The sequence below is a fragment of the Devosia sp. genome (genome assembly GCF_048261455.1).
GTDB lineage: Bacteria > Pseudomonadota > Alphaproteobacteria > Rhizobiales > Devosiaceae > Devosia_A.
Map to the genome: position 1 here is coordinate 1 of NZ_JBLXGA010000006.1, position 54135 is coordinate 54135.

The window sequence follows — 54135 nt, forward strand, 5'->3', positions numbered from 1 at the left end:
TCGCGGCCATCGCGCACGATGCGCATGGGCACTTCGGCGCCGGCCGGGCCGATGCTCCACACCTTGCGATACATGTCGGCCAACCCGTCGACGGCATTGTCGCGGACGTCCGAAATGATGTCGCCGCGCTTCAGCCCAGCATTGTCCGCCGGGCTGCCATCGGCAACGCTCATCACCACCACATCGCCGTCGCTCTCGGCCGAGAACACGCCGAGCCAGGGCCGCGGTTGGCGGTCGACCTGGCCATGGGTCAGGAGATCCTCGAGGATCGGTGGCAGGAGATCGATCGGCACCACCATGTTGATGTCGGCGACCGTCTCGTCCTGCACCATCTGCAGCCGCAGCGAGCCGATGCCGAGGAGCTTGCCCTCGGGGGTGGTCAGCGCCGCACCGCCCCAGCTCGGGTGGGCCGGGGCGATGAAGATCGCCTCGTCGAGCAGATATTCCCAGTAGCCCGCAAATTCCTGCTTGGCGACGATGGCGCCTTCGATGGCGTTGCCGCTGCCGTCACAGAAGATGACGGAATCGCCGGTATCGGCGTCGGTTGACGAGCCGAGTTCCAGCACCGGCAGGTCGAGCGGCGCCAGCGCCTGCACGAGACCGAAGCCGGTCGCCTGGTCATAGGCCAGCGCATGGGCCGGCACGACCGTGCCTTCATGCGTGGTCAGCCAGACCTCTTCGGCCTCGGTAATGAGATAGCCGATGGTGAGAACAAGGCCCTGATCGCCGATCACCACGCCGCTGCCTTCGCGAATGGTGCCCAGCGTATCCGCGGTGAACGCGTCCTCGGGGATGATTGTGCGCACGGCCACGACGGACCGCGCTATCGGTTCGATGATCATGCTTTTCCGTCCTGCTTCAACGGCGGGGGGAGCCGGAGGGCGATCGCGCCCGTTGCCTGAAAGGTAGGACGGCAGGGGCCAGCCTGCAAGTTAACGGGCGGTCAAACCCGGCCCGCCCGTGTTCACCACTTCGCCATCCTCCTTGGTGAACGGCCCGATATCGGGGTTTTCGAGAATCTCGAGCACCACTTCGGACGGCCGGCACAGGCGCGTGCCGCGTGGCGTGACGACGAAGGGGCGGTTGAGCAGGATCGGGTTGGCGGCAATGGCGTCGAGCAGCTCGGCATCGGTGATCGCCGGGTCATCGAGCCCCAGTTCGGCATAGGGCGTCCCCTTCTGCCGAAGCGCCTGGCGCAGGGTGAGGCCCGCGTCGCTGACCATTTGCATGATGGTCGCATTGTCGGGCGGGGTGACGAGATATTCGATCACTTCGGGCGCGACTCCGCTCTCGCGGATCATCGCCAGCGTGTTGCGCGAGGTGCCGCAATCGGGGTTGTGATAGATCGTGACGCTCATTTGGGGGTCTCCGACAGTTTCATGAGCCATGGCATGACGAGGCTGGCGACCAGCGCACCGCCCAGCTGCGCCACGATGAAGAACGGCATGTCGGCCGGCCGGATGCCGGAAAACGTGTCGGTGAAGGCGCGGGCGATCGTCACGGCCGGATTGGCGAAGGACGTGGACGCGGTGAACCAATAGGCGGCAATGATATAGAGCGCCACCATGGCGGGAATGGCCTCGGGACGGAACCTGCGGCCGGCGATGATGGTGGCGACGAGCCCGAAGCTCGCCACCGCCTCGGACAACAGCTGCGCATCGCCGGTCCGGGCGATGGTGCCGCCGGTGAGGGGCGCCAGCTCGAACATCAGATGCGCCAGCGCCGTGCCGGCAAGACCACCGGCCACCTGCGCTGCGACATAGGCCATACCGTAATGCGCTTCGATATCGCGGGTGAACATGGCGGAGAAGGTGACGACCGGGTTGAAATGCGCCCCCGAGATCGGGCCCAGCATATTGATCAGCACGTAGAGAATGGCACCGGTTGCCAGAGCATTGGCCAGCAGCATGACGCCGGTATCGGTGCTGAGCCGCTGCGCCATGATGCCCGAGCCGACGACAGTCGCGACCAGGAGGCAGGTGCCCAGCGCCTCGGCGATGAGACGGCGCGGCAGCGCATAATAGACCGGTGGCTTTACGGCGGGCATTGCGGCTCCTTGCGGCGCCTTTCGGCAGGGCGCTGCCGGTTTAGCCGGGCAATCGCGTGAGGTAAAGCCATATTTCTAGTACTATCGAAATAGGCTTGACCCACGCGACGAAAGGCCTATGCTTATTTCCATGGATATCGAAACAGCTTCCGCCCGCCTCGAAGCGCTGGGCAACCCGACCCGCCTCAGGATCTATCGCGCTCTGGTGCGTGCTGGTGCCAATGGCCTGCCGGTCGGGCAGTTGCAGCTGAAGCTCGATATCGCGGCCTCCACCCTGTCGCATCACATCCGGCGGCTGATGGATGTCGAACTGGTTGCCCAGGAGCGGCAGGGAACGACCTTGATCTGCCGCGCCAACTATTCGGTGATGGACGGGCTGATCGGCTATCTCGCGGACGAATGCTGCGCAGATGCCGGCGGCAGCTGCGCCCCCGCCACCCTTGCCGACGACACTGCCGCCTGACCAGCAGGCGGCACCGCCCACTACGCTGAACGAACGCACTATCCCGTCCGCCTCTCTCCAACTTATATTTCGATATTTCTGGAAGGATAAAATGATGACCACTAATACACTTCCTATCGCCGTCATCGGCGCTGGCCCGGTCGGGCTCGCCGCCGCCGCCCACCTGGTTGAGCGCGGGCTGCCGTTTATCGTCCTTGAGCGCAAGGGGCCCGGCGCGGCATTGCGCCAATGGGGTCAGATCGAACTGTTCTCGCCCTGGCGCCACAATATCGATGCCGCCGCCCGGAGCCTGCTGACAGCGACGGGATGGCGGGCACCGGACCCGGAAGGCCTGCCCACCGGCGATGCTATGGTGCAAGACTATCTCGCTCCGCTGGCCGCGCATCCGGCCATTGCGCCCAATCTCGTGACCGGGGCATCGGTGACTGCCATTTCGCGCGCCGGCCACGACAAGATGACCAGCCGGGCACGCGACACAGCTGCTTTCACCATCGCCTGGACCGATAGTGCCGGCGATGAGCATCGCACCCTGGCCCGCGCGGTGATCGACGCGACCGGCACCTTTTCGCAACCCAACCCGATGGGTGCCGATGGACTGCCGGTGCCGGGCGAGCGCGGGCTGGCGGATGCCGTTACCCATGGCTTGCCCGACGTCGCGGGCGAGGCGCGGGACCACTATGCGGGCAAGACAACGCTGGTCGTCGGCTCGGGCCATTCGGCGCTCAATACCATCCTGAGCCTGCTGAAGCTGAAACAGGACGATCCGTCGACACGCGTCATCTGGGCCATGCGCGCCAACCGGCTGCAGCGTCTGCTCGGGGGCGGGCTCAATGACCAGCTACCGGCGCGGGGCGCGCTCGGTCTCGCTGCCCAGAAGGCGCTGGAGGCGGGAGCGATGGAGGCGGGAGCGATGGAGGTGCTGACCGGTTTTGCGGCGACGCGGCTCAGCCGCGCCGGTGCGCGGATCGCGGTCGCGGGAACACTGGACGGCGACGAGACTGCTTTCGAGGTCGATCGCATCGTCGTCGCCACCGGTTTCCGGCCCGATCTGCAGATGCTGCAAGAATTGCGGGTTGCCATCGATCCGGCCACCGAGGCGCCGCCGGCGCTGTCGCCGCTGATCGATCCGAACGTACATTCCTGCGGTACCGTGCCGCCGCACGGCATGGTCGAACTGACCCATCCCGAGCCGGGGTTTTACATTGCCGGTTCCAAATCCTACGGCCGCGCGCCGACCTTTCTGATGGCGACCGGCTATGAGCAGGTCCGCTCGATCGCCGCCGAGCTCGCCGGTGACCATGCGGCGGCGCGCGACGTGCAGTTGGTGCTGCCGGAAACCGGCGTCTGTGGCGTACCGGGCAGCGTCGATATCGGCGGGAGTGCCGGCTGTTGCGGCGGTCCGGCGCAATCGGCAGACGCCTGCTGCGTCGCCGATGAGACAGCCAAGGCGGCGGGAGAGGCCGGCTGCGGCTGCGGCAGCAAGACTGCGCAGCCGGGCCGGACGTCTGAGCTCGCCTGAGCGTCCGCCACATGGCGCGAGCCATTCCCGTTTTGGTGATCTGGGGGCTCGGTCTCACCCAGATCATCGGCTTCGGCACGCTCTACTACGCCTTCGGCGTTCTCGCCCCGGCCATTGCCGCCGATTTCGGCTGGGCCGAGCCGTGGCTCTTCGGCCTGTTTTCGGCAGCGGTGCTCGCCGGTGGTCTCGTCGCGCCCTTGATCGGCGGCTGGGCCGATCGGTTCGGGGCCGCACGGGTAATGAGCATCGGCGCGCTGCTGGTGGCCCTCAGCCTTGCGGGCTGCGCGATCGCACCCGAACCCCTGGCCTATGGCGCGGGCCTGCTGTCGGCCGAGCTCGCCTCAGGCGCCGTGCTCTATGCCATCGCCTTCACCGCCCTGACCCAGTGGAGTGGCGGGACAGGGGCCCCGCGCGCCATCACGCTACTGACGCTGATCGGCGGCTTCGCCTCGACGCTGTTCTGGCCATTCACCGCCTGGCTGCTCGACGCTTTCGGCTGGCGCGGGGTGCATCTGGTGTTTGCCGGTCTGCATCTCGCCATCTGCCTGCCGATACATCTGCTGGTCGCGCGTCACGCTCCGGCTCGCGGCGCCACAACCGAAACCGCCGCGGCAAGTGATATCATCTCGCCCACCAACGATATCGAACCGATCGTGGCGCAGCGCCTGCTGCTGCTCGGCTTCGGGCTGATCGGTTTCACCTTAGCGGCGGTGCTGGTGCACATGGTGCCCACTCTCACGGCCCTGGGGCTCGGCTCGAGCGCCCTGGTCGTCTCCAGCCTGTTCGGTCCGGCGCAGGTCCTGGCCCGACTGGCCAACATGCAGTTCGGTCGCCGGTTGTCCCAGCTCTGGCTGGCGGTCATCGCCGCCGGCTGCCTGCCGCTGGCCATCCTGGTGCTGATCGGCAGCAGCCCGTCACTGGCCGGCGCGCTGGTCTTCGCGCTGCTGTTCGGGGTCGGTTCGGGGCTGTCGAGCATTGTCAGCGGCACGCTGCCGTTGGTGCTGTTCGGGCGCGAGGGCTACGGTCGCCGGGTCGGTGCCATCGGTGCGGCGCGCGCCATCGCCTCGGCCTTCGCCCCGGTGCTGTTCGCCGTCGGTGTCAGCCTGTTTTCTGCCGCACTGGCGCTTGGCCTCACGGCCGCCGCTGCGCTGGGCGCCCTTGCCTGCTTTTGCCGCATCGCCTGGCTCGACACGCGGCCCGTGGCCTTTCCTCGCCGCCCTCGAGCCGCTAAGACCGCGGCCAGTCACGACCAAAGGAGAGTTTCATGACCATCACCCGTTTTCAGCCCGGCAGCCGGATGAGCGCCGCCGTGCGTCATGGCGATACGGTCTATGTGTCGGGTCAGGTGCCCGATGACTGGAATGGCACCATCGAGCAGCAGACGCGCGAGTGCCTCGCGACCATCGACAAGCTGCTGGCCGAGGCTGGCACGGACAAGTCGAAGGCCGTGTTCGTTCAGGTGATCCTCAACAGCATCGGCGACTTCGCTGCGATGAACGCCGAATACGACAAGTGGATCGACCCGGCCAACCCGCCGGCCCGCGCCTGCATCGAAGCCCGTCTGGCCTTCCCGAACATCAAGGTCGAAATCATCGTCACCGCTGCCGCCTGAGTGGCACCGGCTATTTCGATTTGACACCTGGAACGGCGGCGCGAGGTTTCGGCGCCGCCTTTTTCATGGACTTCGCCACGTCATCGATCTTCGCCCGCAGCTTGGCGGGTTTGTCAGCCTTTGCAGGCTTCGGGGCTTTAGGCGCCTTTGGCGCCTTTGGCGCCTTCGGCTTGGCCGCCTTGGCGGGCTTTGCCGGCGGCTCGGCTTCAGCCGCTGCCTGCGCCTCGGCCACGCCCTGCGCCTGACTCTTGACCATCTGCGCCTTGGCTTCTTCCTGAGCGCGATGCCAATAGACCTCGCCATTGCCTTCGGGCCGCCCGTCGGCCTCCCACAGGTGATAGGCGCGATCGCGAATGGCCTCTTCGCTGAGCATTTGCTCGATCTTTTCAGACTCTGATGGTTCGGACATCTTCACCCTCCTCATGGGCGGGGTGCGCCACACTGGCGCCACGGCCCAATTGCTCGATTATGGAGCCTAACAGCGTTGCGACGCGGGGGAAGTCACGACGTCGCACACGAGCTATGAACGCCATGCGCCCTCGCGCGTTCCTCTGAGACGCCACAAAGAGGACAGATCATGACCGAGCAGTTTGATGCCATCGTTATCGGAGCCGGACAGGCAGGACCGCCGCTCGCTGCCAAGCTGGCAGGCACTGGTCAGAAGGTCGCCCTGATCGAACGGCACCTGCTCGGCGGCACCTGCGTCAACGATGGCTGCACCCCGACCAAGGCGCTGGTGGCGACGGCCCGGGTGGCGCATCAGGCGCGCCGCAGCGACGATTTCGGCATCGGCACCGGCCCGGTGACGGTCGACATGCCAAAGGTCATGGCCCGCAAGAACGAACTGACCGCCGCATCGCGCAAGAGCCTCAACAAATGGCTGACCGGTACCGACGGGCTGGAGCTGATCTTTGGCGATGCCAGCTTTACCGATCCGCACACCATTGCGGTGAACGGGCGTGCGCTGAAGGCCGACCGGATCTTCATCAATACCGGCGCCCGCGCCGCCATCCCCGATTTCCCGGGCCTCGACGAGACACCCTATCTCACCAACACCTCGATCCTCGAACTCGACGCCGTTCCCGAGCATCTGCTGATCGCCGGCGGCTCCTATATCGGGCTCGAGTTCGCCCAGATGTTCCACCGCTTTGGCGCGAAGGTGACGGTGATCGAGAAGGGGTCGCACATTGCCGGCAAGGAAGATCCCGAGATTTCCGACCTCGTGCGCGAGATCCTCGAGGACGAGGGGATCACCATCATCACCGGCGCCAAGGACTTCTCCTGCGCGCCGGATGGCGATGGCGTCGCAGTCAGTGTCTCGGTGGACGGTGAACCGAAGCAGCTATCCGGCAGCCACCTGCTGCTCGCACTCGGCCGCAAGCCCAATGTCGACGCGCTGAACCTCGACGCAGCCGGTGTCGCGCTCGACGAGCGCGGCTATATCGGCGTCGACGATCACCTCGTCACCAATGTGCCGCATATCTTCGCGCTGGGCGACGTGAACGGCAAAGGCGCCTTCACCCATACGTCCTACAACGACTTCGAGATCGTCTCGGCCAACCTGCTCGACGGTGACGACCGCAAGGTCTCGGACCGGATCATGACCTATGCGCTCTACACCGACCCGCCGCTGGGCCGCGCCGGCATGACCGAAACTCAGGTCAAGAAAGCCGGCATCAAGGCGGTGAAGGCCACCATGCAGATGACCGGCGTCGGCCGGGCCCGCGAGCGGGCCGAAACCCGAGGCATGATGAAGGTGCTGGCGGAGGCCGACACGCACCGGATTCTGGGCGTCGCCCTGCTCGGTATCGAGGCCGACGAAGCCGTCCATATCCTGCTTGACGCGATGGCGGCCGGACTGCCCTATGACCAGATTCAGCGCACCATGCACATTCATCCCACGGTCAGCGAACTGATACCCACCCTGCTGGCCGATTTTAAACCTTTAGATTAATCATATTGTTGCCCGGTACTGCCTGTGAATTGACTCCGCCTTGAAGGTGGACGACATGCGCACGGCGGCGTCGGGCTTGAGGGACGCGAAACTTGTCTGAGCAGATATCCGATACCGTGGTGCAGTTCCGCGTGAAGCGGGCAACGGAGTTCATCCGGCAATGGCGCGGCAATGCCGAGCGCCTACTCGCCATGGCCGAGACCGAAATGCCGGCGCTGGTGCGCAATGACGCCCTCAACGAAGCCCAGACCGCCATGTCGATCGTTGCGCGGCGCGGCGCCGAACTCGAGGCGCTGACCAAGCAGCGCGGCTATGGCGACTGGCCCGCCGACCCCGTGGTCAGCCCGATCATCAAGGATCTCCGCGCCCTCGTCGACGCACTGGAGAAGGCCGCCGTTCACCTGCAAAGCGGCGGTACCGAAAGCTGAAGGGCCCCGCAGGGCCCTTCGCACGTCTCTGAAATCTGAAGCCGCAACCGCTTAGTCGTCGAAAAAGTCCGAGTCGCCGTCGGTCAGGTACTTCTTGGCCTCCTTGGCGATCAGGTTGACGCCGAGGCCCGGACGATCCGGCACGTCGATCAGCCCGCCTTTGACCGGCATCTCGTCGAAGCCTTCGGTGATGTCGTACCAGAAGGGCTCGAAGCGCGCCGGATATTCAAAGGCGATCAGATTGTCGGGCATGGTGGCGCAGACCTGGATCAGCGCGGCGAGACCGAGAATGCCATTGGCCGTGCCATGCGGCGCCATCGCGATGCCGTGCAGGTCAGCATATTCGGCGATCCACTTGATCTCGGCGAGACCGCCGACGTCGCAGGGGTCGGGTCCCACGACATTTACCGCGTGGCTCTCGATCAGCGCCTTGTAGTTCTGGCGCAGGTAGATCTGCTCACCGGTGTGGATCGGCGTCGTCGTGTGATAGGTGATCTCGCGATAAACGTCGGGGTTCACGTAAGGCACGTAATCGCCGGTGATCATGTCCTCGACCCACATCAGGTGCAGGTGTTCCACCGCCTTGGCGAGGCGCAGCGCATCGAGCGGCATGAAGCCCGGACCCGCGTCGACCGCGGTATTGTACCCGGCGCCCAGCGTTTCACGCGCCGAGGTGATGCAGGCGACGAGATGATCGAGACCCTCCTTGGTCATCGTCCCCTTGTGCGGATAGGGGAAGGGCGCAGAATGCTGCACTTCCCCGTAAAAATAGTCCGGAAAATCGCGCACCATCGACGAGTGAAAGGCGCTCGGCAGCTTGAACAGGGTGAACTCGCCCTTCAGCGACTTGCCGTATTCGGCCCAGCGCTTGTAGCCCTCGGGCGTATGCTCGGCGCCGCCCTCAACTTCATGGTGGTAGAGCGTGCGATAGGTGCGGACCTGGTCACGCACCTTGCCGCCCAGCAGCCGGTAGACCGGCGCGTTCAGCGCCTTGCCCGCGATGTCCCACAGCGCATGCTCGATGGCCGAAACCGCCGAACCAAAGGGCTTGAAGCCGCCGCGTACCCGGATGCGGCGCATGACGCGCTCCACGTCGCGCGGATCCTCGCCGACGATCCAGCTCTTGAGGTCCAGCACCTGCGGTTTGACGTAGGGCTTCGGCGTCTCGATCTGCGCCCAGCCGGTAATGCCCTCGTCGGTCGTGATGCGGATCACCGGGCTATTGGCAATGACGGCGCACTTGAGATCGGTAATTTTCACGGGACGGACCCTCCTCAAAATCCAGTCGTTCGCGACAGTCTCGTTCCTATAGCGCCCACCGGGGCTTTTGAAGGCCACATTGCCCCCGGGACGTACGATAGGTCCGATTTTGTGTACGATTTACGCGCCCCGCCACGACGACACCTGCCCCAGCTGCCCCGCCGCGCCTGCCGCCAGACTTGCAGCTTGACGCGCCGCCCCTAATTGTAACATACAATGTTACATCACTCAGCAGGAGACAGTCATGCACGACGCCATCGTCATCGGCGGCAGCTTTGCCGGCCTCGCCGCCGCCACCTATATCGCCCGCGCCCGTCGCGACGTGCTGGTTCTCGACACCGGCGCACCGCGCAACCGCTTCGCCGAAAAGTCGCACGGCTTCCTGACCCGCGACGACCAGCCGCCCGGCGACCTGCTGGAGATCGCCCGCACCCAGCTCATCCGCTATCCGACCGCCAGGATCGAGTCCGGCCAGGCGGTTTCGGCAAAGGCTGCTGCCGAGGGCTTTACCGTGACGCTCTCCGACGGGGAGACCCGCGCCGCGCGGCGGCTGGTTCTCGCCTATGGCGTTTCGGACCAGCTGCCGGACATCCCCGGCCTCGCCGAGCGCTGGGGGCGCACGGTGATCCCCTGCCCGTATTGCCACGGCTATGAATTCGCCGGGCAGCGGCTGGGCGTGCTGCGGCTCGGCGAGCACTCCGGCCACCAGGCGCAGCTGATTCCCGAATGGGGCCCGACGACCTATTTCCTCAATGGCGGCGCGGCGCCGGATTCCGAACTGCGCGCCGAACTTGACCGCCGCGGTGTCGACATCGAACCCAGACGGATCGCGCGGCTGGCGGGTGAGGGCACGGCCCTGTCGGAGGTGATCTTTGCCGATGGCAGCAGCCGCGCGCTCGATGCGCTCTATATCGGCCCCCCGGCGCGCGCCAACAGCGACATCGCCACCCAGCTCGGCTGCGCCCACGAGGAGACCTTCTGGGGCAAGCTGATCACCACCGACGCCCTGCAGGCAACCAGCGTACCCGGTGTCTTCGCAGCCGGTGACATCGCCCGCGCCGGCCATTCGGTGACCTTCGCCGCCGCCGACGGCGTCATGGCCGGCACGGCGCTGCACCGCTCACTGGTCTTTGTTGGATAAAGGGGGCAAATGCCCTGAACGCAAAAAGGCCGGACAGTGCTGTCCGGCCCTTTTTGAGTATTTGGAGCGGGCGATGGGATTCGAACCCACGACCCTAACCTTGGCAAGGTTATGCTCTACCCCTGAGCTACACCCGCGCTCCATCGCCGAGCAACGATGCCTTGGCATCGGGTCGACGGGCGCCTATATGCCCAATCGAACCTGCCTTTGCAACCCAAATTTGATGGTCGCTGTCGGTGGTGTTCGCAACACCGTTAAACTCGGGATATCCTTGCCTCTCAAGGCCCCGAAAAGGCACATGGCGCGGACCACCGCGCAAATATTGGAAGCGATACGGACATGACGATGGATCTCACCGGCCTCAATTCCACGCCCGCGGCAGCCCAGGTGCCCGGGCTGATCAGCGAATCGAGCGACCAGGCCTTCAAGGCCGATGTCATCGACGCATCGCTCGAGGCGCCTGTGATGGTGGATTTCTGGGCCCCCTGGTGCGGTCCGTGCCGTCAGCTCACCCCGGCGCTGGAAAAGGTGGTCAATGAAAAGGGCGGCAAGATCCGCCTGGTGAAGATCAATATCGACGAGCACCCCGGTGTCGCCGGTCAGCTTGGCGTGCAGTCGATTCCCGCAGTCTTTGCCTTTGCCGGCGGACGTCCCGTCGATGCCTTCATGGGCGCCCTGCCCGAATCCGAAGTGCGAAAGTTTGCCGACAAGGTGATCGCCGCCGCTCCCGCCGGTCAGCCGGCCGGTGATTCGATCGAGGCCCAGATCACTCAGGCCATGGAAGCCGCCGATGCGGCCTTTGCCGCCAATGACCTGAACCAGGCGGCGCAAATCTATGGCATGGTGCTGCAGCACAAGCCCGATCATGCAGCCGCCATCACCGGTATGGCGCATGTGTTCGTGAAGGTCGGCGATTTCGACCAGGCCCGGGCCGTGCTGGACACCATGCCCGAAGCCGAGCGCAAGGGCGCGGCATATGACAGCCTCGTCGCTGCGCTGAAGCTGCAGGACGAAGCCAAGGGCATTTCGGGCGCTGACGAACTCGAATCGCGCCTCGCGGCGGATCCCGATGACCACCAGGCACGTTTCGATCTCGCGGTGCGTCACAATGCCGAAGGCCGCAAGGTCGAGGCTGCCGAACAGCTCGTCGCGCTGATGAAGCGCTCGCGCGAATGGAACGAGGACGGCGCCCGCATCAAGCTGCTCGAACTGTTCGAAGCCTGGGGCCCCAAGGACCCCGCCACCCTTAAGGGCCGCCGCATGCTTTCGGCGGTGCTGTTCTCGTAAAGGAAACCCGATGTCGCAGCGTCCCCAGTCTCCGGCCGACCTGCCTGCCTCGATCCCGCTGTTTCCCCTCAACGGCGCGCTGCTGCTGCCGTTCGCGCGCCGTCCGCTGAACATTTTCGAACCGCGCTATCTGGCGCTGATCGACCACGCCCTGAAGACCGACCGGCTGATCGGGCTGATTCAGCCGCGCGACACCGACGAGGAAAGCCCGCAAGGCGCCGCGCCGCTGCAGGAGATCGGCTGCGTCGGCCGGCTGGTGCAGTTCGAGGAAGTGGAAGACCAGCGCTATTTCGTCGTGCTGGAAGGCGTATGCCGCTTCCGTTTCATCAAGGACGTGACGGCGCTGACGCCCTTCCGCCGCGCGATGATCGACGCGACCGGGTTTGCCCGGGACTTCGAGCGCACCCACGGCGAGGAGGCGGTGAACCGCGAACGCTTCCTCAAGATGATGCGCGACTATGCCGAGTTCGGCAATTTCGACCTCGACTGGGACGAGATCGAAAAGACCGGCACCGCCGACCTCGTCAACTTCTGCTGCATGGTCTCGCCCTATGGCGCCGCCGAAAAGCAGGCGCTGCTGGAAGCCGACACGCTCGAGGCGCGCGCCGAAACGCTGATGGCGATGGCTGAATTCGAGATGGCCAAGGGCGGCGACGAGAACGCACCGCTCAATTGACCCAGTCGGCCCGCCCGCCGCAGGTCAATCCGCGCCACGTGGTCGATCCGCGTACGCTGGAAATGCTGGTCTGTCCGCTGACCAAGACGCGGCTGAGCCTGAGCGAGAACGGCGAGGAGCTGATTTCGGTCGCCGCCCACCTTGCCTTTCCGATTCGCCTTGGTGTGCCCATGCTCAGCCTCGACGAAGCGCGCGAGCTCGACCGCGACGAACTCGACCGCCTGACCCACAAGGACCGCAAGCAGCGCCCGCCCCAGAGCTAGGTACCGGCAGCTGCCTGGCGAGGCGTCAGAGACGGAAAGCGCTCAGATCGCCTGGCCGCGCAGCAGCCGCGGCCCGGATTTCTCGACACCCGCGGCACGCGAGATCAGAAAATCCTTGATCGGGCCGAGCCGGTCGACGACGCCGAGGCCGAGATCGCGCACTGCGCGGACCGAGGCGATGTCGTTGGAAAACAGCCGGTTCATCCCGTCGGTCACCATTGCCATCAGCGCGGTGTCGACCCGGCGCCAGCTCTGGTAGCGGGCCAGCACATCCGGCGCGCCAGGATCCATGCCGAGCCGCAGCGCTTCGACCGCCACCTCTGCCAGTGCCGCCACATCCTTGAGCCCCAGATTGAGCCCCTGCCCCGCGATCGGGTGTACCACATGCGCGGCATCGCCGATCAGCGCCAGCCGCGAGGCAATTACGCTGCGCGCCAGCTGCAGATGCAGCGGAAACACCTGGATCGGTTCGTCGACCGTGACCGTGCCGAGCGCCGAACCCATCGCCGCCTCGATCTCGGCGGCCGCCGCCTCGGGGGGCAGCGCCTTGATCCGCGCCGCCTCGGTCGGCGTTTCGGTCCACACCAGCGAGGAGCGATTGCCGGTGAGCGGCAGGCTGGCGAAGGGCCCCGCCGGCCGGAAATGCTCGTAGGCCGTGCCCTCGTGTGGCAGCTCGTGCGAAATCGTCGTGACGATGCCGGACTGCTGATAGGCATGGCCGAACGTCTTGATGCCCGCCATGTCGCGCAGCGCCGAGCGCGCGCCATCGGCCGCGATCACCAGCGGCGCGGAAATCGTGCGCCCATCGGCAAGGCTCAGCGTGCCGGACCCGCCGGTGCCGGAAAACCCGGTGACCTCGACCGGCGCCAGCATGTCGACGCGCCCCTCGAGCGCCCCGAGCAGGGCGGCGACGCTGGCCCGGTTCGGCACCAGATGTGCATAGGGCTCGCCCGGCGCCACATCGCCGGCAAAACTCAGAAACAGCGGGCGCGAGATATCGCCGGTGCCCGAATCGGTGATTTTCATCAGCCGCACCGGCTCGGCCTCGGGCGCCATGGCCTGCCACACGCCGAGCTGTTCGAAGCTGCGCCGCACGCCCGCAGCCAGCGCCGAGGCGCGGTGGTCGACCGGCACTGTGAACGGACGGCGGTCGAGAATGCCGACCTTCAGACCCTTAAGTGACCGCACCAGCGCCAGCGCCATGCTGAGCCCGACCGGGCCACCACCGACAATTGCCACGTCATAGCGGGTCTCAGCCATTTGGGGTCTCCTTGATCACGATGAAGATGTCGCGCCTTTCCCGTGGCAGGGCAAGAGGACCCGGTGCCGCGGGGCCCGAACCATCCACTATCCGCCACGGCCAGAACCCTGATGTACATTTGGTGATTACGTTTTAGGCAACAGCGTAAAATTTGCTCACCTTATACGCAATCATGCGGGTCGCGTTGGTCAGTTTTGGGCAAGGCTTACCAGTTGCTGGCAATATAGACGCGTAATTTCAATAACTTATAAATTGTGGCACGAGTCTGGCACGCCCCTTGAGTCTGTAATTGCGATTGCAAACCGCAAGAAGCGAAAGGGGCATCCATGAAGCTGGTGATCGCCATCATCAAGCCATCGCGTCTCGAGGAGGTCCGGCAGGCCCTCAACTCTCTCGACGTGCACGGCATGACCGTGACTGAAGTCAAAGGCTATGGCCGTCAGAAGGGCCATTCGGAAATCTACCGCGGCACGGAATATGCCGTGCATTTCCTGCCGAAACTGAAAATCGAGATCGCCGTGGACGACGCTCAGTCCGACGCGATCGTGACCGCCATTCGCGAAAGCGCGCAGACCGGCCGCATCGGTGACGGCAAGGTCTTCGTGCTCGACCTGCTCGGCCTCACCCGCATCCGTACCGGCGAAACCGGCGCATCCGCCCTGTGATCCAGCTCGGGAGATCCATTTCAATGACATCCAAGTTCCCCACCAAACTCCTGGGCACGGCGGCGATTGCATCGCTGCTTCTCGCCCTGCCAGCGCTCGGTCAGGATGCCCCTGCCGAAGTCGTGGAACCCGCCGTCGAGGCGACGGCCACGCCTGAATGGGCCCTGATCTTCAACACGCTGCTCTTCCTCATCGGCGGCTTCCTGGTCATGTGGATGGCCGCGGGCTTTGCCATGCTCGAGGCCGGCCTCGTCCGCACCAAGAACGTGTCGATGCAGTGCCTGAAGAACATCGCGCTCTATTCCGTCGCCGGCATCATGTTCTGGGTCACCGGCTACTCGCTGATGTACACGGGCGTCGACGGCGGCTTCATCGGCTCCTTCGGCCCCTACGGCTTCCCGGCCCCGGGCGCTGACACCGGCGAAGCCGGCTATTCGGTCGCTTCGGACTGGTTCTTCCAGATGGTGTTCTGCGCCACCACGGCGTCGATCGTTTCCGGCACCCTGGCCGAACGCATCAAGATCTGGCCGTTCATGCTCTTCACGGTCATCCTGACCGGCTTCATCTACCCGATCGCCGGTTCCTGGCAGTGGGGCGGCGGCTGGCTGAGCGAAATGGGCTTCTCCGATTTCGCCGGTTCGACCCTCGTTCACTCCGTCGGTGGCTGGGCCGCTCTCGCTGGTGTGCTGCTGCTTGGTGCGCGTAAGGGCAAGTACAACGCCGATGGCACCGTCAACGCGATCACCGGTTCCTCGATCCCGCTGGCGACCCTCGGCATGTTCATCCTGTGGCTCGGCTGGTTCGGCTTCAACGGCGCTTCCCAGCTCGCCATGGGCACCATCGCCGACGCCGGCGACGTGAGCCGCATCTTCGCCAACACCAACATGGCCGCTGCAGCCGGTGCTGTCGCTGCGATGATCGTCACCCAGCTGATGTACAAGAAGATCGACGTCACCATGGTGATCAACGGCGCCCTCGCGGGTCTCGTCTCGATCACTGCCGAGCCGCTGATGCCCTCCATGCCGATTGCACTGCTGATCGGTGCCGTGGGTGGCGTGATCGTGGTGTTCGTTGTCCCGCTGCTCGATCGCCTGAAGATCGACGACGTGGTCGGCGCCATCCCGGTCCACCTGGTCTGCGGAATCTGGGGCACGCTCATCGTCCCGCTGTCCAACCCGGACACGAACTACGGCACGCAGATCGTCGGCATCCTTGCCTACGGCGTGTTCACCTTCGTGGTCTCCGGCATCGTGTGGTTCATCATCAAGATGGTGATCGGCATGCGCGCCAGCGAGGAAGAAGAAGAGATGGGGCTCGACATGGCCGAGGTCGGCGTCGAAGCCTACCCCGAGTTCAAGTAACGCCTTTCGGGGGGCGGTCCGCCGCCTCCCGTTTCTCCCGCATGCCGCCGAGCGGCGTGCAGTTCGTGCCCTCTTGGCCCGCCACAGAGGCTTCCCACTCGCAAACCGCACGGACTGCACACCCCTCGCCGGATGGCCCCTGAGCCGCACAATTGAGCAAAATCTGCTCAGCTCGCCCAAAGTTTCGGCAAGATTGCGCAAAATTTCTACGCAATTCCCGGAGCCGAGCGGTAATCCCCTGGAAAGCTTGACGAATTCCTCCGTGCGACGAACTGGCACGAGTCTTGAGTCTATCTCCCCATAACGGAGATTGAGCGGTCGCGAACGACGCGGCCCGCCGAGGGGGAAGCATGAAACTGGTCGTCGCCATCATCAAACCGTCGCGCCTGGAGGAAGTCCGCCAGGCCCTGAACAGCCACGAAGTGCACGGCATGACCGTCACCGAGGTGAAGGGCTACGGCCGCCAGAAGGGGCATTCGGAAATTTACCGCGGCACCGAATATGCCGTGCATTTCCTGCCCAAGCTGAAGCTCGAGGTCGCCGTCGACGACGATCAGGCCGATACGCTGGTCGCCGCAATTCGCGAAAGCGCCCAGACCGGCCGCATCGGCGATGGCAAGATTTTCGTGCTGGACCTGCTGTCGGTGACCCGGATTCGTACCGGTGAAACCGGCGCCGCAGCCCTCTGATACGCCCTTTTGACGGAAACGACGCAATGACACGACCAAACCGCACTTCGTCACCTGCGCTGCCGTTCGGCCTTGGCGCACTCGCCACTGTGGCGCTCACCCTGCCCGCGCTTGCCCAGGAGGCGGCCGGTGTTGCCGCCGAGTCGGCGAATGCAGTCGAGCCGGCCGTCACCGCCGTGGTGAGTACCGTCGACAAGGGCGACACCACCTGGATGCTGCTCTCCACCATCCTGGTGATCGCCATGACCATTCCGGGCCTCGCGCTGTTCTATGGCGGCCTCGTGCGCGCCAAGAACATGCTGAGCGTGCTGATGCAGGTCTTTTCCGGCTTCTGCATGATCTCGCTGCTGTGGGTGATCTTCGGCTATTCGCTGGCCTTCAACGGCGCCTCCGAGGGCGGCCTGAGCGCCTTCATCGGCGATTTCTCCGCCATGTTCCTGTCGGGCATCACCCCGGACAGCGTCGCAGCCACCTTTACCGACGGCGTCGAGATCCCCGAACTCACCTTTGTCATCTTCCAGCTGACCTTTGCCGCCATCACCCCGGCGCTGATCGTCGGTGCGCTGGCCGAGCGCATCAAGTTCGGCGCAGTGATGACTTTCATGGCCATCTGGTTCACCTTCTCCTACCTGCCGATCGCCCACATGGTCTGGTTCGATGGCGGTCTGCTGTTCAACATGGGCGCCTATGATTTCGCCGGCGGCACCGTGGTGCACATCAATTCGGGTATCGCCGGTCTCGTGGCCGCGCTCATCCTCGGGCCGCGCAAGGGCTTCCTCAAGGAACCCATGCCGCCGCACAACCTGACCTTCACCTTCATCGGTGCCTGTCTGCTGTGGGTCGGCTGGTTCGGCTTCAACGCCGGCTCCAACCTCGAGGCCACCGGTCTCGCGGCCCAGGCAGTGCTCAACACCATCGTCGCGCCGGCTGCGGCAGCATTGACCTGGTCGCTGGCCGAAAAGTTCACCCGTGGCCATGCCTCGCTGCTTGGCGCCGCATCCGGTGCGGTGGCCGGCCTCGTGGCCATCACCCCGGCCGCAGGCTTTGCCGGAGCCATGGGCGCCATGGCGCTGGGTGCCGTTGCCGGTGTCGTGTGCTTCTGGGCCGTCGTCACGCTCAAGCCGATGATGAAATATGACGATGCACTCGACGTGTTCGGCATCCATGGCGTCGGCGGCATCGTCGGTGCCCTGGGCACTGCCATCGTCGCCTCGCCGATGCTCGGCGGCTTCCCACTCGATGGCTACACCATGGGCGGCCAGTTCATGACACAGCTGATCGCGGTGATCATCGCCGTCGCCTGGTCCGCTGTTGTCGCCGCCGTCGCCATGCTGATTGCCAAGGCGCTGTTCGGCGGCGCCCGCGTCAGCGACAGCGACGAACACGACGGGCTCGACATCTCGTCGCACGGCGAGCACGCCTATAACTGACCGGCCGGCCGGGGCTTTCGGGTCCCGGCCCGCAGCAATTGACGCGCGGGCGCCGGGCTCCTCCCCGTTGCGCGTGTCGGGCGGTGAGAGAGCCGGGACGGCCGGCTCTCTCCCACCACCCCCTCCCCACGAAATGCGTGTTGCGAACCCCGGCGGTTAGCACAGGGTTAACCCTAACCGCCTAGCATCCGGGTTCAGCGGGCACTTCGGTGCGCCGCTTCCTGCGTCCTTTACGTGTACCCAGAGTTCGAACCGATGCCGGCACAGCAGCTGCTCGAAACCGCCCGCGACGACCAGCCGCCGGCTATCGCCATTCGCATTCCCACGCGCCTGCTTGGCGCCGTGATGCTGGGACTTGTGGCGGTGGTGCTGCTCTCTCTGGCCAGCTGGTCGGTCGATGATCCCAGTTTCTCCTACGCGAGCGGCGAACCGGCCCGTAATTGGCTCGGCTTTCCCGGTGCCGTGATCGCCGATCTGAGCTTCCAGGTCTTCGGGCTCGGCATTCTCGCGCTGCTGGCGCCGCCGGCCTTGTGGGGCTGGAGCTTCATGCGCCGCCGCGTGCCGCGCCATATGGGCCTGCGTGTTCTCGCCTGGCTGGTTGCCGGGCTGCTGAGCTGCGGCGTCTTCGCCTTGATCGTGGCGCCCGCCTCCTGGCCCCTGCCGCTCGGCATGGGCGGCCTGATCGGCTCGGGCTTCGTCGGCCTAGCGACGCTCACGATGGGCGAAAACCCCCAACAGATCACCGGCGTGCTGTTTGCCATCATTCTCGCCGCCCCGACCCTGGCGCTGTTCTGGGGCGCGCTCGGCTTCGGCCGGCTGAACCTCGAGGGCCATACGGCCGCCAAGACGAAAACGAAAGCTGCTGCCGCAAAGCCGCGCAATAGCCGCACCGCCGACGTTTCCGAACCCGAAGATGACGACGATACGCCCGAGCGCAATTCGATGTTCGACGTGGTGATCGGCGGCGCCGTGCATCTGGGCTATTCGGCCAAATCCGCCTATCGCCGCGCCAAGGCGACGCTCGGCTCGCGTGTTGCCGAACATCGCGCTGCCGCCGCCGAAACCGAGTCCTGGCGCGAAGTCGCTGTCGAACCCAGCATCGAAGGCGAGGCGCAGCCCGAGTATCGCCACGAACCGCAGTTGGTCGACGACACGCAGCACATGGTCGAGGCCGACTATCCCGATTATGACGACGACGCGCCGTTCGAAACCGATTTCGATGACGTCGCCTACGCCCCGGCGCAGCCCGCAGCGCGGACCAGCGCCGAACCCGAAGCGGTCCGGCCCACCCAGCAGCCCTCGCGTGGCCCGATGGCGCCTCGCCGTGAACCGGCGGCCCAGCAGCCGGTCGTCCCCACCGCCCGTGTCACTGCTCCGGCGCCCCGTCCCCAGACCGGCAGCCGTGCCATGCGCGAGGCCCAGGGCTCGATGTTCGACGATCCGGCCGGCTTCGAGCTGCCGCCGCTGAACCTGTTGAGCGAAGCCAAGCGCAAGGGCCCGAGCGCCGAGCATGCGCCCGAGCGGCTAGAAATGATGGCCCGCAAGCTCGAAGGCGTGCTCGAAGACTTCGGCGTCAAGGGCGACATCATCAACGTGCGCCCCGGCCCGGTAGTGACGCTGTATGAGCTCGAGCCGGCCCCCGGCATCAAATCGAGCCGTGTCATCTCGTTGGCCGACGATATCGCCCGCTCGATGAGCGCCATTTCGGCCCGTGTGGCCGTGGTGCCCGGCCGCAATGCCATCGGCATCGAACTGCCCAACGAGAACCGCGAAACGGTGTTTCTGAGCGAGATGCTGGCCTCGTCTGACTTCGAGAAGATGAAGGGCAAGCTGCCGATCTGCCTCGGCAAGACCATTGGCGGCGAGCCGATCATTGCCGATCTGGCGCGCATGCCGCACCTGTTGATCGCCGGCACCACCGGCTCCGGCAAGTCGGTCGGCATCAACACCTTCATCCTGTCGCTGCTTTATCAGATGACGCCGGAACAGTGCCGGCTGATCATGATTGATCCCAAGATGCTGGAACTGTCGATCTATGACGGCATCCCGCACCTGCTGACGCCCGTCGTGACCGACCCGCACAAGGCGGTGACTGCGCTGAAATGGGCGGTGCGCGAGATGGAAGACCGGTATCGCAAGATGTCGAAGATCGGCGTGCGCAATATCGACGGCTTCAACCAGCGCGTCACCGAAGCCAAGGCCAAGGGCGAGGTGATCACCCGCACCGTGCAGACCGGCTTCGACCACGACACCGGCGAGCCGATCTTCGAGTCGGAAGAATTCGATCTCGAGCCGCTACCCTATATCGTCGTCATCGTCGACGAGATGGCCGACCTGATGATGGTTGCCGGCAAGGACATTGAAGGCGCCATCCAGCGCCTCGCCCAGATGGCCCGCGCCGCCGGTATCCACATGATCACCGCCACACAGCGCCCCTCGGTCGACGTCATCACCGGCACCATCAAGGCCAACTTCCCGACCCGCATCTCCTTCATGGTGACCTCGAAGATCGACAGCCGCACTATTCTGGGCGAGCAGGGCGCCGAGCAGCTGCTGGGCAATGGCGACATGCTCTATATGGCCGGTGGTGGCCGCATCCGGCGCCTCCACGGGCCGTTCGTCGCCGATTCGGAAGTCGAATCGATCGTCGCGCACCTCAAGTCGCAGGGCACGCCGGACTATCTGGATTCGATTACCGCAGAAGAGGACGAACAGGACGCCGGCGGCAGCACGGGTGGCGGCGAGGACTACTCGAAGTCCGGCGACGAGCTCTACGACAAGGCCGTCAATGTCGTGCTGACGGACAAGAAGGTATCGACCTCCTATATCCAGCGCCGCCTCGCCATCGGCTACAACAAGGCCGCCACGCTGGTTGAACGCATGGAACAGGAAGGCGTCATCTCCGCCGCCAACCATGCCGGCAAGCGCGAGATCCTGGTGGGCGACAACGCCGACGGCTATTAAGTCACGAGCCGGGAGCGGGCGACGATCTGCGTGATCGCCGCCTGCAGATCGGCGAGCGATTCTTCGCGAAAGATCGACCCGCCGAAGCGCGGATTGATTTCGAGCAGCATGGAGCCATCAGCGGTCAACTTGAAGTCGGCGTTGAAGGGACCGTTGTAGCCAACGGGCGCCAGAAAGCGCTCGACGAGCGCCAGCATCTCCGCGGGTGCCTCGCGCCGCACAAACGGCAGTTCGATGAACTGCGTGCGGACTGCAAGGTCGGGCGGCGTGACGTAGTCGTACAGCCGGTGCCAGATCACGCGCCCTTCGACAGCGACGCCATGCAGCACCGATTCCGGTCCCTCGACAAACGCCTGTAGCACCACGCGACGGCCTTTGAAGGGCGCCAGCTCCAGTGTCCGGGCAAGATCGAGCCTATCGTTGACGATCCGAACCCCCTGTCCACCAGCGGAGTTCGGCTCTTTCACCACGACCGGAAAACGGCTGACGGCGTCGGGATCGATCTGCCGCGGCATATGCGCTTCGAGGCCATGATGGATGCCGTAGCGGGCGAAGGCGAGTTTGTCGGCGAACAGCCGTACCGCGCGGGGCGTGGGATAGAGCCCCCAATAGCCGCGCGGCGCCCGGATGATGGCGCGCTCGCGCAGCGGCATTATCAGGCTCTGCCGCCCCCCGGAATGCCCCTCGCGCCACAGATCGAACGTCGTGCGCAACAGGCGGGTTTCGCTGACGCCCTCGATGCCTTGCCAGATTGGCGCATCGGGCGCGAAGACCCGCATCCAGCTGGCCGGAGACCGGCACAGCACCATAAGCCGGGTCGGGCGACCGGCCTTGTCGAAACGTGCGCGCAGATGATCGAACATGACCCCGAAAAAGCGTGGTGGCATAGCAAAAGCAAGCAATGATCGGCTTCAATCAAACGCTTCTGCATCAAAGGCGACAAGGAACCTTCCACCTCTCGCCGCAATTGGACGATACTGGACATTCGATACCGAACAGGGGACTAGTCGCCGCATGCTTCGTCGCAGTTTCATCGCTCTCGCCATCGTCGCCGCCACCAGCCTGGCCGCGCTGACCCCCGCCGCAGCTCAGGAGCCGCGGCGCATGACCGACGCCGAGCGCGCCATGATCGAGCAGATCAACGCGCACAACTCGGGCATCAAGACCATGGTCGGGCGCTTCCTGCAGGTCGACACCCAGGGCCAGCGCATCGAGGGCACATTCTTCCTCGAGCGGCCCGGCAAGATCCTGTTCCGCTACAATCCGCCGTCCTACGAGCAGATCGTGTCGATCGGCCGCGGCTTCTACGTCGTCGATCGCAAGGCCAAGACCCAGTACGCCTACCCGCAGGACAAGGTGCCGCTGCGCCAATTTCTCGATTCGCAGATCAATCTGTTCAGCGGTAACATTGTCGCCATCGGCGAGTCGGACGACTATTTTTCGGTGACGCTGCAGGATGATACGCCTGCGGGCATCGTGCGGGTCGAATTGGTCTTCGACACCGACAGCAAGGACCTCAAGCAGTGGACGCTCACCGAGCCGTCCGGCGCGGAGCTGACCTTCTCGCTCTATGATGTCGAGACCGACGTCAAGATTCCCCGCGCCCTGTTCTCGATCGATCCGACCTACAAATCGGTGACGGCGCCCAAGTGATGCCGCAGGGCAGACGTGACGCCCGCAGGGCAAACGTGCCCTCCCTGCGCTAGAAGTGACGCGGCCCCTTTACGGGCCGCGACCCCCTCGGCATAAACAGCGCGCCCACCCGGACGCGCACCGAGGACTTTGCTTTTGCCCGCTACTTTCGCCACCTGGAACATCAATTCGGTCCGCCTGCGGCTGCCGATCGTGCTCGACTTTCTCGCCCGCTACAGCCCGGACGTGCTGTGCCTGCAGGAGATCAAGTGTCTCAACGAGCAGTTCCCGGCCAAGGAATTCGCCGCCGCGGGCTATCCCCACCAGGCCGTGCACGGCCAGAAGGGCTACCACGGCGTCGCCATCGTCTCGAAAGTGCCGCTGACCGATATTTCAAGCCGTGTCTTCTGCGAGATCGAAGAGAGCCGGCACGTTTCGGCAGTGCTCGATGTCGGGCGCGGACCGATGACCGTCCACAATTTCTACATTCCCGCCGGCGGCGACGAGCCCGATCCGACGATCAACGCCAAGTTCAAGCACAAGCTGGGCTTTCTCGACGAGTTGAAACACTGGTTCAGCGAGCCCGGCTTTGCCAGCAACCAGCTGATCTGCGGCGACTTCAACATCGCGCCTTATGAGAACGACGTCTGGGGTCACAAGCAGCTGCTGAAGGTCGTGAGCCACACGCCGGTCGAAACCGAGGCGCTGATCGGCCTGCTCGAAGGCGGGCACGGCTGGACCGATATCGTGCGCAAGCACGTGCCGATGGACCAAAAGATCTATTCGTGGTGGAGCTATCGCGCCCGCGACTGGGACGCCGCCGACAAGGGGCGGCGCCTCGACCACATCTGGACGACCGCCGATATCGCCGCCCATAGCACCGGCATCGAGATTCTGCGCGAAGCCCGGGGCTGGAGCGAGAAACCCTCCGACCATGTGCCCGTGATCGCCCGTTTCGACTAAGAGCCTCAGCATGGTTGAACGCCGCCTCGTCTCGTCCGGATCCTATCTGGAGCCCGTCATCGGCTTTTCCCGCGCCGTGCGGGTCGGCAACACCATCGTCGTTGGCGGTACCGCGCCGATCGCCGCCGAAGGGGGCACGGCGGCGGTGGGCTACATGTATGGTCAGGCCCGCCGCTGCCTCGAAATCATCGCCCAGGCGATTGCCGACGCCGGCGGCAGCATGGCTGACGTGACCCGCACCCGGATCATCGTGACCGATATTTCGTTGTGGGAGGACGCAGCCCGCGCCCATGCTGAAGTGTTCGGCGAAATCCGCCCGGTGACCACGCTGATGGAGGTGTCAGGCTTCGTTGATCCGGACTGGCTGATCGAGATCGAGGCCGAGGCGCTGCTGACCGGCGACTGACGGACGCTATGCCATCATAGCGTCCCTGATCTTTGGGCCGTTCAGCCCTTCCTATCCGACATACGTGCGCGAACCTTGTCGATGGCGCCGAGATAGCCCAGCAGCTCGCCGCGAATGCGATCTGCGGCGCGGGCGGCAAGATCGGGCGACTGGTTGGCCAGTTTCATGAAGGCATTGCGCGGCACGAACAGCGTTTCGACCGTATCGACAGCCTTGAGCGTCAGATGCCGCGGCTTGGACACGACGAGGCTCATGGCGCCGAGCAGCGCACCCGCCTCATGGATTAGGAAAGGATTGTCTTCGGCCCCCTTGTGCGTGCTCGACACGGTACCGGCGACCAGCACATGCGCCCCCTCGGGCGCATCGCCAGCTGCATAGATCACACTGCCGGGGCGGTATTTTTTGCGCTCGGAAGCGAACGCGAGCAGACGGCGCTGCTCGGCGTCGCAGATTTCAAAGAAATCCGCGCGTCCCAGTATCGTCGCCGCGTCGTCGAGTTGCATTCGCCCCGTTCCAGCATCGCAATGCGCATCGGCACCGCCCAGGTGCCTTCATGCGTGCCGCACCTTAGATATAGAGCATGTCTTTGGCTGAACCGGAATCCAATTTCCCGCTCCTGCCCCGAACGGCGGGGGATATCGTTGAACCGGGCCTGAGTAAAGCCCGCTGGCAGCGCCAACAAGGCGCGGCACAGCGGCAGGAGACGTTTGGCGGGGTCGGAAGGGAGGGACTGCCCGCCCCCGCCGAAGGAGGCTTACGGAACCAGCCGATAGCCGCCCTCTTCGGTCACCAACAGGCGCGCGTGGGAGGGATCACGCTCGATCTTCTGTCGCAACCGATAGATATGGGTTTCCAGCGTATGGGTGGTCACCCGGTTGTTGTAGCCCCAGACTTCCTTGAGCAGGATCTCGCGGGTGATGGTTTTCGGCCCCTGACGATAGAGGAACTTGAGGATCGAGGTTTCCTTGTCGGTCAGCCGCACCTTGTTGCCGTCATTGGCTTCGAGTTGCTTGGCGGCCGGCTGGAAGCTGTAGGGCCCGATGGTGAACACCACATCCTCGCTCTGATCGTGCTGGCGCAGCGCGGCACGAATGCGCGCCAGCAGCACGGAAAAGCGGAAGGGCTTGGTGACATAATCGTTCGCGCCCGACTCGAGGCCGAGAATTTCGTCGGAATCGCTGTCCTGTCCCGTCAGCATGACGATGGGGCTTTTCACTCCCTCGCGCCGCATGATCTTGACGGCCTCGCGGCCATCCATATCGGGCAGTCCGACATCGAGCAGTGTCAGATCGACGTGAGCGCCCCGCACCTTGTCGAGGGCTTCGGCGGCCGTACCGGCTTCGATGATCTCGAACTCGCGATAAACGGACAGCTGTTCGACGAGGGTCTGACGCAGGTCCGCATCGTCATCAACGATCAAAATCCGTCGCTTGTTCATTGGTCTACCTCGTCTTGTCTGGCTGTGTCAGCTAAGCACCGCTCCGGGTGCCCACCAATCACATCGCTGTTATGCCCACCGTTAACCGAGCAACGTGATTTGACATCCGCGAGTTTCAACCGATCGCAACACCATGGCAGCATTGCGTTGTTCGCGCGCCGGTGACCAGCAGCGCGAAAACACCTACTGCATTTCTATGATGCCATAATGCTTCGGGATTCCGGGCGCTTCGACGGCCGGAGCCGCAGCGCCTCGTCAAACGATCAGTCGCGTTTGCCGAACAGCGCACTGCCGACGCGCACTTGTGTCGCACCCATCTGCACCGCGATCTCATAGTCGCCGCTCATACCCATAGAGAGTTGTGACACCCCGGCATCGCGGGCGAGGGTCGCTAGATGCGCGAAATAGGGCCCTGGCGGCAGGCCATCGGGCGGAATGCACATCAGCCCGACGACCTCGAGACCATGCGTTTCACGACAGCGCTCGACAAAGGCCACAGCCTCATCGGGCGCGATCCCGGCCTTTTGCGGCTCGTTGCCGATGTTGACCTGGACAAAGACCGGCAGCTGCCGCTCGGCCCGCGCCATTTCCGCCGCGAGAACGCCGGCGAGCTTTTCCCGGTCCACGGTCTGGATCACGTCGAACAGCGCCACGGCCTCGCGCGCCTTGTTGGACTGCAGCGCCCCGATCAGATGCAATTCTATGCCGTCATAGGAGGCCCGCAGATCGGGCCATTTCTGCTTGGCGTCCTGCACCCGGTTTTCGCCGAACCGCCGCTGTCCGGCGTCGAGAAACGGCCGGATGTCCTCGGCATCGAAGGTCTTCGAGACCGCGATCAGCTGCACCGTTTCGGGCGGCGCGCCGAAGCGCAGCCGGGCCTTTTCGATGCGATTGTGGATGATCTCCAGCCGTTCGGCAGCGTTTTGCAAGTCAAACCTCGTGCCGTGTTGTTGACCGCTTGGGCGATTTCTGATGATGGTCCGGTAGCCAAAAAGCCCCGGCAAAGCAATCTTTCCCAACCGAATTCCGAGGACGACAGCAAGTGAGTGCCCGAAGCGTCGAACGCTACAACCCGCGCGTCGAAGAGCCCCGCTGGCAAAAGCTTTGGGACGACCGGCAAAGCTTTGTCGTTTCCAATGAGGATCTCGACGATCCCTATTACGTGCTGGAGATGTTCCCCTATCCGTCGGGGCGCATCCACATCGGCCACGTGCGCAATTACGCGATGGGCGACGTGCTGGCGCGCTACATGCGGGCCCAGGGCAAGAAAGTGCTGCACCCCATGGGGTGGGACGCGTTCGGCCTGCCCGCCGAAAACGCCGCGATCCAGAACAACGTCCACCCCAAGGGCTGGACCAAGGCCAATATCGAGGCGATGAAAAAGCAGCTGAAGTCGATCGGCCTCGCCATCGACTGGACGCGCGAAATCGCCACCTGCGATCCCTCCTATTATCGGCACCAGCAGAAACTGTTCCTCGATTTCCTGGCCGCCGGACTCGTGGACCGCAAGAAATCCAAGGTGAACTGGGACCCGGTCGACATGACCGTGCTCGCCAATGAGCAGGTGATCGACGGCCGCGGCTGGCGCTCTGGCGCCGTGGTGGAGCAGCGCGAGCTGACCCAGTGGTTCCTGAAAGTCTCCGATTACGCCGAAGAGTTGCTCGAAGCGCTGGATACGCTCGACCAGTGGCCGGACAAGGTGCGCCTGATGCAGCGCAACTGGATTGGCCGCTCGGAGGGCCTGGCCTTCACCTTCGGCGTCAATGGCGCGCCCGAGGGCTTCGAGCAATTGCCGGTCTTCACGACGCGCCCCGACACGATGCGCGGCCCGACCTTTGCGGCGATTTCGCCCGATCACCCGCTGGCCGCCGCAATGGCCCGCGACAATGCCGAAGTGACCGCCTTCATCGAAGCCTGCCATCATCTCGGCACCTCGCAGGAAGCGATCGATACGGCTGAAAAGCTCGGCTACGACACGGGGCTGACCGTGTCGCACCCGGCGGACCCCGACTGGCACCTGCCGCTCTATATCGCCAACTTTGTGCTCATGGATTATGGCACCGGCGCCATCATCGGCTGTCCCGCGCATGACCAGCGCGACCTTGATTTCGCCCGCAAGTACGGCCTGCCCGTCATCGACGTGTTCAAGCCGCTGGGTAGCGACGAGTCGGTGGTTGACGAGGCCTATGTGCCGGTCAAAACCGAAAAGGTCCGATATGTCTGCTGGTATGGCGAGCCCGACACCGAGCTGACCAATGCAGAAGCGATGGCCCGCACCCTGGCGCTCTTCGAAGATAACGGCTGGGGTGAGGCCAAGACGCAGTATCGGCTGCGCGACTGGGGCGTCTCGCGCCAGCGCTACTGGGGCTGCCCGATTCCGGTGATCCACTGCGAGGTCTGCGGCACCCTGCCCGTGCCGGCCAAGGACCTGCCGGTCGAACTGCCCGAGGACGTCAGCTTCGACAAGCCCGGCAACCCGCTCGACCATCATCCGACGTGGAAGCACGTCAACTGCCCGCAATGCGGTGGCCCGGCGCAGCGCGAAACCGACACGATGGACACCTTTGTCGATTCCTCGTGGTACTTCGCGCGCTTCACCGCCCCGGATGCCGAAACGCCGACCGTGCCGGCCGCTGCCAATGCCTGGCTGCCGGTCGACCAGTATATCGGTGGTGTCGAGCACGCGATCCTGCACCTGCTCTATTCGCGCTTTTTCACCCGCGCCATGCAAAAGACCGGCCATCTCGACCTGGCCGAGCCGTTCAAGGGCATGTTCACCCAGGGCATGGTGGTCCATGAGACCTATCGCGACGCCAGCGGCGCCTGGCTGTCGCCGTCGGAAGTGGCGGTGAGCGGCATGGAGACCCGCACGGCGACCCATGTCGACACCGGTGCGACGGTGGAGATCGGCTCCATCGAGAAGATGAGCAAGTCGAAAAAGAACGTCGTCGACCCCGACGAGATCGTTCAGACCTATGGCGCCGATACCGCGCGGCTGTTCATGCTGTCGGATTCACCGCCGGAGCGCGACGTGCAGTGGACGACGGCCGGCATCGAGGGCGCGCACCGCTTCGTGCAGCGCCTGTGGAAGCTGGTGAACGACGTCGCCAGCGTTATCGCCGATCATGGCGCCACGGCGCAGGACGCGGCCGACGCAACGCCACTCGACGAGCTGCGCAAGGTCGCCCACAAGGCGGTCGAGCGCGTCGGTGGCGACATCGAGGGCCTGCGCTTCAACCGGGGCGTCGCCCAGATCTACGAGCTGACCAACAGCCTGTCGCGCTGGGTGAACCCCGAGACGGCGCCGGAGGCGGTCTATGGCACGCGTCAGCATCTCGCGGCGCTGGACGAAGCAGTGTCCCGCTTGGTGCAAGTCTTTGCGCCGATGATGCCGCATCTGGCCGAGTCCTGCTGGGTTGTCCTCGGCAAGCCGGGTCTGGTGGTCGATACGCCCTGGCCGTCGGTGGACGAGAGCCTCCTCATCGAGTCTTCGGTGGTCGTCGCGGTGCAGGTGAACGGCAAGCGCCGTGGCGAAATCACCCTGCCCATCGACGCGCCGAAGGACTTGGCCGAAAGCCAAGCCTTGTCTCTTGAGGCCGTTACCCGCATGCTGGACGGGAAGCCGCCACGGAAGGTGATCGTCGTGCCCAACAGGATCGTCAATGTCGTCGCCTAGAGGCACCCTGCGCGCCGGCCTGCTTGCGCTGGGTTTGGCGACGGCCGTCGCCCTCTCCGCCTGTAGCGGCATGACGCCGCTTTACGGCGATGCGGGGATCGGCAGCGAGCGCATCGCCTTCCGCTATGCCGCACCCGCCTCGCGGCTCGACCAGATCATCTATCAGCACCTGGTGCTAAAACTGGGCCGCACCGCGGACGCCGCGGCGCCGCTGGTCTCGGTGACCACGAGCACATCCTCCCGCGGCTTGACCCGCACGAACGTTTCACGACCCGCGGCGCAGAACGAGGCCGTGGTGACGGCACGGATCACCCTCACCGATGCGGCCGGGCAGCAGATTTACGCCGCGACGCGCTCCGCCGCGGCGCTTTACACCACCGATTCCCAGGCCCTTGCGGCGACCGAGTCGGCCCGCGAAGCGCAGGAACGCGCCGCGCGCGAGCTGGCAGAAATCGTACGGCTGACGCTGCTCGGCGCCCTGGCGCGACCCGCCGCGCAATGACGGCGCTCAAGGCGCACGAAGTCGCGCGCTTCGTGACGCGGCCCAATCTCGATCGCGGCATATGCCTCGCCTATGGCCCCGACGCCGGGCTGGTGCGTGAGACCGGTCAGCGTCTGGCGCAGCGCTTTGCCGGCAGCGATGCGGACTCGATGAACCTGCTGGTCCTCGAAGGCGCCGAACTCGACGCGGATCCCTCGCGCCTGGCGGTGGAAGCGAAGACAGTATCGCTCTTCGGGGATCGCCGCGTCATACGCGTGCGCAATGCCGGAAAATCGTTGGCCCCCGCCCTGGCGGAGCTGGCGGAGGAACCTGGCGACGCCGTGATCATCCTCGAAGCCGGCAATCTCCTGCCCCGCGATGCCCTGCGCGCGCTGGTGGAAAAGAGCCCGCACGGCCGCGCCCTGCCCTGTTACCCGGACAGCGACCAGTCGATCAACGAATTGATTTCAAACACGTTTTCGACTGCCGGGATAGCGGCTGACCCCGACGCAATCGCCAGCTTGCGCGATACGCTCGGCAATGACCGCGAGGTCACGCGGCGCGAACTCGAAAAGCTGGTGCTGTTCGCGTCCGAAACCAAGCGGCTGACCCGCGACGACGTGTTGACCCTGTGCGCCGACAACGCCGCCCTGGTACTCGACCAGATCATCGATGCCGTGGGCGCCGGTCACCCATCCAATCTCGACGCGGCGCTCGAACGGGCGGTCGCCGCCAATGTCGCAGCGCAGCAGATCCTCGGTGCGACGCTCAACCACTTCGCCACGCTCAGGCGCTGGCGCACCGAGGTAGATGGCGGCAAGTCACCTGGGCAAGTGCTGGATGGCGCCCGGCCACGGCCGCATTTCTCGCGCCGCGCCGGCATGGAACGACAGCTGCGCCTCTGGTCGGATGCGGCCCTGGCGATGGCGCTCGATCGGCTACAGCTGGCGGTCTCGGAGAGCCGCCGGCATTACGATTTGCAGCTCACCCTGGCCAAACGCGGCCTGCTGGCCGTCTGTCTCATCGCTGCGGAACGGTAACAGCAACGTTCCACGTGAAACATTGCGCGCTCAGCTCGCGAGTTTGACGCAGATTCCGTCCAGTTGCTCAAGCGTGCGATAGCGGATTTCGATCCGGCCGCCCTGATCCTTGTGGTCGATGGCGACGTGCAGGCCGAGCGCATCGGAGAGCCGCTTTTCCAGCGCCAGCGTGTCCGCATCCTTCTGCGCCGGCTCGGCCCCGCGCTTTTTGACGGCAGGGGCATCGCGCTTCTGGCTCAGCGCCTCGGCTTCACGCACCGACAGGCCGCCATCGACGATCTGTTTCGCCAGACTTGCCGGTTCTTCGGAGGTGATCAGCGTCCGGGCGTGACCGGCGGTCAACTCGCCCCGGCCGACCATGTCGCGCACATCGGTTGGCAGCTTCATCAGCCGCAGCGTGTTTGCGACATGCGAGCGCGACTTGCCGATAACCTGGGCGAGATCCTGCTGCGTATAGTCGAACTGCTCGATGAGTTGTTCGTAGCCCATAGCCTCTTCAAGCGGATTGAGGTCCACGCGCTGCACATTCTCGATGATCGCGAGTTCCAGCGCTTCCTTGTCGTCGACTTCACGGATAAGCACCGGCACGTCGTGCAACCCGGCGCGCTGCGCCGCCCGCCAGCGGCGCTCACCGGCGATGATCTCGAACATGTTCGGATCTTCCGTGGGTCGCACCAGCAGGGGCTGCATGATGCCCTTCTCGCGGATCGAGCTGGTCAGTTCCTCCAGCTGGTTCGGATCGAATTCGTGCCGCGGATTGGCACGGTTGGCGACGAGGAAATCGACGGGCAGGCGCTTACTGCTGCCGCTATCAGCCAGCCGCGCCCCTTCCATCGTCGCCATGTCGCCGATCAGCGCCGCGAGGCCGCGGCCAAGTCGTGAGGGTTTCTCGTTCATTTGCCTGTCCTCATGCCGCGACCAGCTGCCGTTCGCGGCGGATCACCTCCGTCGCGAGGCGCAGATAGGCCTGGCTGCCCGCACATTTCAGATCGTAGAGCAGCGCCGGCTTGCCATAGGAGGGCGCCTCGCTGAGCCTGACATTGCGCGGTATCACAGTATCATAGACCAATTGGCCCATTTCGCTGCGCACATCCTGCAGCACCTGTTCGCTGAGATTGTTGCGCTTGTCGAACATCGTCATCACCACGCCCTGGATCGACAGGCCGGGGTTCAGGGTGCTGCGGATGTGCTCGATCGTCTGCAGCAACTGGCTCAGACCTTCCAGCGCGAAGAACTCGCACTGCATCGGTACCAGGACGGCTGAGGCCGCAACGAGCGCGTTGATGGTCAATAGGTTCAGGGACGGCGGGCAATCGATCAGCACATAGGTAACCGGCCGGCCATCGATCAGGAAACCGCTCGCAGCGCGAAAGGCATCGCGCAGCCGGAAGGCGCGATCGCCCTCCTGGCCGATGGCGTGTTCGACACCCAGCAGATCGAGCGTCGAGGGAACGATCGCCACGTTCGGCACGCTGGTCATCACCGCCGCGCCGGCGATGGTCGACTCGCCCATCAACACGTCGAAACTCGAAACCTCGCGATTGACGCGATCGATTCCGAGCCCGGTGGAGGCATTGCCTTGTGGATCGAGGTCAACAATCAGCACCTTCTCGCCGATGGCGGCGAGGGCGGTTGCCAGGTTGATGGCGGTGGTCGTCTTGCCGACGCCACCCTTCTGGTTGGCCAGGGTCAGTATGCGAGGAGCCACGCGAGCCCTCCCGATTTGCCGCTAACTAGCTGGTCCTCAAGCGCAAATTGCTGATCTCGAGGATTGCACCGCTATCGTCGGTGCCACTTGCCCTGTTTACCACGTCGAAATCCCACGCCAAACGGCTTTCTGCGATTTCCTGCGGATGTTCCCTGCCTTTATGGAGCAAAGCGTGGCCATCCGGCCGCAGCAGGGGCGCGATCATGCCGCACAAGACATCGAGAGACGCGAGCGCACGACTCGTCGCAAGGTCGAAACGCGCGCTCTCATCCGCAACCAGCGACTCGGCACGATCGACCACGACGCGCGCCGGAAGGCCCAGTTCGCGGATCACCGTGCGCAGGAAGCTGGCCTTTTTCTGGATCGGTTCGACCAGCGTAAACGCGCGCTCACTGCCCTTCAAAGCCACCGCCAGGGGCAGGGCAGGAAAGCCACCACCGGAGCCGAGGTCGACGATGTGCCGGTCTTCGGCGCGAATCAGCGGGAGCAGCTGCAGACTGTCTGCAATATGCCGCGGCCAGATCTCCCCCACTGTTTCACGTGAAACAAGATTCTGCGAAACGTTCCACTTGAGCAGTAGCTGAGCAAACGATTCCAGATCGGCCTCAACATCCCGCTGAGGGCGGGGCAGGAAGTCGGCGTAGCGCGAAACGAACGACACTAGCCTGCCTTGCGCATGGTGCCGCGCCGGATAACCGACAGGAGCAGGGTCACGGCGGCCGGCGTCATCCCCTCGACGGCCTGCGCCTCGGCAATCGTCGCCGGCCGACGCACGGCAAGCTTCTGCCGCAACTCGGCAGACAGCCCAGGGAGCGCGGCATAGTCCATCCACTCCGGGATATCGCGGCTTTCGTCCCGCTTCACAGCGGAGATATCGTCCTTCTGCCGCTCCAGGTAGACCGCATATTGGGCGTCGATCTGCAGCTGCTCCATCACCCCAGCCGGCACCTCTGCAAGTTCCGGCCAAAGCGCGGAGAGCTGCTCGGCCGTCATGCCGGGGTAAGACAGGAGCTCAAAGGCGGATCGCGTCTGGCCGTCGGCGTTGACCGCCAAGCCGGCCTTCCGTGCAGCGGACGAGGTTGCCTTCAATCCGTCCAGCAGCGCCCGGCCGCCTGTCAGAGCCGATAGCTTCGAGTTGAAAGCGTTCTGTCGCTCGGCGCCGACAAGACCGCAGGCCGTGCCCACAGCCGTGAGCCGCTGATCGGCATTGTCGACCCGCAGATGCAGCCGGAACTCGGCGCGCGAGGTGAACATGCGATAAGGCTCGGAGACGCCCCGCGTCACGAGATCGTCGATCATAACGCCCATATAGCTCTCGGTGCGCGACAGCCGCAGCGGCTCCCGGCCGAGGGCATGCAGCGCGGCATTGGCGCCGGCGACCAGTCCCTGGGCCCCGGCCTCTTCGTAACCCGTGGTGCCATTGATCTGACCCGCCAGATAGAGGCCAGGCTGGCGCCGCAGCTCAAGACTGCCATGCAGCTCGCGTGGGTCGACGTGGTCGTATTCGATGGCGTAGCCAGGCCGGATGATCTCCACCTGCGACAGCCCCGGCATCGTGCGCAGGAACGCCTCCTGCACATCCGCAGGGAGCGAAGTCGAGAGACCATTGGGATAGACCGTGTGATCATCCAAACCCTCGGGCTCGAGGAAGACCTGGTGCGTATCGCGATCGGCGAAGCGGACGACCTTGTCCTCGATCGACGGGCAGTAACGCGGACCGCGCGACTGAATGCGTCCCGAGTACATCGCGGAGCGGTGGAGATTATCGGTGATGATCTGGTGGGTATCCGCGGTCGTTCGCGAGATATGGCAGCTGATCTGCGGCGTCGTGATCTCTGACGTGAGCATCGAGAATGGCTCGGGCACCTCGTCACCGAGTTGCTCTTCCAGCTGGTCATAATCAATGCTGCGGCCATCGAGCCGGGCAGGGGTCCCGGTCTTCAACCGGCCGAGCTGCAGGCCAAGTGACTCCAGCCGCGTCGACAGTCCGAGGACGGGCCGTTCCCCCAACCGGCCGGCCGGGGTCGTCTCTTCGCCACGGTGAATGAGCCCGCGCAGGAACGTGCCGGTGGTCAGCACCACCGAAGATGCAGAGAACTGACGTCCGTCGAGCAGGATGGCGCCAGAGATGCGGCCATTGCTGACGATGAGATCGTCCACCTCGCCCTCGATCACCGTCAGATTGGCCTGCGCAGTGATCGCAGCCTGCATGGCCTGACGGTAGAGCTTGCGGTCTGCCTGGGCCCGTGGTCCCCGCACGGCTGGGCCCTTGCGGCGATTGAGGACGCGGAACTGGATGCCCGCCTGGTCGGCCACGCGCCCCATGAGGCCATCGAGCGCGTCGATCTCGCGCACGAGATGGCCCTTCCCGAGGCCACCGATCGCCGGATTGCAGCTCATCTCACCAATGGTCGCGAAGCGATGGGTGATCAGCGCGGTGGGCACACCGAGACGCGCCGAGGCCGCTGCGGCTTCACAGCCCGCGTGCCCACCCCCCACAACGATGACGCCGAAATCGCTCATGTCAGATCCTCGAAAGGCACCGTCTAGGCCAATGTTTCACGTGAATCAACTCAGTCCCATGGCGCGTTTGCCGAACGGGTTTCACGTGAATCACTTGCCGATACAGAAATTCGCGAACAGATGATCCAGCACCGACTCTGCGTCCATCTTGCCGAGCAGGCGCTCCAGAGACGCACCGGCACGGCGCAGACCCTCTGCGGCCAATTCAGGGGCATCCAGCAGCGGCCCGACGCGATCCAACTCTTCCAGCGCCGCCTGAAGGGCGATCCGATCCTGTTCGTGGCTCACAAGCACATCACCAGCCCGAACGGTTCCAGCTCCCGACGCGGCCTTCAGCTCGGATATCAGGGCATCAATGCCGTCGCCCGTCACCGTGGAGACCACCAGGTCACCAGACACCTGACCAATATCCGCCTTGGTGCCGATCACCAGATGTCGTTGCTTGGGGCTGAGTTCAGTATCTTCCGGGCCACGCTCCTGATCGGCAGCCCGTAGCCACAGGACGAGATCAGCGCTGGCGATCGCGTCGCGCGCACGGTCGATCCCAAGGGCCTCCGCTTTGGATTCCGTTTCGCGCAAACCGGCACTATCAATTAGGATCACCAGTTGACCGTCGAGATCGAGCGGCACTTCCTTGATATCGCGCGTGGTGCCCGGCTCGTCAGATACGATGGCCACGTCCGAGCGTGACAACGCGTTCAACAGACTCGACTTGCCCGCATTGGGCGGCCCAGCGAGGACCACCCGGTATCCGGTCCGAACGATCCGGCCCTCATTCTGATGCTTCAGCACCTCGGCGATATCGCGCCGCAGCCCCGCAACGGCATCACCGAATCCGGCATCCAGCTCCGTGACATCGGATTCATCGGAAAAGTCCAGCTGCGCTTCGATATCCGCCCGCAGATCCAGCAGCCGCTCGCGCCAGTTCACGATGCGGCGGGTCAGCCCCCCATCGAGCCGGGCGTGCGCCATAACCCGTTGATTCTCTGTCTCGGCAACAATGAGATCGCCGAGGCCCTGGGCTTCGACGAGATCCAGCTTGCCGTTCTCGAAAGCCCGCCGGGTGAACTCGCCGGCCTCGGCCAACCGCACGCCTTTCCTCGCGGCCAGACCACGTAACAGTGCACGCACCACGGCGGGTGACCCATGCACCTGCAGCTCAGCGCAATCCTCGCCGGTAAAGCTCTGTGGACCGGGCATCCAGGCGACCAAGCCGGTGTCGACCGTCTCTCCGTTCAGCCCAATGCGCGACAGCCGCAACCGACGCGGTTCCTGTAATGATCCCGTCAAGTCGATAACGAGTTCTGAGGTAAGCGCCCCGGACAAGCGAATGACGGCAACACCCGATGGCACCGCCCCGGAGGACAGCGCCACGATGGTGTCACCGGCAGACATGTCAGGTGTTCATCGAATCGAAGAAGTCGGCGTTCGTCTTGGTCTGACGGATCTTGTCCATCAGGAACTCCATGGCGTCGACCGTGCCCATCGGATTGAGGATGCGGCGCAGCACATACATCTTGCGCAGGATATCCGCCTCGACCAGCAGCTCTTCCTTGCGGGTACCAGACTTGGTGACATCGAGCGCCGGGAACACGCGCTTGTCCGAAACCTTGCGATCAAGGACGATCTCGGAGTTACCGGTGCCCTTGAACTCTTCGAAGATCACTTCGTCCATGCGGCTGCCGGTATCGATCAGCGCTGTCGAAATGATGGTTAACGACCCGCCATCCTCGATGTTACGGGCCGCACCAAAGAAGCGCTTCGGGCGCTGCAGCGCGTTGGCGTCCACACCACCGGTCAGCACCTTTCCCGAGCTCGGCACCACCGTGTTGTAGGCCCGACCGAGGCGGGTGATCGAATCGAGCAGGATCACCACGTCGCGCTTGTGTTCGACGAGGCGCTTCGCCTTCTCGATAACCATTTCAGCAACCTGGACGTGCCGTGATGCCGGCTCGTCGAAGGTCGAGGAGATCACCTCGCCCTTCACCGAGCGCTGCATATCCGTCACTTCTTCCGGCCGCTCGTCGATCAGCAGCACGATCAGATAGCACTCGGGGTGATTGATGCCGATCGACTGCGCAATATTCTGCAGCAGCACGGTCTTACCGGTGCGCGGCGGCGCGACGATGAGGGCACGCTGGCCCTTGCCAAGCGGTGCGACGAGATCGAGAATGCGTGCGCTGCGATCCTTGCTCGTCGGGTCGTCCAGCTCGAGACGCAGACGCTCATCCGGATAGAGCGGCGTCAGATTGTCGAAGTTGATCTTGTGGCGGACCTTCTCGGGGTCCTCGAAATTGATCGTATTGACCTTGAGCAGCGCGAAATAGCGCTCGCCCTCTTTCGGCGACCGGATCTGGCCTTCCACCGTATCCCCGGTCCTCAGCGAAAACCGCCGGATCTGCGAGGGACTGACGTAGATATCGTCGGGACCCGGCAGATAGTTCGCATCGGGAGAGCGCAGGAAACCAAAACCGTCCGAGAGGATCTCGACCACACCCTCGCCAGTGATATCCACCTCGCGCGCCGCCAGTTCCTTCAAGATGGCGAACATCAGCTCCTGCTTGCGCATGGTCGAGGCATTTTCGACTTCATGTGCTTCGGCAAATTCGAGCAGCTCGGCAGGCGTTTTGGCCTTGAGCTCGCTGAGCTTCATATTTTCCATTACTTGGAAGACCCTTTGGGAGAAACGGGAATGGGAAGTTCGGGAGGAGGGGAGTTCGTCTACACCACGCGCAGCGCCGGGGAGGCGCCGGAAAACCGGGCGACAGGGCGCTCAGATAGCGAAAACTTTCGCAATATTCAAGCCAGAACCGCGTAACGGCCGCAAACCTAGAACGGACGGACGATCACCGCAACAACGATAACGATGGCGATCACGAACGGAATCTCGTTGATCTGCCGGAAAAACCGGCTCGTATGGGTGTTGCTGTCGGTCTGGAACTTGCGCAGCAGGCTGCCGAAAAAGCCATGCACACCGCTGAGCAGGATCACCATCAGCGCCTTCAGCCACATCCAGCCCTGCGAAAAATCGACCAGCCCATAGCCGAAGGCCAACCACAGCCCGAACACCCAGGTGGCGATCATCGCCGGCGTGGTGATCCCCCGATAAAGCCGCCGCTCCATGATCTTGAACGTCTCGGACTGATCCGATCCGACCGGCACATCGGCGTGATAAACAAACAGCCGCGGCAGATACATCAGCCCCGCCATCCAGGCGAGCACCGAGATGACGTGCAGTGCCTTCACCCATTCCATGGCTCAGCGCCCCTTCACCAGGTCGACCAGCCGCGCGACATGATCGATCGGCGTTTCGGGCACGATGCCGTGCCCCAGATTGAAAACATGCGGACGATTCGAGAAGCCCTCGATGATCTCCTCGGCGCGGCGCTCCATCTGCGCGCCACCGGCGACAAGGCGCAGCGGATCGAGGTTGCCCTGAACGCCAAGCCCTGACGGCAGCGTATCAGCTACGGAGATAGGGGAGGCATAGTCGAGCCCGATGAGGTTTACCTTGGTCGCAGCGGCATAAGCCGGCAGCATCGCCGCGGCGCCACGGGGGAACCCGATGATCGGCGCATTCGGGATCTGCGCGCGCACACCTTCGACGATCCGCCGGTTCGGTTCGATGACATTGGCGGCAAAGGCCACCTCGTCGAGGTTCAGCGCCCAGCTCTCGAACAACTGCACCACATCGGCGCCGGCCCGGAACTGCGCCACCAGATACTCGATGCTGGCGGCCACCAGGACATCCATCAGCCTCGCAAAGGCCTCGAGTTCCCGCAGGGCGAACAACCGCGCTGCCGCCTGGTCCGGCGACCCCTTGCCGCCGATCATGTAGGTCGCCACGGTCCAAGGTGACCCACAAAACCCGATCAGTGTCTTGTCCGGCGCCAATGCGGCTTTCACGCCTTTCAGCGTCTCGAGCACCGGAGTGAGCCTTGGCACCACTTCGTCCAAAGCCAGACGGTCTATCCCCTCTGGGGTAATCGGTTCGAGGCGCGGTCCTTCACCCGTTACGAAACGCACGGTCTGACCAAGCGCGTCGGGAATGACCAGAATGTCTGAAAACAGGATCGCTGCATCGAGGTCGAAGCGCCGAAGCGGCTGCATCGTCACTTCGATCGCCAGCTCAGGCGTGTAGCAAAGATCCAGAAACGTCTTCGCCTTCGTGCGAAGCTCGCGATACTCCGGCAGGTAGCGTCCGGCCTGGCGCATGATCCACATGGGAGGACGTGCCTGGCGCTCGCCAAGCACCGTTGCGAGCAGGGGTTTGGCCACTGTGGTCTCGGTCACGCGCCCACCCCATAGAAAGAATCTAGATTCTTAATCATTATTATCATGGCGGTGTTTTGCAGGAATTCCGTTCCATCCACAATCGGCAGCCCTGTCGCAGGGCGTTTTCCGTAGCGTCCCCCGGGCGCTGGGGATACCGGATAGATATAATGCCACCCATTCGGCGGAGTCCGGCTGTTTACCGCTTGTTAAGACCTCGCCACAGATGAAGATTGCGTTAACGCCACTGGGGATGGCTTACGGGTTTCCCACAGGGCTTATCCCCAGTCTTCCCGTTAAGGACTGCTTAACCTTTGGGGCGAGCCGAAATGTGGATGAGATTCTCCTTTGCGGGGAAGACTCACCCTTTGAGCGGTCGGGCAGGGTTTCCCACACCCGGCCAAGCCATTGTTCCGGCAAGTATGTGGATATCAAATGCCCGAATTGATCCTCGCCTCACGCAGCGCCGCCAGAAACGCCCTGCTGGCGGCAACCGCGCTCCGATTCTCCGCGAGTCCAGCCCAAATCGACGAGCGCGCGCTCGAGGCTGAGGTGCTGGGGAAATCCGGAACGCGGCAAATGGTTGCCGAAGCCCTCGCGATTGCCAAGGCCAGGGCGGGCGCTGCGGCACACCCCGGTGCCGTTGTCATTGGCGCCGACCAGGTTCTCGCGCTCTATGGCACGCTTTTGCACAAACCGGTTACAAGCGAGAACGCCCGGCGCCAGCTTGACCAGCTGGCAGGCCGCACTCACCAGCTCCATGCCGGGGTGGCCTTGGTGAAGGACGGCACCGTGCTCTGGTCCGCGGTGGAAACGGCCACTCTTACGATGCGCGGCTTTTCTCCAGCCGAGCGCGACGCCGTTCTGGCGGCCGAAGGCGAGGGCATTTTTGATTGCGTCGGGGCCTATCGCCTGGAGGGGCCTTCGGTGCACCTGTTCGAACGCATCGAAGGCGACTATTTCACCATCCTGGGCCTGCCGCTCTTGCCGCTGCTTGCGGCGCTGAGGCAGCATGCTCCCGAGGTTCTGGGGGGATTCACGTGAAACGCGCCTTTGTCATCGGCCATCCGATCGGCCATTCCCGCTCGCCGCTGATTCACGGGCACTGGCTGAAAACCTATGGGATCGATGGCAGCTACACCCCCTTCGATGTGCGGCCCGACGAGCTGCGCGACTTTCTGGGGCGCATCCGTTCGGGCGAATTCGTCGGCGGCAACGTCACCGTGCCGCACAAGGAAGACGCGTTCCGGCTCGTCGATCATCGCGATCCCGAAACTTCGCATCTCGGCGCCTTCAATACGCTGGTGGGCCGAACTGGCGCCAACGGCATCACCATCGCCGGCAGCAATACCGATCTTTATGGCTTTCTCGCCAATCTCGACCAGCGCGCTCCGGGATGGAGCGAGGGGGCCGAAAACGCCATCGTCCTCGGGGCAGGGGGCGCGGCGCGCGCCATTGTCGCCGCACTGGCGCAGCGCGTCAGCGGCAACGTCCATGTGCTCAACCGCACCGTTGCCCGCGCCGAAGCGCTGATCGCCGATCTCGGCACCGCAAACCTTGCCGCCCATGCGCTGGAGGACTTCGCCGCGCTGGCGCCGACCGCACGGCTCGTCGTCAACACCACGACGATCGGCATGCATGGCACGCGGTTCGAGGGGCTCACCCTCGATGCCCTGCCGAAGAACGCGCTGGTGACGGATATTGTCTACGTACCGATGCAGACCCCGCTCCTGGCGGAAGCCGCCACCCTTGGCCTGCGCACCGTCGACGGGCTGGGCATGCTGCTGCACCAGGCCGTGCCGGGCTTCGAAGCCTGGTTCGGCAACCGCCCCGAGGTGACGCCGGAACTGCGCGCCGTCATCGAAGCGACGCTCTGAATGTTCCGTCTCGGTCTCACCGGCTCGATCGCCACCGGAAAATCCACCGTGCTCGCGGCCTTCGCCGATCACGGCGTCCCGACCTTTTCCGCCGACGCCGCGGTGCATCGCCTCTATCGGGGTGCCGCCGTCGCGCCGGTCGAGGCGGCTTTCCCCGGCGTTGCCCATGATGGCAAAATCGACCGTCAGGCGCTGAGTGCGCAGCTGTTGGAGGACCCGGACCGGCTCGCCGAACTCGAAGAGATCGTCCATCCGCTGGTCCGCGCCGAGATCACCGCATTCCTCGACACGGCCGAAGCGGAGGGCGCCGAACTCGCCGTCGTCGATATCCCGCTGCTGTACGAAAACGGTGTCGACTGGGGCTTTGATGCGGTTGTGGTGACGCGCGTCGACCCGCAGATCCAGCGCGAGCGGGTACTGGCGCGGCCGGGCATGACCGTGGAAAAGCTCGAGGCTATCCTTGCCCGCCAGATGCCGCAGGCCGAAAAGGAGGCACGGGCCGACCACGTGCTCGACACCGGCAAACCGATCGCCGACACCCGGGCCGAGGTTGCCGACCTGCTCGCCAGATTGCGCCCGCAACACGCGGGCCGCGACGGAGGGACCTGATGACCCGTGAAATCGTCCTCGATACCGAAACCACCGGCCTGTCCTATCAGACGGGTGACCGGATCGTCGAAATCGGCTGCGTCGAGCTGATCAACCACGTCCCCACTGGCAATCACCTGCATATCTATATCAATCCAGAGCGCGACATGCCCGAGGAGGCCTTCCGGGTGCATGGCCTGTCGAGCGAGTTCCTCGCCGACAAGCCAAAGTTCGCCGAGGAGGCCCAGAATTTCGTCGATTTCATCGGTGATGCGGCGCTGGTGATCCACAACGCGCCCTTCGACATGGGCTTTTTGAATGGCGAACTGCAGGCCTGCGGCCGGCCGAAGCTGAGCAACCAGGTGATCGACACGGTGATCGTGGCGCGTGAGCGCCACCCGGGCGCGCGCGTCAGCCTCGATGCGCTGTGCAAGCACTATGGCATCGACAATTCGCGCCGCGTGCTGCACGGCGCGCTGCTCGACAGCGAGATCCTCGCCGATGTCTATCTGGAGCTGATCGGTGGCCGTCAGGTGGCGCTGGCGCTGGGGGGCGAAGCCCGCACGACGGGTGGCATCACTGTTACGCGCGCGCCGGCACGGCAGCGGCCACAGCCATTGCCATCACGTCTGTCGTCGGAAGAACTTGCGGCCCATCGGGCGCTGGTCGGCAGCCTCGGCGAAGACTCGCTTTGGGCCGGCTATCGCGAAGAAACGGCGGCCTGAGGGGGCGAACCCCCTCGGCCGGATCGGTGATCTCGAAGATCAGTTGGTCTTGGATGCGTCCGGCTGTGCGCCACCGGCGGCAGCCTGCTGCGCCTGCATCTGCTTGAGATTCTGCACATAGAGCTGCTGGAAATCCACCGGCTCCATCATCAGCGGCGGGAAGCCACCGAGCTGCACCGTGCTGGCCAGCACATGGCGGGCGAACGGGAAGATCATCCGCGGGCACTCGACCATCAGCAGCTGCGGCAACAGGTTCTCGGGCACATTCTTCAGCCGGAAAACGCCGCCATAAACGAGCTCGACATTGAACAGCACATTGCCGTCGCGCTCGGCCTTGGCATTGAGCGTCAGCTCAACTGCATACAGATCGTCAGCCTGTTTCTTGACGCCGACGTTGATGCTCACCTGGAACTGCGGGTTGGCCCCGCCCAGCATCACCGAACCCGGAGCGCCCGGATTCTCGAAGCTCATGTCGCGAATATATTGACCCGCGAGGCTATAGCTCGGGGCAGGTGCGGTCGACGCGCCGGGGGCGGCGCCCGCCGGGTTCTGGTCATCAGCCATGACAGGAAATCCCTCTTTGTTTTCAGCGGCTGGCTACCACCTTTGGCGCCAGCGAACAAGCCGCAGCGCCTTATTGGCGCGGCCGCCACTCGTCATCGTCGAGATCGATCGTGCCGTCGGAATCGACGGGGCGCGGGCCTTTGGGGTCGCTCGGACCAGTAGGACCGCGGGGTCCGCCAGGTCCTGCAGTGCTGGTAAATGTGGCGACTGTGAACCGGCTGCGCAGCCCGTCGTAAATGGCACTGCGGAACACCGGGATCAGCAGCAGCGCGCCGATCGTATCGGTGAAATAGCCTGGCGTGAGCATCAGGGCGCCGGCAATACCGACCATCATCGCTTCGGCCAGCGCCTTGGCGGGCAATTGCCCCTGGGCCATGGTGCCGCGGATCTGCGCCAGCAACGACAAGCCCTGGTAGCGCAGCACGATCGAGCCGATGACCGCGGTGACGATGACGCCCAGCATGGTGGGCCAGAAGCCGATGGCGCTGCCCAGGGCAACGAAGATTCCGATCTCGATCACCGGTACGATGACGAAGATGGCGAACAGGATGCGTCCCAAGGGCGCGGCCTCCTTAACGGGTCTGCGACATTTCTCAGCCAAACGTGAACTGGTTTCTGGCTGAACCATTCCCTATATATAGGACGAAATCATGAGCCCGCGACCCGCGGGCCCGCAATTCCGCTCCGCAGAGTGGGCCAGAGGACAGATGAACGACAGCTTCGACTTTATCACGCTCATCGCCATCGGGGTCGCGATCTTCGTATTGTTCAGGCTGCGCGGCGTCTTGGGCACCCGTACCGGCAACGAGCGCTCGCCGCTCGAACGTCGCCGTCAGCAGCCGGCCAAACCCGGTGACGAGAATGTCGTGCCCATGCGGCCAAACCCGGTGCCCGAGGGCAACGAGGATGCAGAACGCCGGGCCCGCAAGCTCGAAAGCGAGATCACCCAGTTCTCCCATGGCGATGCAGATATCGCGACGGGCCTGAAGGAGATCGCTGCGGCGGACCCGAATTTCACGCCCAAGAGCTTCCTCGAAGGCGCCAAGTCCGCCTATGAGATGATCGTCACCGCCTTTGCCGCCGGCGATCGCCAGACGCTGAAGAACCTGCTGGACAAGGATGTCTACGAAGGCTTCGAAAGCGCCATCAAGGCGCGCGAGTCGGCCGGCCACAAGATCGACTTCACCTTCGTCGGCCTGCCGGGTGTCGATATCTCAGACGCCGAACTCGACAAGAAGAATGCGCTGGTGACGATCCGCTTCAAGGCCGAGGTGGTCTCTGCCACCCGCGACAGCGATGGCGAAATCATCGAGGGCAATGCCGAGCAGGTGATCAATATCGCCGACGAGTGGACCTTCGCGCGTAACACCAAGGCTCGCGATCCGAACTGGAAGCTCGTGGCCACCAGCCAGCTCGAATAGGCCATCGCCAGGGCACACGGCATGGCACGGCGGAGGGACAAGGGTTCCAAGCTCCCCGACTTCCACTTGTGGAACGAGGTGGCACGCACGGTGACACCCCTGCGTCCGCATCGCGAACCGATGATCGATCTCGATGCGTCCCCGCTGCCGCTGCCGGGCAAGGCACCGCCGCCGCGCCCCAAGCCGTTGAAACCGGCGGCTGCAATGCCCTCATATCAACCGGACGATCGCCCAGGGCGCAGTCCGCGGCCCGGGCTCGAACCCAATCTGCGCCAGCGTCTGCAGCGCGGCCGGATCGAGATCGACGGCACCATCGATCTGCACGGCATGCGGCAGGTCGAGGCCCATGCGGCGCTCACCCGTTTCGTCCACGCCCGCCATGCACGCGGCGATCGCACTCTGTTGGTGATCACCGGCAAGGGCATCAAGAAGCTCGAAGACGATGCCGCCGTGCTGGTCGAGCGCGGCGTGCTGCGCTCCATGCTGCCGATCTGGCTGCGCGAACCGGGGCTGGCCCCGCTGGTCGCCGGCTGGGATGTCGCGGTGCAGCGCCACGGCGGCGACGGGGCCTTCTATGTGCGCCTGCGCCGGGCGCGTGAAATGCGATGAGCCGGGAATGATCTCACCATGACCCCCCTTGGCGAAAAACTGCGCCATATGCGCGAGGAGCGCGGCGTCACGCTCAAGCAGATGGCCGAGGCCCTGCGGGTGTCGAGCGCCTATCTCAGCGCGCTCGAACACGGGCGCCGCGGCAAGCCGACCTGGATGCTGCTGCAGCGCATCGTCGCCTATTTCAACGTCATCTGGGACGAAGCCGAGGAACTGCAGCGCCTCGCGGAAATCTCGGACCCGAAAATCACCATCGACACCGGCGGCATGGCCCCCCAGGCCACCGAACTCGCCAACCGGCTGGCGCGCGACATCGGTCGGCTTTCCCCCGAAGACCTCGAATACATCTCCTCCGAAGTCACCCGCCGGATACGATGATCGCGCAACACGACGAGGTCGTGGTCTTGCTGCATGGCATCATGCGCACCCGGCTGAGCATGCGACCGCTGGAGCGGATGCTGGGCACGGCGTGATATCGGACCTGCAACATCACCTACCCCTCACGACGGCTGGATCTCGAAGCGATCGCGGACTGGCTCGCGCCACGGCTGGCGACGCAGGGGTATGGGACGCGGCGCGTGTCCATTTCGTCACGCACTCGATGGGTGGACTGGTCGCGGCCCAACTCATTGCCCGCCATGGGAAGGGACGCGAGATCGGCCGGGTGGTAATGCTGGCGCCGCCCAACCAAGGCAGCGAAATCGCCGACGCGCTCTCGGCTCTGCCGCCCTATCACTGGATCTACGGCCCGGCCGGACAGCAACTTGTCACTGCGAGGACCACGCAACCGCCACCGGACTACGCGCTCGGCATCATCGCGGGATCATACGGCAATCCCTACCTGCTGGGGCGCATGCTGATCCGTGGCGCCCATGATGGCAGGGTCTCCGTCGAGCGCACCAGACAGCCCGGCATGCGCGACCACCTCACCGTGTCTGCCAGCCACAGCTTCATCATGCGCAAGCCGATCGTTCATCGTCAGGTGCTGGCCTTCCTTGCACATGGGCAGTTCGACCGCGTCGCGACCTAGCGGCGTTCTGGACTCTCCCGCCCAAGCGGCCTAGAGCCTATCGCTTTAGGCCCTGCCCAAGACCGATCCATGCTTCGCCGCTTCTTTTCCTATTACGCGCCCTACAAGGGGCTGTTTTTTCTCGATTTCGGCTGCGCGATCATTGCCGGCCTGCTCGAACTCGGCTTCCCCGTGGCGGTCAGCCTATTCATTGACCGGCTATTGCCGGGCGAGGACTGGGGACTGATCGCGCTGGCGGCCACCGGCTTGCTGATGGTTTATCTGGTCAGCGCCGGGCTGCAGGCCATCGTCAACTACTGGGGTCATGCGCTCGGCATCGGCATCGAAACCGACATGCGCCGCCAGGCTTTCGACCACATCCAGAAGCTCGGCTTCCGCTTTTTTGACGAGAACCAGTCGGGCCGGCTGATCACCCATGTGACCAAGGATCTCGAAGAAGTGGGCGAGGTCGCCCATCACGGACCCGAAGACCTGTTCATCGCCATCATGACCTTCATCGGCGCCTTCCTGCTGATGTTCTTTGTGCACTGGCAACTGGCGCTGATCACCACCGCGGTCGTGCCCTTCATGACCTGGCTGGTCAGCCGCTACGGCACCAGGATGACGCTCAACTGGCAGAGCCTGTTTCGCCGCGTCAGCGATTTCAACGTGCGCGTGCAGGAAAGCGTCGGCGGCATCCGGGTGGTCAAGGCCTTCGCCAACGAGGACCATGAGCGCGGGTTGTTTGCCGCCAATAACGAGGCTTACCGCGCCACGAAGCTCAACGCCTATGCCTATATGACGGCCTCGATCGCCCTGAGCTATCTCAGCACGCGGCTGGTGCAGTTGATCGTCCTCGTCGCCGGCACCTGGTTCGTGGTGCAGGACGATCTGAGCTATGGCGGCTTCGTCGGCTTCCTGTTGCTGGTCAACGTCTTCTTCCGGCCGATCGACAAGATCACCTCGGTGCTCGAGAGCTATCCCAAGGGCATCGCCGGCTTTCGTCGCTTCACGACGCTGATCGATACCGCGCCGGATATCGCAGACAGTCCCGATGCCAGGGCGGTGACAGATCTGACCGGCGAGATCGTTTATCGCGACGTGAGCTTTTCCTATGGCACTTCCGCGCCCGTGCTCGACCGGCTCAACCTCACCATTCGCGCCGGTGAAACGGTCGCCTTCGTCGGGCCGTCGGGGGCCGGCAAGACCACCATCTGCTCGCTCCTGCCGCGCTTTTACGAGGTGACCGGCGGCGCCATCACCATCGACGGCATCGACATCCGCGACATGACCCAGGCCTCGCTGCGCAGCCAGATCGGCATCGTGCAGCAGGATGTCTTCCTGTTCGGCACCTCGATCCGCGACAATGTCGCCTATGGCCGGCTCGACGCGACCGAGGACGAAATCTGGGAGGCGCTGCGCCGCGCGGCCCTCGACACCTATATCCGCTCGCTGCCCGATGGGCTCGATACGCTCACCGGCGAGCGCGGGGTGAAACTCTCAGGCGGCCAGAAGCAGCGGCTCGCTATCGCCCGCATTTTCTTGAAGAACCCGCCGATCCTCATTCTCGACGAGGCGACCTCGGCGCTAGACACCGCGACCGAAGTCGCCATCCAGCAGGCGCTGACGGAACTGGCCAAGGGCCGGACGACGCTGGTCGTCGCGCATCGCTTTGCCACCATCCGCAATGCCGACCGGATCGTCGTCGTCGATACACGCGGCGTGGTGGAAGAGGGGACGCATGCCGAGCTGCTCAGCCGCGGTGGCGCCTATGCCGGCCTGCACGGCGCCCAGTTCGGCCCGGCTTGAGGCGGGGCGTGCACGACTGCAGCCTCTCGTCCGTAGAGGCAAAACAGAGCGAGGGCGCCGAAGCGCCCTCGAACCTAGTCCGCGGTCAGCCTGCCATCGTCAGAGGACGAAGCGGCTCAGATCGGTGTCATGTGCCATCTCGTTGATGCGCTCCTCGACATAGGCCTTGTCGATATTGATCGTCTGGCCCGATTTGTCGGGTGCATCAAAGGAGATATCCTCGACCAGCCGCTCCATGATGGTGGCCAGCCGCCGCGCGCCGATGTTTTCGACCGACGAATTCACCGTCACCGCCGCATCTGCGATCGCCTCGATTGCCTCCGGGCTGAAATCGAGCGTCAGACCCTCGGTCTTCATCAGCGCCACATACTGCTTGATCAGGCTCGCGTCGGTGTCGTTGAGGATCTGGATCAGGTCCTCGCGGGTGAGAGCGCTGAGCTCGACCCGGATCGGCAGCCGGCCCTGCAGTTCGGGCAAGAGGTCCGAGGGCTTGGCCACGTGGAAGGCGCCTGAGGCGATGAACAGGATATGGTCGGTCTTCACCGGTCCGTATTTGGTGGAAACGGTGGTGCCTTCGATCAGCGGCAGCAGGTCGCGCTGCACGCCCTCGCGGGAGACGCCACCACCGTGCCCGCTCTCGCGGTTCACGATCTTGTCGATCTCGTCGATGAAGGCGATGCCGTGGTTCTCGACGAGGTCGATGGCCTCGCGCGTCAGCTGATCCTGGTCGAGCAGCTTGTCGGCTTCCTCGGCGACAAGCGGCGCATGCGCGTCCTTCACCTTGACCTTGCGCTTGACCCCGCGGCCACCCAGCGCCTTGCCCAGCATGTCCTGGATGTTGATGACGCCGACATTGCCGCCCGGCATGCCGGGAATGTCGAAGCCGCCCGGAGCCTGGCCCGGGTTCATCTCGACCTCGATCTCGCGGTCATTGAGCTCGCCATCGCGCAGCTTGGTGCGGAAGCTGTCGCGGGTCGCCGGCGAGGCGGACGAGCCCACCAGCGCGTCGAGCACGCGTTCTTCGGCGTTGTGATGCGCTTCGGCCTGCACCTCGGCGCGCTTCTTGTCGCGCAGCAGCGACAGCCCGGCCTCGACCAGGTCGCGCACGATCTGCTCGACGTCGCGCCCGACATAGCCCACCTCGGTGAACTTGGTGGCTTCCACCTTGATGAACGGCGCCTGCGCCAGCTTCGCCAGCCGGCGGCTGATCTCGGTCTTGCCGACGCCGGTCGGCCCGATCATCAGGATGTTCTTGGGCGTCACCTCATGGCGCAGCGCGTCGGGCAGCTGCTGGCGCCGCCAGCGGTTGCGCAGAGCCACGGCCACGGCGCGCTTGGCGTCCTTCTGGCCGACGATATAGCGGTCGAGTTCGGAAACGATCTCGCGAGGCGAAAAATTGGTCTCAGTCATCTTGCGTCACTTTCCGCTGCCCTCATCGAGGCGCAGCACCATCAGATGCTCGTCATAGAATTGGCCATCGATCCGCAGAGCTCTTGGATCGGTGCCGTAGATTTCAAAACCGGCAGCTTCGTACAGACGAAGCGCCGCGTCATTGCCGACCGTCACGCTGAGATAAAGCTGCAGCACCTGGCTGCGCGCCACGGCGATCACCGCATCCACCAGCGCGCGTCCCACGCCCATGCCGCGGGCGTCGTCCCGGACATAGACGGCAACGAGATGGCCGCGATGCCGCATCTTTTCGGCCACGTCGGCAAAGAAGGTCGACGTTCCGACCAGCCGGCCAGCGGCAAAGGCGCCGAACACATGGTCGTGCTCCAGCCTGTGCCGCCAATCCGCGTCCGACAGCGCCACTTCGCGACCATGGTCGCTGCCAAAAGCCATTGGCGCAGCGAGCAGCGCCTCGAGACGGATGGCACGGTAGGCATCGAGGTCCGCCGGACCCAGCCGTCGGACGCTCAGGTTCACGATGCCGTCTCGATCGCTTCGAGCGTCACGTTCTCATTGGTGTAGATGCAGATTTCGGCAGCGATCTTCATCGCCTTGCGCGCCACATCCTCGGCGCTGAGCTCGGTGTTCTCGCTGAGGGCCAGTGCGGCCGAATAGGCGTAATTGCCGCCCGAGCCGATGGCGATCGTCGTATGGTCCGGCGTCAGCACGTCGCCATTGCCGGTGATCACCAGCGTGACCTCCTTGTCGGCAACGATCATCATCGCTTCCAGCTTGCGCAGATAGCGGTCGGTGCGCCAGTCCTTGGCCAGTTCCACCGAGGCGCGCATCAGCTGGTCGGGATATTGCTCGAGCTTGCTTTCCAGCCGCTCGAACAGCGTAAAGGCGTCGGCCGTCGCGCCGGCAAAGCCGCCGATCACCTTGCCACCGGCAAGCGTGCGGACTTTTCGGGCGGTGTGTTTCATCACGGTGTTGCCGACCGAAACCTGTCCGTCGCCGGCAATCACCACCGTGTTGCCCTTGCGCACGGAAACGATGGTCGTGCCGTGCCAGCCGGGAAAATCATTGTCTTTCGACATAGGCGGTTACTCCAGAACAATCCGCTCTATTTAGGCCCGGTGACGCCGATTGCAACGTGGGCTGGTCGATCGGGCAGGCCGCCAAGGCCTTCACCGCATCTTCATCGCTTTGGCGTTCTCTGCTAAAGCCGCCGCGGCAACAGGGAAGTTTACGCCATGCGCACCGCTGAAATCGCCCGCAAGACCAATGAGACCGAGATCACCGTTTCGGTGAATCTGGACGGCACGGGCACGCACGACATCGCCACCGGAATCGGCTTTTTCGATCACATGCTGGATCAGCTGAGCCGGCACTCGCTGGTCGACATGACGGTGCGCGCCAAGGGCGATCTGCATATCGACTTTCACCACACCGCCGAGGATGTCGGCATCGCGCTCGGCCAGGCCATCCGCGAGGCGCTGGGCGACAAAAAGGGCATCTGCCGATACGCCAGCGCCGATCTGCCGATGGACGGAACTCTCACCCGCGCCGCCATAGACGTGTCCGGCCGGCCGTTTCTCGTGTGGAAGGTCGGGTTCACCCGCGACAAGGTCGGCGAGTTCGATACCGAGCTGTTCCAGGAGTTCTTCCAGGCCTTCGCCATGAACGCCGGCATCACGCTGCACGTCGAGACCTTTTATGGCGACAACAATCATCACGTCGCCGAAAGCGCCTTCAAGGCCGTGGCCCGCGCCCTGCGCACCGCCGTCGAGATCGACCCGCGCGTCTCCGACCGCGTGCCCTCGACCAAGGGCACGCTCTAGAGAGTGTCTACAACCAGATGGCTGCGGTCGTCCGGTTCAAAAACACCACCGAAAAAAGACTCAGTCGGACTGAGTCGGGCGGCCTTCGTCGTCGGTGTCGGCGCCGAGCACCGGCATCACCTCCACCGCATGACAGGGAAATACCGTCATGTGCGGATGGTCCATCAACAGCCGCGCCGCCGCCTCGAGCGAGGCGGCGCGGACCACGATGAAGACGGTCATCTGATTGACGGCATCCGTGACGGTGTCGGTCGTAGCGCGCATCGTCCGGCCGAGCGGCCCGCCGCCTGACACAATGGCGTCCCGGTTATGCGCTTCCCACTCTTCGAGCGCGGCAAGCCCGGCCTCGTCGCGCGCGCGCTGCTCGTCCTCGCTCATCGAGTCCCACGCCTGCCACTTCGGGCCACTCTTGTCGCTGAGAAATACCCCGAGATATGTCCCGTCTGCACTCATAAGACTGCGCCTCCCGGCATGGTGACAACCACGGGGAGAACGCGCCGGGCCCTTAAAGGGTCCGCGTCATCACGAAGTCGGTGAACTCGAACGGCCCCATCGTTACCGGCACTTCGGCTTCGATCTCGAACCCGTTGTGCCGGTAGAAGGCGATGGCGTTCGTATTGCCATTGTTGACGTTGAGCGACAGCGCGCGTGAGGGGCCGAAATGTTCGAGCGCGGTGCGGATCAGCGCCTTGCCTAGCCCCATGCCCTGCCGGTCGGGCAGGACATAGAGTTTCTTGATCCAGGTCACGTCATCGCGCTTGAAGGCCGACAGGAAAGCCGCGTCGACATGCTCGTGCCGGGCGATCCAGAACACATGGCCGAGCGAATTCATCTCGTTCTCGAGCGATTCGAGCGCATAGATGTCGCCCAGCATGATCTCGATCTGATGGCGCTGGATCACGCCATCGAAGGCATGCGGCCAGATCTCTTCGGCCAACTGCTGGACGATCGGCAACGCCTCCGCGTCGATGCGGCGGATGATGATGTCGGCGCTCATTGTGCCGGCTGCCCGGCTCAGCTGAACCCGCTCGTCCCTGCCGCGATCAGGATGAACAGCGTGAAGACGGCCATGAATGCCATCAGTCCAATGCCCATCCAGCCGACGAAAATGGCCTGGCTGGGCTTTGAACCCATCGAGCCATCACCATGCGGATCGGGGGAATCATATGTCATTTCGGGTCTCCTCGTAGTTGACGTGCAGCAGCGCCGCATCGTCCCTGATCTTCCAACGGCGGGGCTTTTGTTCTAAGGCCAGTTCGCGGGCCACGCCGGTCGCAAGGAGACTAACCATGGCGCTCTATTCCGTCTATGCGCGAACTGACGCGATTCCGTCTGTCGTGCCGGACCGTTTTTCCTGGTTTGCGGCGCTGCTGCCGCCGGTCTTCATGTTGACCCATGGCCTGTGGCTGGCGCTGGTCGGCTTTGTCATCGGCGTTGTCGCGCTGGTGCTGGCTTCGAGCTGGCTCGGAAGCGACGCGGCGTTCTGGCTCTATGTGCTCGGGGCGCTGTGGATCGGCTTTGAGGCGCCCATGCTGCGCCGGCTAAAGCTGGCCCGTGCCGGCTTTGCCTATGCCGGCGATCTCGTCGCCACGGATGCCGATCTGGCGCTTTCCGAATGGGTGAAGCAGGCCGTATGACCCAGACTGTCGCGATCATCGATTACGGCTCGGGCAATCTGCGCTCGGCCGCCAAGGCTTTCGAACGTGCGGCGCGCGAAACCGGCACCGATGCGGAAGTCCATGTCACCGACGATGTGGAGCTGGTGCGGCGCGCCGATCGGATCGTCCTGCCCGGCGTCGGCGCCTATGCCGACTGCCGCCGTGGCCTCGATGCCGTCACCGGCATGGTCGAAGTGCTGCGCGAGCGCGTCGAGCGTGGCGGCGTGCCGTTTTTAGGCATCTGCGTAGGCATGCAGCTGATGGCGACCGAAGGCCGCGAGAAGGCGGTGACGCCCGGTCTCGGCTGGATCCCTGGCGCCGTCGTGAAGCTGACACCGTCGGGCGACCTGAAAATTCCGCACATGGGCTGGAACACGCTGACGCTGAACGGCACCCATCCGGTGCTCGCCGGCATCCCCGACGGGCCGGACGGGCTGCACGCCTATTTCGTCCATTCCTATCACCTCGCCGCCGAGCAGCCCGAAACACTGCTGTCGACGACAGACTATGGCCAGACGGTCACCGCCATCGTCGGGCGCGACAACATGATCGGCACCCAGTTCCACCCCGAAAAGAGCCAGCGCCTCGGCCTGACCCTGATCGGCAATTTTCTGAGCTGGGCGCCGTGAGCGGACTCGGCCTTAGGACCGCAAGCATATGATTCTCTTCCCCGCCATCGATCTCAAGGACGGCCAGTGCGTTCGGCTCAAGCTTGGCGACATGGACCAGGCGACCGTCTTCAATGACGATCCCGCCGCCCAGGCCAGTCTGTTCGAGACCCAGGGCTTTGAATATCTGCACGTCGTCGATCTCAACGGCGCCTTCGCCGGCGAGAGCGTAAATGGCGCCGCGGTCGAGTCGATCCTCAAGTCGGTGAACTTCCCGGTGCAACTCGGCGGCGGCATCCGCACACTCGCCCACATCGAAGCCTGGCTGGACAAGGGCCTGGCCCGCGTCATTCTCGGCACCGTCGCGGTGCGCGACCCGGAGCTCGTGAAAGAGGCCGCGAAGCGGTTTCCCGGACAGGTCGCGGTCGGCATCGACGCACGTGGCGGCAAGGTGGCGGTCGAGGGCTGGGCCGAGACCTCCGAACTCAGCGCCATCGAACTCGGCAAGCGCTTCGAGGGCGCCGGGGTCGCGGCGATCATCTATACCGACATCGACCGCGACGGCGTCCTGAAGGGCATCAACTGGCCGTCGACCCTGGAACTGGCCGAAGCCGTCTCCATCCCGGTCATCGCCTCGGGCGGTCTCGCCTCGATGGACGATATCCGCACCATGGCCGATCCGAAATACGCGATCCTCGAAGGCGCCATCTCCGGCCGCGCGCTCTACGATGGCCGCATTGATTCACGTGAAGCACTTGCGCTGCTGAAGGCGGCCAAATGATACGCAGCGCCAACCGCCCCATCTTGGACCAGCGCGTGAACCTCTGGTGGTACGCGCTGGCGCTGGTGCCGATTGTACTGCTGGGCTGGCTGAGTCT

The 54135-nt window shown here is 64.4% G+C and carries 61 protein-coding genes and 1 tRNA gene (1 of these 62 only partly in view); 35 read left to right on the forward strand and 27 right to left on the reverse strand.

What is annotated here, in order from left to right:
* From ACN0TK_RS08105 to ACN0TK_RS08115, 3 genes are all read right to left on the reverse strand, one after another.
* A partial coding sequence (locus tag ACN0TK_RS08105) for a S1C family serine protease (RefSeq protein WP_417308968.1) occupies positions 1–842 on the reverse strand: 842 nt, incomplete at its 3' end.
* 90 nt (positions 843–932) lie between these two features.
* Positions 933–1358, reverse strand: coding sequence for an arsenate reductase (glutaredoxin) (gene arsC / locus ACN0TK_RS08110; RefSeq protein ID WP_417308969.1), 426 nt, complete (start codon positions 1356–1358; stop codon positions 933–935).
* Positions 1355–2047, reverse strand: a complete 693-nt coding sequence (locus ACN0TK_RS08115) for an aquaporin (RefSeq protein ID WP_417308970.1) — start codon at positions 2045–2047, stop codon at positions 1355–1357. The genes arsC and ACN0TK_RS08115 overlap by 4 nt, the downstream gene beginning before the upstream one ends.
* 130 nt (positions 2048–2177) lie before the next feature.
* Between ACN0TK_RS08115 and ACN0TK_RS08120 the strand changes: the two genes are divergently transcribed.
* From ACN0TK_RS08120 to ACN0TK_RS08135, 4 genes are all read left to right on the forward strand, one after another.
* Entirely contained in the window at positions 2178–2510 is a 333-nt protein-coding gene (locus ACN0TK_RS08120; protein ID WP_417308971.1) for an ArsR/SmtB family transcription factor, read from the forward strand.
* A gap of 94 nt (positions 2511–2604) precedes the next feature.
* The gene (locus ACN0TK_RS08125; RefSeq protein WP_417308972.1) at positions 2605–4029 is read left to right on the forward strand and encodes an NAD(P)-binding domain-containing protein; all 1425 of its coding nucleotides are present in this window, start codon (positions 2605–2607) and stop codon (positions 4027–4029) included.
* Between the two features lie 11 nt (positions 4030–4040).
* Entirely contained in the window at positions 4041–5297 is a 1257-nt protein-coding gene (arsK, locus tag ACN0TK_RS08130; RefSeq protein WP_417308973.1) for an arsenite efflux MFS transporter ArsK, read from the forward strand.
* The gene (locus ACN0TK_RS08135) at positions 5294–5641 is read left to right on the forward strand and encodes a RidA family protein (RefSeq protein WP_417308974.1); all 348 of its coding nucleotides are present in this window, start codon (positions 5294–5296) and stop codon (positions 5639–5641) included. The genes arsK and ACN0TK_RS08135 overlap by 4 nt, the downstream gene beginning before the upstream one ends.
* 10 nt (positions 5642–5651) lie before the next feature.
* On the opposite strand, the gene ACN0TK_RS08140 is transcribed toward ACN0TK_RS08135, so the two are convergent.
* Complete coding sequence (locus ACN0TK_RS08140) at positions 5652–6050, reverse strand: DUF2934 domain-containing protein (RefSeq protein ID WP_417308975.1); 399 nt, start codon at positions 6048–6050, stop codon at positions 5652–5654.
* Between the two features lie 168 nt (positions 6051–6218).
* On the opposite strand from ACN0TK_RS08140, the gene ACN0TK_RS08145 reads away from it, so the two are divergent.
* Complete coding sequence (locus ACN0TK_RS08145; protein ID WP_417308976.1) at positions 6219–7595, forward strand: FAD-containing oxidoreductase; 1377 nt, start codon at positions 6219–6221, stop codon at positions 7593–7595.
* A gap of 92 nt (positions 7596–7687) precedes the next feature.
* The gene (locus ACN0TK_RS08150; RefSeq protein WP_417308977.1) at positions 7688–8023 is read left to right on the forward strand and encodes a hypothetical protein; all 336 of its coding nucleotides are present in this window, start codon (positions 7688–7690) and stop codon (positions 8021–8023) included.
* Positions 8024–8074: 51 nt separating this feature from the next.
* Here ACN0TK_RS08150 and ACN0TK_RS08155 read toward each other — a convergent pair whose 3' ends face one another.
* Positions 8075–9283 carry a mandelate racemase/muconate lactonizing enzyme family protein gene (locus tag ACN0TK_RS08155; RefSeq protein ID WP_417308978.1) on the reverse strand — a complete coding sequence of 403 codons (1209 nt, stop codon included), beginning with the start codon at positions 9281–9283 and terminating at the stop codon, positions 8075–8077.
* A 244-nt stretch (positions 9284–9527) separates the two neighbouring features.
* Here ACN0TK_RS08155 and ACN0TK_RS08160 point away from each other — a divergent pair, with 244 nt between their 5' ends.
* On the forward strand, positions 9528–10424 hold the full coding sequence (locus tag ACN0TK_RS08160; RefSeq protein WP_417308979.1) for an NAD(P)/FAD-dependent oxidoreductase: 897 nt from the start codon (positions 9528–9530) through the stop codon (positions 10422–10424).
* 62 nt (positions 10425–10486) lie between these two features.
* Here ACN0TK_RS08160 and ACN0TK_RS08165 read toward each other — a convergent pair.
* Positions 10487–10561: transfer RNA gene (locus ACN0TK_RS08165), tRNA-Gly, on the reverse strand.
* Positions 10562–10763: 202 nt separating this feature from the next.
* Between ACN0TK_RS08165 and ACN0TK_RS08170 the strand changes: the two genes are divergently transcribed.
* From ACN0TK_RS08170 to ACN0TK_RS08180, 3 genes are read left to right on the forward strand one after another with little or no spacing between them, the layout of a single operon-like run.
* On the forward strand, positions 10764–11711 hold the full coding sequence (locus ACN0TK_RS08170) for a tetratricopeptide repeat protein (protein WP_417308980.1): 948 nt from the start codon (positions 10764–10766) through the stop codon (positions 11709–11711).
* A gap of 10 nt (positions 11712–11721) precedes the next feature.
* Positions 11722–12387, forward strand: coding sequence for an LON peptidase substrate-binding domain-containing protein (locus tag ACN0TK_RS08175; RefSeq protein WP_417308981.1), 666 nt, complete (start codon positions 11722–11724; stop codon positions 12385–12387).
* The gene (locus ACN0TK_RS08180) at positions 12384–12650 is read left to right on the forward strand and encodes a Trm112 family protein (protein ID WP_417308982.1); all 267 of its coding nucleotides are present in this window, start codon (positions 12384–12386) and stop codon (positions 12648–12650) included. The genes ACN0TK_RS08175 and ACN0TK_RS08180 overlap by 4 nt, the downstream gene beginning before the upstream one ends.
* Positions 12651–12692: 42 nt before the next feature.
* Here ACN0TK_RS08180 and ACN0TK_RS08185 read toward each other — a convergent pair whose 3' ends face one another.
* Positions 12693–13910, reverse strand: coding sequence for an FAD-dependent monooxygenase (locus ACN0TK_RS08185; RefSeq protein ID WP_417308983.1), 1218 nt, complete (start codon positions 13908–13910; stop codon positions 12693–12695).
* Between the two features lie 327 nt (positions 13911–14237).
* Here ACN0TK_RS08185 and ACN0TK_RS08190 point away from each other — a divergent pair, with 327 nt between their 5' ends.
* The 5 genes from ACN0TK_RS08190 to ACN0TK_RS08210 all read left to right on the forward strand — a co-directional run bounded on the left by ACN0TK_RS08190 (position 14238) and on the right by ACN0TK_RS08210 (position 21020).
* Positions 14238–14576, forward strand: coding sequence for a P-II family nitrogen regulator (locus ACN0TK_RS08190; RefSeq protein WP_417308984.1), 339 nt, complete (start codon positions 14238–14240; stop codon positions 14574–14576).
* A 23-nt stretch (positions 14577–14599) separates the two neighbouring features.
* Entirely contained in the window at positions 14600–15937 is a 1338-nt protein-coding gene (locus ACN0TK_RS08195) for an ammonium transporter (protein WP_417308985.1), read from the forward strand.
* A 350-nt stretch (positions 15938–16287) separates the two neighbouring features.
* Positions 16288–16626, forward strand: coding sequence for a P-II family nitrogen regulator (locus ACN0TK_RS08200; RefSeq protein WP_417308986.1), 339 nt, complete (start codon positions 16288–16290; stop codon positions 16624–16626).
* 26 nt (positions 16627–16652) lie between these two features.
* Positions 16653–18056, forward strand: coding sequence for an ammonium transporter (locus tag ACN0TK_RS08205; RefSeq protein ID WP_417308987.1), 1404 nt, complete (start codon positions 16653–16655; stop codon positions 18054–18056).
* Between the two features lie 255 nt (positions 18057–18311).
* Entirely contained in the window at positions 18312–21020 is a 2709-nt protein-coding gene (locus ACN0TK_RS08210; RefSeq protein WP_417308988.1) for a DNA translocase FtsK 4TM domain-containing protein, read from the forward strand.
* Here ACN0TK_RS08210 and ACN0TK_RS08215 read toward each other — a convergent pair.
* A complete protein-coding gene (locus ACN0TK_RS08215) occupies positions 21017–21907 on the reverse strand; it encodes an ATP-grasp domain-containing protein (RefSeq protein ID WP_417308989.1) in 891 nt (296 codons plus the stop codon). The genes ACN0TK_RS08210 and ACN0TK_RS08215 overlap by 4 nt on opposite strands.
* 127 nt (positions 21908–22034) lie before the next feature.
* Between ACN0TK_RS08215 and ACN0TK_RS08220 the strand changes: the two genes are divergently transcribed.
* From ACN0TK_RS08220 to ACN0TK_RS08230, 3 genes are all read left to right on the forward strand, one after another.
* Positions 22035–22673: a LolA family protein gene (locus ACN0TK_RS08220; protein WP_417308990.1), complete on the forward strand. Its 639-nt coding sequence runs from the start codon at positions 22035–22037 to the stop codon at positions 22671–22673.
* A gap of 135 nt (positions 22674–22808) precedes the next feature.
* Positions 22809–23615 carry an exodeoxyribonuclease III gene (gene xth / locus ACN0TK_RS08225; protein WP_417308991.1) on the forward strand — a complete coding sequence of 269 codons (807 nt, stop codon included), beginning with the start codon at positions 22809–22811 and terminating at the stop codon, positions 23613–23615.
* Between the two features lie 10 nt (positions 23616–23625).
* Positions 23626–24021 (forward strand): RidA family protein, encoded by a 396-nt coding sequence (locus tag ACN0TK_RS08230; RefSeq protein ID WP_417308992.1) that lies wholly within the window; start codon positions 23626–23628, stop codon positions 24019–24021.
* A gap of 41 nt (positions 24022–24062) precedes the next feature.
* On the opposite strand, the gene ACN0TK_RS08235 is transcribed toward ACN0TK_RS08230, so the two are convergent.
* From ACN0TK_RS08235 to ACN0TK_RS08245, 3 genes are all read right to left on the reverse strand, one after another.
* Positions 24063–24524, reverse strand: a complete 462-nt coding sequence (locus tag ACN0TK_RS08235; RefSeq protein WP_417308993.1) for a cyclic nucleotide-binding domain-containing protein — start codon at positions 24522–24524, stop codon at positions 24063–24065.
* Between the two features lie 251 nt (positions 24525–24775).
* Positions 24776–25459 carry a response regulator transcription factor gene (locus tag ACN0TK_RS08240; protein ID WP_417308994.1) on the reverse strand — a complete coding sequence of 228 codons (684 nt, stop codon included), beginning with the start codon at positions 25457–25459 and terminating at the stop codon, positions 24776–24778.
* 263 nt (positions 25460–25722) lie between these two features.
* Entirely contained in the window at positions 25723–26388 is a 666-nt protein-coding gene (locus ACN0TK_RS08245; protein ID WP_417308995.1) for a YggS family pyridoxal phosphate-dependent enzyme, read from the reverse strand.
* A 113-nt stretch (positions 26389–26501) separates the two neighbouring features.
* Between ACN0TK_RS08245 and leuS the strand changes: the two genes are divergently transcribed.
* From leuS to holA, 3 genes are read left to right on the forward strand one after another with little or no spacing between them, the layout of a single operon-like run.
* The gene (gene leuS / locus ACN0TK_RS08250; RefSeq protein WP_417308996.1) at positions 26502–29135 is read left to right on the forward strand and encodes a leucine--tRNA ligase; all 2634 of its coding nucleotides are present in this window, start codon (positions 26502–26504) and stop codon (positions 29133–29135) included.
* Positions 29122–29637 carry a hypothetical protein gene (locus tag ACN0TK_RS08255; RefSeq protein ID WP_417308997.1) on the forward strand — a complete coding sequence of 172 codons (516 nt, stop codon included), beginning with the start codon at positions 29122–29124 and terminating at the stop codon, positions 29635–29637. The genes leuS and ACN0TK_RS08255 overlap by 14 nt, the downstream gene beginning before the upstream one ends.
* Complete coding sequence (gene holA / locus ACN0TK_RS08260; RefSeq protein WP_417308998.1) at positions 29634–30656, forward strand: DNA polymerase III subunit delta; 1023 nt, start codon at positions 29634–29636, stop codon at positions 30654–30656. The genes ACN0TK_RS08255 and holA overlap by 4 nt, the downstream gene beginning before the upstream one ends.
* 30 nt (positions 30657–30686) lie before the next feature.
* Here the strand turns inward: holA and ACN0TK_RS08265 are convergent, their stop codons facing one another.
* The 8 genes from ACN0TK_RS08265 to hemE form a co-directional block, all read right to left on the reverse strand.
* Positions 30687–31553, reverse strand: a complete 867-nt coding sequence (locus tag ACN0TK_RS08265; protein ID WP_417308999.1) for a ParB/RepB/Spo0J family partition protein — start codon at positions 31551–31553, stop codon at positions 30687–30689.
* Between the two features lie 10 nt (positions 31554–31563).
* The gene (locus tag ACN0TK_RS08270; protein ID WP_417309000.1) at positions 31564–32364 is read right to left on the reverse strand and encodes a ParA family protein; all 801 of its coding nucleotides are present in this window, start codon (positions 32362–32364) and stop codon (positions 31564–31566) included.
* A gap of 25 nt (positions 32365–32389) precedes the next feature.
* Positions 32390–33025, reverse strand: coding sequence for a 16S rRNA (guanine(527)-N(7))-methyltransferase RsmG (rsmG, locus tag ACN0TK_RS08275; protein WP_417309001.1), 636 nt, complete (start codon positions 33023–33025; stop codon positions 32390–32392).
* A complete protein-coding gene (gene mnmG / locus ACN0TK_RS08280) occupies positions 33025–34887 on the reverse strand; it encodes a tRNA uridine-5-carboxymethylaminomethyl(34) synthesis enzyme MnmG (RefSeq protein ID WP_417309002.1) in 1863 nt (620 codons plus the stop codon). The genes rsmG and mnmG overlap by 1 nt, the downstream gene beginning before the upstream one ends.
* Positions 34888–34977: 90 nt before the next feature.
* Entirely contained in the window at positions 34978–36282 is a 1305-nt protein-coding gene (gene mnmE, locus ACN0TK_RS08285; protein ID WP_417309003.1) for a tRNA uridine-5-carboxymethylaminomethyl(34) synthesis GTPase MnmE, read from the reverse strand.
* Position 36283: 1 nt separating this feature from the next.
* Complete coding sequence (gene rho, locus ACN0TK_RS08290; protein ID WP_417309004.1) at positions 36284–37549, reverse strand: transcription termination factor Rho; 1266 nt, start codon at positions 37547–37549, stop codon at positions 36284–36286.
* Positions 37550–37716: 167 nt separating this feature from the next.
* Positions 37717–38142: a protoporphyrinogen oxidase HemJ gene (gene hemJ / locus ACN0TK_RS08295; RefSeq protein WP_417309005.1), complete on the reverse strand. Its 426-nt coding sequence runs from the start codon at positions 38140–38142 to the stop codon at positions 37717–37719.
* Positions 38143–38145: 3 nt separating this feature from the next.
* Positions 38146–39180, reverse strand: coding sequence for a uroporphyrinogen decarboxylase (hemE, locus tag ACN0TK_RS08300; protein WP_417309006.1), 1035 nt, complete (start codon positions 39178–39180; stop codon positions 38146–38148).
* Between the two features lie 414 nt (positions 39181–39594).
* On the opposite strand from hemE, the gene ACN0TK_RS08305 reads away from it, so the two are divergent.
* From ACN0TK_RS08305 to dnaQ, 4 genes are read left to right on the forward strand one after another with little or no spacing between them, the layout of a single operon-like run.
* Positions 39595–40203 carry a Maf family protein gene (locus ACN0TK_RS08305; RefSeq protein WP_417309007.1) on the forward strand — a complete coding sequence of 203 codons (609 nt, stop codon included), beginning with the start codon at positions 39595–39597 and terminating at the stop codon, positions 40201–40203.
* Complete coding sequence (locus ACN0TK_RS08310; protein WP_417309008.1) at positions 40200–41036, forward strand: shikimate dehydrogenase; 837 nt, start codon at positions 40200–40202, stop codon at positions 41034–41036. Before ACN0TK_RS08305 ends, ACN0TK_RS08310 begins: the two co-directional genes overlap by 4 nt.
* The gene (gene coaE / locus ACN0TK_RS08315) at positions 41037–41645 is read left to right on the forward strand and encodes a dephospho-CoA kinase (protein WP_417309009.1); all 609 of its coding nucleotides are present in this window, start codon (positions 41037–41039) and stop codon (positions 41643–41645) included.
* Positions 41645–42349 carry a DNA polymerase III subunit epsilon gene (dnaQ, locus tag ACN0TK_RS08320; protein ID WP_417309010.1) on the forward strand — a complete coding sequence of 235 codons (705 nt, stop codon included), beginning with the start codon at positions 41645–41647 and terminating at the stop codon, positions 42347–42349. The genes coaE and dnaQ overlap by 1 nt, the downstream gene beginning before the upstream one ends.
* A gap of 39 nt (positions 42350–42388) precedes the next feature.
* Here the strand turns inward: dnaQ and secB are convergent, their stop codons facing one another.
* Positions 42389–42913 (reverse strand): protein-export chaperone SecB, encoded by a 525-nt coding sequence (gene secB, locus ACN0TK_RS08325; RefSeq protein ID WP_417309011.1) that lies wholly within the window; start codon positions 42911–42913, stop codon positions 42389–42391.
* Positions 42914–42983: 70 nt separating this feature from the next.
* The gene (locus tag ACN0TK_RS08330) at positions 42984–43472 is read right to left on the reverse strand and encodes an FxsA family protein (protein ID WP_417309012.1); all 489 of its coding nucleotides are present in this window, start codon (positions 43470–43472) and stop codon (positions 42984–42986) included.
* A 91-nt stretch (positions 43473–43563) separates the two neighbouring features.
* Between ACN0TK_RS08330 and ACN0TK_RS08335 the strand changes: the two genes are divergently transcribed.
* From ACN0TK_RS08335 to ACN0TK_RS08355, 5 genes are all read left to right on the forward strand, one after another.
* The gene (locus ACN0TK_RS08335; RefSeq protein WP_417309013.1) at positions 43564–44334 is read left to right on the forward strand and encodes a Tim44/TimA family putative adaptor protein; all 771 of its coding nucleotides are present in this window, start codon (positions 43564–43566) and stop codon (positions 44332–44334) included.
* Positions 44335–44355: 21 nt separating this feature from the next.
* A complete protein-coding gene (locus tag ACN0TK_RS08340; protein ID WP_417309014.1) occupies positions 44356–44943 on the forward strand; it encodes a Smr/MutS family protein in 588 nt (195 codons plus the stop codon).
* An 18-nt stretch (positions 44944–44961) separates the two neighbouring features.
* Positions 44962–45321, forward strand: coding sequence for a helix-turn-helix domain-containing protein (locus ACN0TK_RS08345; RefSeq protein ID WP_417309015.1), 360 nt, complete (start codon positions 44962–44964; stop codon positions 45319–45321).
* 223 nt (positions 45322–45544) lie between these two features.
* Positions 45545–45973, forward strand: a complete 429-nt coding sequence (locus tag ACN0TK_RS08350; RefSeq protein WP_417309016.1) for a hypothetical protein — start codon at positions 45545–45547, stop codon at positions 45971–45973.
* Positions 45974–46042: 69 nt separating this feature from the next.
* Complete coding sequence (locus ACN0TK_RS08355) at positions 46043–47761, forward strand: ABC transporter ATP-binding protein (protein ID WP_417309017.1); 1719 nt, start codon at positions 46043–46045, stop codon at positions 47759–47761.
* Between the two features lie 99 nt (positions 47762–47860).
* On the opposite strand, the gene hslU is transcribed toward ACN0TK_RS08355, so the two are convergent.
* From hslU to hslV, 3 genes are read right to left on the reverse strand one after another with little or no spacing between them, the layout of a single operon-like run.
* Positions 47861–49171 carry an ATP-dependent protease ATPase subunit HslU gene (hslU, locus tag ACN0TK_RS08360; protein WP_417309018.1) on the reverse strand — a complete coding sequence of 437 codons (1311 nt, stop codon included), beginning with the start codon at positions 49169–49171 and terminating at the stop codon, positions 47861–47863.
* A 6-nt stretch (positions 49172–49177) separates the two neighbouring features.
* Positions 49178–49687, reverse strand: coding sequence for a GNAT family N-acetyltransferase (locus tag ACN0TK_RS08365; RefSeq protein WP_417309019.1), 510 nt, complete (start codon positions 49685–49687; stop codon positions 49178–49180).
* Positions 49684–50247, reverse strand: a complete 564-nt coding sequence (gene hslV / locus ACN0TK_RS08370) for an ATP-dependent protease subunit HslV (protein ID WP_417309020.1) — start codon at positions 50245–50247, stop codon at positions 49684–49686. Before hslV ends, ACN0TK_RS08365 begins: the two co-directional genes overlap by 4 nt.
* A 156-nt stretch (positions 50248–50403) precedes the next feature.
* Between hslV and hisB the strand changes: the two genes are divergently transcribed.
* The gene (gene hisB / locus ACN0TK_RS08375; protein ID WP_417309021.1) at positions 50404–50991 is read left to right on the forward strand and encodes an imidazoleglycerol-phosphate dehydratase HisB; all 588 of its coding nucleotides are present in this window, start codon (positions 50404–50406) and stop codon (positions 50989–50991) included.
* 60 nt (positions 50992–51051) lie between these two features.
* Here the strand turns inward: hisB and ACN0TK_RS08380 are convergent, their stop codons facing one another.
* From ACN0TK_RS08380 to ACN0TK_RS08390, 3 genes are all read right to left on the reverse strand, one after another.
* Complete coding sequence (locus tag ACN0TK_RS08380; protein WP_417309022.1) at positions 51052–51369, reverse strand: hypothetical protein; 318 nt, start codon at positions 51367–51369, stop codon at positions 51052–51054.
* Between the two features lie 127 nt (positions 51370–51496).
* Positions 51497–51988: a GNAT family N-acetyltransferase gene (locus ACN0TK_RS08385; protein WP_417309023.1), complete on the reverse strand. Its 492-nt coding sequence runs from the start codon at positions 51986–51988 to the stop codon at positions 51497–51499.
* A 17-nt stretch (positions 51989–52005) separates the two neighbouring features.
* Positions 52006–52164 carry a hypothetical protein gene (locus ACN0TK_RS08390; protein WP_417309024.1) on the reverse strand — a complete coding sequence of 53 codons (159 nt, stop codon included), beginning with the start codon at positions 52162–52164 and terminating at the stop codon, positions 52006–52008.
* Positions 52165–52280: 116 nt separating this feature from the next.
* Between ACN0TK_RS08390 and ACN0TK_RS08395 the strand changes: the two genes are divergently transcribed.
* The 4 genes in view from ACN0TK_RS08395 to ACN0TK_RS08410 are tightly spaced (at most 28 nt apart) and all read left to right on the forward strand, a layout consistent with a single transcriptional unit that may run on beyond the window.
* Positions 52281–52628, forward strand: coding sequence for a DUF2628 domain-containing protein (locus tag ACN0TK_RS08395; RefSeq protein ID WP_417309025.1), 348 nt, complete (start codon positions 52281–52283; stop codon positions 52626–52628).
* Complete coding sequence (gene hisH / locus ACN0TK_RS08400; RefSeq protein ID WP_417309026.1) at positions 52625–53278, forward strand: imidazole glycerol phosphate synthase subunit HisH; 654 nt, start codon at positions 52625–52627, stop codon at positions 53276–53278. Before ACN0TK_RS08395 ends, hisH begins: the two co-directional genes overlap by 4 nt.
* A gap of 28 nt (positions 53279–53306) precedes the next feature.
* Positions 53307–54038 carry a 1-(5-phosphoribosyl)-5-[(5-phosphoribosylamino)methylideneamino]imidazole-4-carboxamide isomerase gene (hisA, locus tag ACN0TK_RS08405; protein ID WP_417309027.1) on the forward strand — a complete coding sequence of 244 codons (732 nt, stop codon included), beginning with the start codon at positions 53307–53309 and terminating at the stop codon, positions 54036–54038.
* Positions 54035–54135: the beginning of a hypothetical protein gene (locus tag ACN0TK_RS08410; protein ID WP_417309028.1), read on the forward strand. 124 nt of this gene lie beyond the right edge of the window; the window shows 101 of its 225 coding nt (coding positions 1–101); the start codon lies at positions 54035–54037; the stop codon falls past the right edge of the window. Before hisA ends, ACN0TK_RS08410 begins: the two co-directional genes overlap by 4 nt.

Bases quoted from the DNA above. Each gene is read 5' to 3' on its own strand.
- arsC (WP_417308969.1), bottom strand. From the start codon at position 1,358: ATGAGCGTCACGATCTATCACAACCCCGATTGCGGCACCTCGCGCAAC.
- ACN0TK_RS08115 (WP_417308970.1), bottom strand. From the start codon at position 2,047: ATGCCCGCCGTAAAGCCACCGGTCTATTATGCGCTGCCGCGCCGTCTC.
- ACN0TK_RS08120 (WP_417308971.1), top strand. From the start codon at position 2,178: ATGGATATCGAAACAGCTTCCGCCCGCCTCGAAGCGCTGGGCAACCCG.
- ACN0TK_RS08125 (WP_417308972.1), top strand. From the start codon at position 2,605: ATGACCACTAATACACTTCCTATCGCCGTCATCGGCGCTGGCCCGGTC.
- arsK (WP_417308973.1), top strand. From the start codon at position 4,041: ATGGCGCGAGCCATTCCCGTTTTGGTGATCTGGGGGCTCGGTCTCACC.
- ACN0TK_RS08135 (WP_417308974.1), top strand. From the start codon at position 5,294: ATGACCATCACCCGTTTTCAGCCCGGCAGCCGGATGAGCGCCGCCGTG.
- ACN0TK_RS08140 (WP_417308975.1), bottom strand. From the start codon at position 6,050: ATGTCCGAACCATCAGAGTCTGAAAAGATCGAGCAAATGCTCAGCGAA.
- ACN0TK_RS08145 (WP_417308976.1), top strand. From the start codon at position 6,219: ATGACCGAGCAGTTTGATGCCATCGTTATCGGAGCCGGACAGGCAGGA.
- ACN0TK_RS08160 (WP_417308979.1), top strand. From the start codon at position 9,528: ATGCACGACGCCATCGTCATCGGCGGCAGCTTTGCCGGCCTCGCCGCC.
- ACN0TK_RS08170 (WP_417308980.1), top strand. From the start codon at position 10,764: ATGACGATGGATCTCACCGGCCTCAATTCCACGCCCGCGGCAGCCCAG.
- ACN0TK_RS08175 (WP_417308981.1), top strand. From the start codon at position 11,722: ATGTCGCAGCGTCCCCAGTCTCCGGCCGACCTGCCTGCCTCGATCCCG.
- ACN0TK_RS08185 (WP_417308983.1), bottom strand. From the start codon at position 13,910: ATGGCTGAGACCCGCTATGACGTGGCAATTGTCGGTGGTGGCCCGGTC.
- ACN0TK_RS08190 (WP_417308984.1), top strand. From the start codon at position 14,238: ATGAAGCTGGTGATCGCCATCATCAAGCCATCGCGTCTCGAGGAGGTC.
- ACN0TK_RS08195 (WP_417308985.1), top strand. From the start codon at position 14,600: ATGACATCCAAGTTCCCCACCAAACTCCTGGGCACGGCGGCGATTGCA.
- ACN0TK_RS08200 (WP_417308986.1), top strand. From the start codon at position 16,288: ATGAAACTGGTCGTCGCCATCATCAAACCGTCGCGCCTGGAGGAAGTC.
- ACN0TK_RS08205 (WP_417308987.1), top strand. From the start codon at position 16,653: ATGACACGACCAAACCGCACTTCGTCACCTGCGCTGCCGTTCGGCCTT.
- ACN0TK_RS08210 (WP_417308988.1), top strand. From the start codon at position 18,312: ATGCCGGCACAGCAGCTGCTCGAAACCGCCCGCGACGACCAGCCGCCG.
- ACN0TK_RS08215 (WP_417308989.1), bottom strand. From the start codon at position 21,907: ATGCCACCACGCTTTTTCGGGGTCATGTTCGATCATCTGCGCGCACGT.
- ACN0TK_RS08220 (WP_417308990.1), top strand. From the start codon at position 22,035: ATGCTTCGTCGCAGTTTCATCGCTCTCGCCATCGTCGCCGCCACCAGC.
- ACN0TK_RS08230 (WP_417308992.1), top strand. From the start codon at position 23,626: ATGGTTGAACGCCGCCTCGTCTCGTCCGGATCCTATCTGGAGCCCGTC.
- ACN0TK_RS08235 (WP_417308993.1), bottom strand. From the start codon at position 24,524: ATGCAACTCGACGACGCGGCGACGATACTGGGACGCGCGGATTTCTTT.
- ACN0TK_RS08240 (WP_417308994.1), bottom strand. From the start codon at position 25,459: ATGAACAAGCGACGGATTTTGATCGTTGATGACGATGCGGACCTGCGT.
- ACN0TK_RS08255 (WP_417308997.1), top strand. From the start codon at position 29,122: ATGTCGTCGCCTAGAGGCACCCTGCGCGCCGGCCTGCTTGCGCTGGGT.
- holA (WP_417308998.1), top strand. From the start codon at position 29,634: ATGACGGCGCTCAAGGCGCACGAAGTCGCGCGCTTCGTGACGCGGCCC.
- ACN0TK_RS08265 (WP_417308999.1), bottom strand. From the start codon at position 31,553: ATGAACGAGAAACCCTCACGACTTGGCCGCGGCCTCGCGGCGCTGATC.
- mnmG (WP_417309002.1), bottom strand. From the start codon at position 34,887: ATGAGCGATTTCGGCGTCATCGTTGTGGGGGGTGGGCACGCGGGCTGT.
- mnmE (WP_417309003.1), bottom strand. From the start codon at position 36,282: ATGTCTGCCGGTGACACCATCGTGGCGCTGTCCTCCGGGGCGGTGCCA.
- rho (WP_417309004.1), bottom strand. From the start codon at position 37,549: ATGGAAAATATGAAGCTCAGCGAGCTCAAGGCCAAAACGCCTGCCGAG.
- hemJ (WP_417309005.1), bottom strand. From the start codon at position 38,142: ATGGAATGGGTGAAGGCACTGCACGTCATCTCGGTGCTCGCCTGGATG.
- ACN0TK_RS08305 (WP_417309007.1), top strand. From the start codon at position 39,595: ATGCCCGAATTGATCCTCGCCTCACGCAGCGCCGCCAGAAACGCCCTG.
- coaE (WP_417309009.1), top strand. From the start codon at position 41,037: ATGTTCCGTCTCGGTCTCACCGGCTCGATCGCCACCGGAAAATCCACC.
- dnaQ (WP_417309010.1), top strand. From the start codon at position 41,645: ATGACCCGTGAAATCGTCCTCGATACCGAAACCACCGGCCTGTCCTAT.
- secB (WP_417309011.1), bottom strand. From the start codon at position 42,913: ATGGCTGATGACCAGAACCCGGCGGGCGCCGCCCCCGGCGCGTCGACC.
- ACN0TK_RS08335 (WP_417309013.1), top strand. From the start codon at position 43,564: ATGAGCCCGCGACCCGCGGGCCCGCAATTCCGCTCCGCAGAGTGGGCC.
- ACN0TK_RS08340 (WP_417309014.1), top strand. From the start codon at position 44,356: ATGGCACGGCGGAGGGACAAGGGTTCCAAGCTCCCCGACTTCCACTTG.
- ACN0TK_RS08345 (WP_417309015.1), top strand. From the start codon at position 44,962: ATGACCCCCCTTGGCGAAAAACTGCGCCATATGCGCGAGGAGCGCGGC.
- ACN0TK_RS08350 (WP_417309016.1), top strand. From the start codon at position 45,545: ATGGGTGGACTGGTCGCGGCCCAACTCATTGCCCGCCATGGGAAGGGA.
- ACN0TK_RS08355 (WP_417309017.1), top strand. From the start codon at position 46,043: ATGCTTCGCCGCTTCTTTTCCTATTACGCGCCCTACAAGGGGCTGTTT.
- hslU (WP_417309018.1), bottom strand. From the start codon at position 49,171: ATGACTGAGACCAATTTTTCGCCTCGCGAGATCGTTTCCGAACTCGAC.
- hslV (WP_417309020.1), bottom strand. From the start codon at position 50,247: ATGTCGAAAGACAATGATTTTCCCGGCTGGCACGGCACGACCATCGTT.
- hisB (WP_417309021.1), top strand. From the start codon at position 50,404: ATGCGCACCGCTGAAATCGCCCGCAAGACCAATGAGACCGAGATCACC.
- ACN0TK_RS08380 (WP_417309022.1), bottom strand. From the start codon at position 51,369: ATGAGCGAGGACGAGCAGCGCGCGCGCGACGAGGCCGGGCTTGCCGCG.
- ACN0TK_RS08385 (WP_417309023.1), bottom strand. From the start codon at position 51,988: ATGAGCGCCGACATCATCATCCGCCGCATCGACGCGGAGGCGTTGCCG.
- ACN0TK_RS08390 (WP_417309024.1), bottom strand. From the start codon at position 52,164: ATGACATATGATTCCCCCGATCCGCATGGTGATGGCTCGATGGGTTCA.
- ACN0TK_RS08395 (WP_417309025.1), top strand. From the start codon at position 52,281: ATGGCGCTCTATTCCGTCTATGCGCGAACTGACGCGATTCCGTCTGTC.
- hisH (WP_417309026.1), top strand. From the start codon at position 52,625: ATGACCCAGACTGTCGCGATCATCGATTACGGCTCGGGCAATCTGCGC.
- hisA (WP_417309027.1), top strand. From the start codon at position 53,307: ATGATTCTCTTCCCCGCCATCGATCTCAAGGACGGCCAGTGCGTTCGG.